The organism is Oceanicaulis sp. (assembly GCF_051859625.1).
GTDB lineage: Bacteria > Pseudomonadota > Alphaproteobacteria > Caulobacterales > Maricaulaceae > Oceanicaulis.
In genome coordinates this window covers 1284893-1338757 of sequence record NZ_JBHYFH010000001.1, presented here as the reverse complement: position 1 = coordinate 1338757, position 53865 = coordinate 1284893, and the positions used below count along the sequence as shown (strand labels likewise).

At 61.7% G+C, this 53865-nt stretch carries 61 protein-coding genes and 1 tRNA gene (2 of these 62 only partly in view); 32 read left to right on the top strand and 30 right to left on the bottom strand.

Annotation, left to right across the window (positions count from 1 at the left end):
• The 9 genes from ybeY to ACTIGF_RS06455 all read right to left on the bottom strand — a co-directional run.
• Positions 1-328 carry the 5' portion of an rRNA maturation RNase YbeY gene (gene ybeY / locus ACTIGF_RS06495; protein ID WP_439636085.1) on the bottom strand. It extends 149 nt beyond the left edge of the window, so only the first 328 of its 477 coding nucleotides appear in the window; its start codon is at positions 326-328; its stop codon lies beyond the left edge, outside the window.
• Positions 321-1334 carry a PhoH family protein gene (locus ACTIGF_RS06490; RefSeq protein ID WP_439636084.1) on the bottom strand — a complete coding sequence of 338 codons (1014 nt, stop codon included), beginning with the start codon at positions 1332-1334 and terminating at the stop codon, positions 321-323. The genes ybeY and ACTIGF_RS06490 overlap by 8 nt, the downstream gene beginning before the upstream one ends.
• The gene (miaB, locus tag ACTIGF_RS06485) at positions 1331-2737 is read right to left on the bottom strand and encodes a tRNA (N6-isopentenyl adenosine(37)-C2)-methylthiotransferase MiaB (RefSeq protein WP_439636083.1); all 1407 of its coding nucleotides are present in this window, start codon (positions 2735-2737) and stop codon (positions 1331-1333) included. Before miaB ends, ACTIGF_RS06490 begins: the two co-directional genes overlap by 4 nt.
• A 124-nt stretch (positions 2738-2861) precedes the next feature.
• The gene (locus ACTIGF_RS06480; protein WP_439636082.1) at positions 2862-3278 is read right to left on the bottom strand and encodes a Fur family transcriptional regulator; all 417 of its coding nucleotides are present in this window, start codon (positions 3276-3278) and stop codon (positions 2862-2864) included.
• Between the two features lie 92 nt (positions 3279-3370).
• A complete protein-coding gene (locus ACTIGF_RS06475) occupies positions 3371-3814 on the bottom strand; it encodes a GNAT family N-acetyltransferase (protein WP_439636081.1) in 444 nt (147 codons plus the stop codon).
• Positions 3811-4458, bottom strand: a complete 648-nt coding sequence (tsaB, locus tag ACTIGF_RS06470; RefSeq protein ID WP_439636080.1) for a tRNA (adenosine(37)-N6)-threonylcarbamoyltransferase complex dimerization subunit type 1 TsaB — start codon at positions 4456-4458, stop codon at positions 3811-3813. The genes ACTIGF_RS06475 and tsaB overlap by 4 nt, the downstream gene beginning before the upstream one ends.
• 3 nt (positions 4459-4461) lie before the next feature.
• Positions 4462-5100, bottom strand: a complete 639-nt coding sequence (locus ACTIGF_RS06465) for a malonic semialdehyde reductase (RefSeq protein WP_439636079.1) — start codon at positions 5098-5100, stop codon at positions 4462-4464.
• A gap of 93 nt (positions 5101-5193) precedes the next feature.
• Positions 5194-5754, bottom strand: a complete 561-nt coding sequence (locus ACTIGF_RS06460) for a NifU family protein (RefSeq protein WP_439636078.1) — start codon at positions 5752-5754, stop codon at positions 5194-5196.
• 90 nt (positions 5755-5844) lie between these two features.
• A complete protein-coding gene (locus tag ACTIGF_RS06455) occupies positions 5845-6315 on the bottom strand; it encodes a universal stress protein (RefSeq protein WP_439636077.1) in 471 nt (156 codons plus the stop codon).
• Positions 6316-6393: 78 nt separating this feature from the next.
• Between ACTIGF_RS06455 and ACTIGF_RS06450 the strand changes: the two genes are divergently transcribed.
• The gene (locus ACTIGF_RS06450) at positions 6394-6978 is read left to right on the top strand and encodes a hypothetical protein (RefSeq protein ID WP_439636076.1); all 585 of its coding nucleotides are present in this window, start codon (positions 6394-6396) and stop codon (positions 6976-6978) included.
• Here the strand turns inward: ACTIGF_RS06450 and ACTIGF_RS06445 are convergent.
• Complete coding sequence (locus ACTIGF_RS06445; RefSeq protein ID WP_439636075.1) at positions 6975-7871, bottom strand: ATP-grasp domain-containing protein; 897 nt, start codon at positions 7869-7871, stop codon at positions 6975-6977. The two genes, ACTIGF_RS06450 and ACTIGF_RS06445, sit on opposite strands and share 4 nt — an antisense overlap.
• Positions 7872-8008: 137 nt before the next feature.
• On the opposite strand from ACTIGF_RS06445, the gene ACTIGF_RS06440 reads away from it, so the two are divergent.
• From ACTIGF_RS06440 to xth, 4 genes are all read left to right on the top strand, one after another.
• Positions 8009-9010 carry an adenosine kinase gene (locus tag ACTIGF_RS06440; protein ID WP_439636074.1) on the top strand — a complete coding sequence of 334 codons (1002 nt, stop codon included), beginning with the start codon at positions 8009-8011 and terminating at the stop codon, positions 9008-9010.
• 221 nt (positions 9011-9231) lie between these two features.
• On the top strand, positions 9232-11277 hold the full coding sequence (locus ACTIGF_RS06435) for a putative bifunctional diguanylate cyclase/phosphodiesterase (protein ID WP_439636652.1): 2046 nt from the start codon (positions 9232-9234) through the stop codon (positions 11275-11277).
• A 307-nt stretch (positions 11278-11584) separates the two neighbouring features.
• The gene (locus ACTIGF_RS06430; protein ID WP_375547801.1) at positions 11585-12211 is read left to right on the top strand and encodes a hypothetical protein; all 627 of its coding nucleotides are present in this window, start codon (positions 11585-11587) and stop codon (positions 12209-12211) included.
• 33 nt (positions 12212-12244) lie between these two features.
• Positions 12245-13054, top strand: a complete 810-nt coding sequence (xth, locus tag ACTIGF_RS06425) for an exodeoxyribonuclease III (protein ID WP_439636073.1) — start codon at positions 12245-12247, stop codon at positions 13052-13054.
• Between the two features lie 334 nt (positions 13055-13388).
• On the opposite strand, the gene ACTIGF_RS06420 is transcribed toward xth, so the two are convergent.
• On the bottom strand, positions 13389-14075 hold the full coding sequence (locus ACTIGF_RS06420) for a response regulator transcription factor (RefSeq protein ID WP_439636072.1): 687 nt from the start codon (positions 14073-14075) through the stop codon (positions 13389-13391).
• 328 nt (positions 14076-14403) lie between these two features.
• Between ACTIGF_RS06420 and ACTIGF_RS06415 the strand changes: the two genes are divergently transcribed.
• Positions 14404-14913, top strand: a complete 510-nt coding sequence (locus ACTIGF_RS06415; protein ID WP_439636071.1) for a L,D-transpeptidase family protein — start codon at positions 14404-14406, stop codon at positions 14911-14913.
• Here ACTIGF_RS06415 and ACTIGF_RS06410 read toward each other — a convergent pair.
• Entirely contained in the window at positions 14910-15605 is a 696-nt protein-coding gene (locus tag ACTIGF_RS06410; protein ID WP_439636070.1) for a YggS family pyridoxal phosphate-dependent enzyme, read from the bottom strand. The genes ACTIGF_RS06415 and ACTIGF_RS06410 overlap by 4 nt on opposite strands.
• Between ACTIGF_RS06410 and ACTIGF_RS06405 the strand changes: the two genes are divergently transcribed.
• Positions 15604-16221, top strand: a complete 618-nt coding sequence (locus tag ACTIGF_RS06405; RefSeq protein ID WP_439636069.1) for a thiamine phosphate synthase — start codon at positions 15604-15606, stop codon at positions 16219-16221. The two genes, ACTIGF_RS06410 and ACTIGF_RS06405, sit on opposite strands and share 2 nt — an antisense overlap.
• Positions 16222-16231: 10 nt before the next feature.
• Here ACTIGF_RS06405 and ACTIGF_RS06400 read toward each other — a convergent pair whose 3' ends face one another.
• Positions 16232-16798 (bottom strand): NtrZ family periplasmic regulatory protein, encoded by a 567-nt coding sequence (locus tag ACTIGF_RS06400; RefSeq protein WP_439636068.1) that lies wholly within the window; start codon positions 16796-16798, stop codon positions 16232-16234.
• A gap of 98 nt (positions 16799-16896) precedes the next feature.
• Complete coding sequence (locus ACTIGF_RS06395; protein ID WP_439636067.1) at positions 16897-17910, bottom strand: porin; 1014 nt, start codon at positions 17908-17910, stop codon at positions 16897-16899.
• A 422-nt stretch (positions 17911-18332) separates the two neighbouring features.
• Here ACTIGF_RS06395 and ACTIGF_RS06390 point away from each other — a divergent pair, with 422 nt between their 5' ends.
• From ACTIGF_RS06390 to holA, 3 genes are read left to right on the top strand one after another with little or no spacing between them, the layout of a single operon-like run.
• On the top strand, positions 18333-18812 hold the full coding sequence (locus tag ACTIGF_RS06390; RefSeq protein WP_439636066.1) for a DUF3576 domain-containing protein: 480 nt from the start codon (positions 18333-18335) through the stop codon (positions 18810-18812).
• Positions 18813-18821: 9 nt separating this feature from the next.
• Positions 18822-19325 (top strand): LPS assembly lipoprotein LptE, encoded by a 504-nt coding sequence (gene lptE, locus ACTIGF_RS06385; protein ID WP_439636065.1) that lies wholly within the window; start codon positions 18822-18824, stop codon positions 19323-19325.
• A complete protein-coding gene (gene holA, locus ACTIGF_RS06380) occupies positions 19322-20368 on the top strand; it encodes a DNA polymerase III subunit delta (protein WP_439636064.1) in 1047 nt (348 codons plus the stop codon). The genes lptE and holA overlap by 4 nt, the downstream gene beginning before the upstream one ends.
• Before the next feature lie 108 nt (positions 20369-20476).
• Here holA and ACTIGF_RS06375 read toward each other — a convergent pair whose 3' ends face one another.
• From ACTIGF_RS06375 to ACTIGF_RS06350, 6 genes are all read right to left on the bottom strand, one after another.
• Entirely contained in the window at positions 20477-21409 is a 933-nt protein-coding gene (locus tag ACTIGF_RS06375; protein WP_439636063.1) for a ParB/RepB/Spo0J family partition protein, read from the bottom strand.
• Entirely contained in the window at positions 21406-22242 is an 837-nt protein-coding gene (locus ACTIGF_RS06370; RefSeq protein WP_107711998.1) for a ParA family protein, read from the bottom strand. The genes ACTIGF_RS06375 and ACTIGF_RS06370 overlap by 4 nt, the downstream gene beginning before the upstream one ends.
• Positions 22235-22873 carry a 16S rRNA (guanine(527)-N(7))-methyltransferase RsmG gene (locus ACTIGF_RS06365; protein ID WP_439636062.1) on the bottom strand — a complete coding sequence of 213 codons (639 nt, stop codon included), beginning with the start codon at positions 22871-22873 and terminating at the stop codon, positions 22235-22237. The genes ACTIGF_RS06370 and ACTIGF_RS06365 overlap by 8 nt, the downstream gene beginning before the upstream one ends.
• Positions 22870-24762, bottom strand: coding sequence for a tRNA uridine-5-carboxymethylaminomethyl(34) synthesis enzyme MnmG (mnmG, locus tag ACTIGF_RS06360; protein WP_439636061.1), 1893 nt, complete (start codon positions 24760-24762; stop codon positions 22870-22872). Before mnmG ends, ACTIGF_RS06365 begins: the two co-directional genes overlap by 4 nt.
• Positions 24763-24871: 109 nt before the next feature.
• Positions 24872-26203 carry a tRNA uridine-5-carboxymethylaminomethyl(34) synthesis GTPase MnmE gene (gene mnmE, locus ACTIGF_RS06355; RefSeq protein WP_439636060.1) on the bottom strand — a complete coding sequence of 444 codons (1332 nt, stop codon included), beginning with the start codon at positions 26201-26203 and terminating at the stop codon, positions 24872-24874.
• 8 nt (positions 26204-26211) lie between these two features.
• A complete protein-coding gene (locus tag ACTIGF_RS06350; RefSeq protein ID WP_439636059.1) occupies positions 26212-26463 on the bottom strand; it encodes a DUF6489 family protein in 252 nt (83 codons plus the stop codon).
• 124 nt (positions 26464-26587) lie between these two features.
• Between ACTIGF_RS06350 and ACTIGF_RS06345 the strand changes: the two genes are divergently transcribed.
• On the top strand, positions 26588-27268 hold the full coding sequence (locus ACTIGF_RS06345; RefSeq protein ID WP_439636058.1) for a dienelactone hydrolase family protein: 681 nt from the start codon (positions 26588-26590) through the stop codon (positions 27266-27268).
• A 10-nt stretch (positions 27269-27278) separates the two neighbouring features.
• Entirely contained in the window at positions 27279-28238 is a 960-nt protein-coding gene (locus tag ACTIGF_RS06340) for a glycerophosphodiester phosphodiesterase family protein (protein ID WP_439636057.1), read from the top strand.
• A 59-nt stretch (positions 28239-28297) separates the two neighbouring features.
• On the opposite strand, the gene ACTIGF_RS06335 is transcribed toward ACTIGF_RS06340, so the two are convergent.
• The 5 genes from ACTIGF_RS06335 to hemE form a co-directional block, all read right to left on the bottom strand.
• Positions 28298-28939 (bottom strand): glutathione S-transferase family protein, encoded by a 642-nt coding sequence (locus tag ACTIGF_RS06335; protein ID WP_439636056.1) that lies wholly within the window; start codon positions 28937-28939, stop codon positions 28298-28300.
• A gap of 122 nt (positions 28940-29061) precedes the next feature.
• Positions 29062-30318, bottom strand: coding sequence for a transcription termination factor Rho (gene rho / locus ACTIGF_RS06330; RefSeq protein WP_028284616.1), 1257 nt, complete (start codon positions 30316-30318; stop codon positions 29062-29064).
• A gap of 296 nt (positions 30319-30614) precedes the next feature.
• A complete protein-coding gene (hemJ, locus tag ACTIGF_RS06325) occupies positions 30615-31067 on the bottom strand; it encodes a protoporphyrinogen oxidase HemJ (RefSeq protein ID WP_439636055.1) in 453 nt (150 codons plus the stop codon).
• Positions 31067-32125, bottom strand: coding sequence for a ferrochelatase (hemH, locus tag ACTIGF_RS06320; protein ID WP_439636054.1), 1059 nt, complete (start codon positions 32123-32125; stop codon positions 31067-31069). Before hemH ends, hemJ begins: the two co-directional genes overlap by 1 nt.
• A gap of 39 nt (positions 32126-32164) precedes the next feature.
• The gene (gene hemE / locus ACTIGF_RS06315) at positions 32165-33202 is read right to left on the bottom strand and encodes a uroporphyrinogen decarboxylase (RefSeq protein WP_439636053.1); all 1038 of its coding nucleotides are present in this window, start codon (positions 33200-33202) and stop codon (positions 32165-32167) included.
• 492 nt (positions 33203-33694) lie between these two features.
• On the opposite strand from hemE, the gene ACTIGF_RS06310 reads away from it, so the two are divergent.
• From ACTIGF_RS06310 to dnaQ, 5 genes are read left to right on the top strand one after another with little or no spacing between them, the layout of a single operon-like run.
• Positions 33695-34528 carry a pyruvate, water dikinase regulatory protein gene (locus ACTIGF_RS06310; protein WP_439636052.1) on the top strand — a complete coding sequence of 278 codons (834 nt, stop codon included), beginning with the start codon at positions 33695-33697 and terminating at the stop codon, positions 34526-34528.
• A 10-nt stretch (positions 34529-34538) separates the two neighbouring features.
• A complete protein-coding gene (locus ACTIGF_RS06305; RefSeq protein ID WP_439636051.1) occupies positions 34539-35123 on the top strand; it encodes a Maf family protein in 585 nt (194 codons plus the stop codon).
• Positions 35123-35947, top strand: a complete 825-nt coding sequence (gene aroE, locus ACTIGF_RS06300; protein ID WP_439636050.1) for a shikimate dehydrogenase — start codon at positions 35123-35125, stop codon at positions 35945-35947. Before ACTIGF_RS06305 ends, aroE begins: the two co-directional genes overlap by 1 nt.
• Positions 35944-36549 carry a dephospho-CoA kinase gene (coaE, locus tag ACTIGF_RS06295; RefSeq protein WP_439636049.1) on the top strand — a complete coding sequence of 202 codons (606 nt, stop codon included), beginning with the start codon at positions 35944-35946 and terminating at the stop codon, positions 36547-36549. The genes aroE and coaE overlap by 4 nt, the downstream gene beginning before the upstream one ends.
• A complete protein-coding gene (gene dnaQ / locus ACTIGF_RS06290; protein WP_439636048.1) occupies positions 36546-37259 on the top strand; it encodes a DNA polymerase III subunit epsilon in 714 nt (237 codons plus the stop codon). Before coaE ends, dnaQ begins: the two co-directional genes overlap by 4 nt.
• A gap of 9 nt (positions 37260-37268) precedes the next feature.
• Here the strand turns inward: dnaQ and secB are convergent, their stop codons facing one another.
• Entirely contained in the window at positions 37269-37772 is a 504-nt protein-coding gene (gene secB / locus ACTIGF_RS06285) for a protein-export chaperone SecB (RefSeq protein ID WP_375547832.1), read from the bottom strand.
• 183 nt (positions 37773-37955) lie between these two features.
• Here secB and ACTIGF_RS06280 point away from each other — a divergent pair, with 183 nt between their 5' ends.
• From ACTIGF_RS06280 to ACTIGF_RS06255, 6 genes are all read left to right on the top strand, one after another.
• Entirely contained in the window at positions 37956-38615 is a 660-nt protein-coding gene (locus ACTIGF_RS06280) for a Tim44/TimA family putative adaptor protein (RefSeq protein WP_439636047.1), read from the top strand.
• A 175-nt stretch (positions 38616-38790) separates the two neighbouring features.
• Positions 38791-39831, top strand: coding sequence for a murein transglycosylase A (gene mltA / locus ACTIGF_RS06275; RefSeq protein ID WP_439636046.1), 1041 nt, complete (start codon positions 38791-38793; stop codon positions 39829-39831).
• A complete protein-coding gene (locus ACTIGF_RS06270; RefSeq protein WP_439636045.1) occupies positions 39831-40433 on the top strand; it encodes a Smr/MutS family protein in 603 nt (200 codons plus the stop codon). Before mltA ends, ACTIGF_RS06270 begins: the two co-directional genes overlap by 1 nt.
• A gap of 95 nt (positions 40434-40528) precedes the next feature.
• Complete coding sequence (locus ACTIGF_RS06265) at positions 40529-40927, top strand: BlaI/MecI/CopY family transcriptional regulator (protein ID WP_439636044.1); 399 nt, start codon at positions 40529-40531, stop codon at positions 40925-40927.
• Positions 40924-42528, top strand: a complete 1605-nt coding sequence (locus tag ACTIGF_RS06260) for an ankyrin repeat domain-containing protein (protein WP_439636043.1) — start codon at positions 40924-40926, stop codon at positions 42526-42528. Before ACTIGF_RS06265 ends, ACTIGF_RS06260 begins: the two co-directional genes overlap by 4 nt.
• Positions 42529-42594: 66 nt before the next feature.
• Positions 42595-44148, top strand: coding sequence for a serine hydrolase domain-containing protein (locus tag ACTIGF_RS06255; protein WP_439636042.1), 1554 nt, complete (start codon positions 42595-42597; stop codon positions 44146-44148).
• Between the two features lie 95 nt (positions 44149-44243).
• Here ACTIGF_RS06255 and hslU read toward each other — a convergent pair whose 3' ends face one another.
• A complete protein-coding gene (gene hslU / locus ACTIGF_RS06250; RefSeq protein ID WP_439636041.1) occupies positions 44244-45548 on the bottom strand; it encodes an ATP-dependent protease ATPase subunit HslU in 1305 nt (434 codons plus the stop codon).
• Between the two features lie 110 nt (positions 45549-45658).
• Here hslU and ACTIGF_RS06245 point away from each other — a divergent pair, with 110 nt between their 5' ends.
• Together ACTIGF_RS06245 and ACTIGF_RS06240 are read left to right on the top strand one after the other, a co-directional pair.
• Positions 45659-46090 carry a VOC family protein gene (locus ACTIGF_RS06245; protein ID WP_439636040.1) on the top strand — a complete coding sequence of 144 codons (432 nt, stop codon included), beginning with the start codon at positions 45659-45661 and terminating at the stop codon, positions 46088-46090.
• 85 nt (positions 46091-46175) lie between these two features.
• Complete coding sequence (locus ACTIGF_RS06240) at positions 46176-47348, top strand: saccharopine dehydrogenase family protein (protein WP_439636039.1); 1173 nt, start codon at positions 46176-46178, stop codon at positions 47346-47348.
• Between the two features lie 222 nt (positions 47349-47570).
• Here ACTIGF_RS06240 and hslV read toward each other — a convergent pair whose 3' ends face one another.
• Both hslV and ACTIGF_RS06230 read right to left on the bottom strand, forming a co-directional pair.
• On the bottom strand, positions 47571-48125 hold the full coding sequence (gene hslV, locus ACTIGF_RS06235) for an ATP-dependent protease subunit HslV (protein WP_439636038.1): 555 nt from the start codon (positions 48123-48125) through the stop codon (positions 47571-47573).
• A 1-nt stretch (position 48126) separates the two neighbouring features.
• Complete coding sequence (locus ACTIGF_RS06230; RefSeq protein ID WP_439636037.1) at positions 48127-49116, bottom strand: complex I NDUFA9 subunit family protein; 990 nt, start codon at positions 49114-49116, stop codon at positions 48127-48129.
• A 228-nt stretch (positions 49117-49344) separates the two neighbouring features.
• Here ACTIGF_RS06230 and ACTIGF_RS06225 point away from each other — a divergent pair.
• Positions 49345-49431 (top strand) — tRNA-Leu (locus ACTIGF_RS06225).
• 158 nt (positions 49432-49589) lie between these two features.
• Here the strand turns inward: ACTIGF_RS06225 and ACTIGF_RS06220 are convergent.
• Positions 49590-50060: a MarR family winged helix-turn-helix transcriptional regulator gene (locus tag ACTIGF_RS06220; RefSeq protein WP_439636036.1), complete on the bottom strand. Its 471-nt coding sequence runs from the start codon at positions 50058-50060 to the stop codon at positions 49590-49592.
• Between the two features lie 114 nt (positions 50061-50174).
• Between ACTIGF_RS06220 and ACTIGF_RS06215 the strand changes: the two genes are divergently transcribed.
• The 6 genes from ACTIGF_RS06215 to rpoN form a co-directional block, all read left to right on the top strand.
• Positions 50175-50594 carry an organic hydroperoxide resistance protein gene (locus ACTIGF_RS06215; RefSeq protein ID WP_439636035.1) on the top strand — a complete coding sequence of 140 codons (420 nt, stop codon included), beginning with the start codon at positions 50175-50177 and terminating at the stop codon, positions 50592-50594.
• Between the two features lie 194 nt (positions 50595-50788).
• Entirely contained in the window at positions 50789-51403 is a 615-nt protein-coding gene (locus ACTIGF_RS06210; protein WP_439636034.1) for a ribonuclease D, read from the top strand.
• 71 nt (positions 51404-51474) lie between these two features.
• Entirely contained in the window at positions 51475-52191 is a 717-nt protein-coding gene (gene lptC, locus ACTIGF_RS06205; protein ID WP_439636033.1) for an LPS export ABC transporter periplasmic protein LptC, read from the top strand.
• Positions 52188-52769, top strand: a complete 582-nt coding sequence (locus ACTIGF_RS06200; RefSeq protein ID WP_439636032.1) for an LptA/OstA family protein — start codon at positions 52188-52190, stop codon at positions 52767-52769. Before lptC ends, ACTIGF_RS06200 begins: the two co-directional genes overlap by 4 nt.
• Positions 52770-52833: 64 nt before the next feature.
• Positions 52834-53592, top strand: coding sequence for an LPS export ABC transporter ATP-binding protein (gene lptB, locus ACTIGF_RS06195; protein ID WP_439636651.1), 759 nt, complete (start codon positions 52834-52836; stop codon positions 53590-53592).
• A 12-nt stretch (positions 53593-53604) separates the two neighbouring features.
• On the top strand, positions 53605-53865 hold the 5' end (the start) of the coding sequence (gene rpoN, locus ACTIGF_RS06190) for an RNA polymerase factor sigma-54 (protein ID WP_439636031.1). The gene runs 1251 nt beyond the window's last position; 261 of the gene's 1512 nt are visible here — the first part of the coding sequence; its start codon is at positions 53605-53607; the stop codon falls past the right edge of the window.

Below are 53865 nucleotides of genomic sequence, written 5' to 3'. Positions count from 1 at the left end.
CAATCAGCGACAATTGCGCAGCCTGCGCTTCGTGTGCGCATGTTTCGTACGCCAGGATCACATCGCCGGGATAGCCTTCACGCTCCGGCGCCGGAAAAGACAACACATTGGTGGGCTTGTCCTTGTCACGGAACCGGCGATTGAGCTCATGCACGGTGGCGTCATCTGAAAACAGGATCACGGCAGCCCCGGCGCGCGCGCCCTCAAGCTGATCCAGCCCGGCTTCGATCGCAGTGCGGCAGCGCTCCAGCAGGCCGTCATGACTGGCCCAGCGCTCGTCCTCTAAAACGAACTCCACACTCTGCGCATCCATCACCACTTCAGACATGGCCCGTCTCGTCGCTGCGAACGGCGTCATCGCGTTCATAGGCGTCCACGATACGCGCAACCAAACCGTGCCGCACAACATCATGGCGGGTGAAGCGATGCACGGCGATCCTTTGTTCATCCTGAAGCAGGCGTAAGGCATGCGGCAAGCCCGAAGGCTCCCCCCGGCGCAAATCGGTCTGGGTCGGATCACCTGTCACCGCCATGCGCGAGCCTTCACCCAGTCGGGTCAGAACCATGCGCATTTGCGGGATGGTGGCGTTCTGGGCCTCGTCGACAACCACAAAGGCGTTGTTGAGCGTCCGGCCTCGCATGAAGGCCAGCGGCGCGACTTCGACCCGGCCTTCCTCGCGCATCTTCTCGCTCAGCCTCTGACCCAGAGCGTCCCGAAGGGCGTCCCAGATCGGCAGCAGATACGGGTCGATCTTCTCGGTCAGGTCACCGGGCAGGAAACCCAGCCGCTCGCCGGCCTCGACCGCAGGACGGGTGATGATCAACCGATCCACACTGCCCAGCGCCAGTTGCGACGCGCCATAAGCGACCGCCAGCAAGGTCTTGCCGGTGCCGGCCGGGCCGACGCCGAAGATCATGTCATAGGCGCGATCATTCTTGAGCGATCTCACATAGCCCTGCTGACCATCGGTGCGGGCGGCGAAGCTGGCGCCGCGCGGCACCCGGATCACCGCATCAATCTCTTCCCCTGCGTCGTCATCGGCCATCAGGCAGGCTGCGCGGGCCGCAGGCGGATCAATAGGCAGGCCTTCGCTGGCGCGGCCATAAAGCGCGTTGAGCACGCGGCGCGCTTCGATGCGCGCACGCGCCTCCTCGGCGGTGATCACGATCTGACCGCCCCCTGGCGCCTCAAGCTGAACCTCCAGTTCATGCTCGAGCGTGGCGAAGTTTTCGTGACCCGGACCAGCAAGGATGCGAACGAGATCGGAATCTTCAAAATGAAGCGTTTCGGACGCCGCCCGCTTGGGGCGACGCGGTTTTGATGAGCGGCTCACGCGGCTGCGATTTCCTTTGTAATCAGACGTCCGGAGAGGGCGTTCTGGCTTGCCCCTGTGATCTCCACATTGGCGATCTGACCGATGAGTTCAACCGGCCCCTCGCAATGCACCGCCTGCAGATAGGGGCTGCGGCCTGACAATTGGCCCTCAAGCCGGCCTTCGCGCTCAAACAGGACAGGCAATGTCTTGCCGATCATGGAGCGATTGAAGTTGACCTGCTGCTCTGACAAAAGCGCCTGCAAGCGCGCCAGACGCTCGCTTTTCACGCCCTCGTCGATCTGGTTGAACATCGCGGCGCCGGGCGTGCCGGGACGCTTGGAGTATTTGAACGAGAAGCACGACGCGTAATTGACCTGACGCACCAGCTCCATCGTCGCTTCGAAATCCGCGTCGGTCTCGCCGGGAAAGCCCACGATCATGTCGCCGGAAATGGCGATGTCGGGCCGGGCGGCGCGCAGTTTTTCGATGCTCTCCATGTATTCCGCCGCCGTGTGCGACCGGTTCATGGATTTGAGGATCTTGTCCGATCCCGCCTGCACCGGCAGGTGGAAATACGGCATCAGCTTGGGCTCGTCCGCAAAGGCCTGGATGAGATCGTCGTCCATGTCCTTGGGGTGAGAGGTGGTGAAACGGATCCGCTCAATGCCGCCGATCTTGGCCAGATGGCGCACCAGCTGGCCCAGGCCCCAGACCCCGCCTGCGGCGTCAGACTTGGGCGCATCACCGTGATAGGCGTTGACGTTCTGACCCAACAACGTGACTTCGCGCACGCCCTTGGCGGCCAGCGCCCGCACTTCCATGAGGATCTGGTCCACCGGGCGGGACCATTCCGCACCGCGGGTATAGGGCACCACGCAGAAGGTGCAGAACTTGTCACAGCCTTCCTGCACGGTGACGAAGGCGGTGAAGCCCTCCACATGGCGCTCAGGGCCGGCGAGGGCGTCAAATTTCTCTTCGACCTCGAACTCGGTGTCGAGCGCTTCGCCGCGCGCGCGATGCACGTTTGCGATCAGTTCAGGCAGCTTGTGATAGGTTTGCGGACCGACCACCAGATCCACGACCGGGGCGCGGCGCCGGATCTCCGCGCCTTCGGCTTGGGCCACGCAGCCTGCGACCGTGATGGTCATAGGCTTGCCGGTGGAGGCTTTCTCTTCCTTCAGAGGCTTCAGACGCCCCAGCTCGGAATAGACTTTTTCAGCCGCTTTTTCCCGGATGTGGCAGGTGTTCAGGATCACGAGATCCGCGCCATCGGGTTCATCGGCAGGCTCATAGCCCAGGGGCGCCAGGACATCGCGCATGCGCTCTGAATCATACACGTTCATCTGACAGCCATAGGTCTTGATGAACAGGCGCTTGCGGTCTTTGTGCGTGGTGTCGGCGTCGCGAATGATATCGGTCATGGGCGGAGCCGGCCTCCCTGGCGGCGATCAGCTGTGGATAAGGGAGGACGGGTTATGGGGATAGAGTGGGGCGGATGCAAGGCGCCGCTTGGCGATCCGCTGCCTGAAGCGCGGTTAACGCCCTCTATTTGCCGTCCTCGATTTTTACGCCGTAAAGCTCCAGCCGGTGATCAATCAGCTTGTAGCCCAGGCGCTTGGCGATGGCTTCTTGCAGGCGCTCGATCTCTTCGTCCATGAACTCGACCACATCACCGGTCTTCAGGTCGATCAGATGATCATGATGGTCATCAGAGGCTTCTTCATAACGAGAGCGGCCGTCGCGGAAGTCATGGCGCTCAATGATGCCCGCTTCCTCAAACAGGCGCACCGTGCGGTAGACCGTAGCCAGCGAAATGCGCGAATCCACGTCAGACGCGCGCCGATGCAGTTCTTCAGCGTCAGGGTGATCTTCAGCCTGCGACAGGATGCGCGCGATGACGCGGCGTTGTTCGGTCATGCGCAGACCTTTTTCCACGCAGAGCTTCTCAATCCGATCCGGCATCGCCAACTCCCTAACCTGTGGGGCGTGCGCCCCGTTCTGTCATTGATAGCCAGCCTCGGCGGGGCGTGTCCATATGTCGCGCGACTTCGATGTCAGACCAGATCGCGCGCCAGAACCCGTGCGGCGGTCCCGTCGCGATAATATCTCTTGCGCAAGCCGATCTGACGATAGCCCGCCCCCTCATATAGGGCGCTCGCGGCCGTATTGCGCTCCGACACTTCCAAAAACAATCGCCGGGCGCCCGAGCGGCGCGCCGCCGCCTCGCTTTGCTCCAGCAAGAACGCCCCGACGCCCGAACGGCGCGCATCGGGCAGAACACCGATGGTCAAAAGCTCGCATTCCCCCGCCACTGAACGGATCAGCGACAGGCCTTGCGGGATCTCTTCAGACCGCGCGATCAGTCCTTTGACGCCGGACGACGCCAGCAAGCGGGCAAAGTCCGCCTCGCTCCAGGGGTCTGGAAAACACGCGGCGTGCAGCGCAGCGAAAAGCGCCGCCGCTTCAGCTCCGGCTTCAAACCCCTCAGGCTCGATCATGCCGGCGTATGGCCGCCGGGCAGTTTCGCATCCGGCGGTCGCGCATACAGGGGAGAAGGAGCGGGAGCCTCAGCAGGCGCGGCTTCGGTCAGCTGCAGCAGTTCGCGCAAGGGCGGCGCGGGATCGAAATGGCTCGGATCCGCGCCGACCAGCGCCGCACCTGAACCGGTCAGATACAGGCCGCCAAAGGCTTCCATCTCATCTTGCGCGTCATGGGCGTTGCCGTAACTCACCTCGGTCACCGGACGTCCATGCGTGTAGAGCCGCCAAATCAGATCGCCGCGCCTGGCGTCATGGATAACCATCACCGTATGCTCGCCCTTTGGGTCTGTGCGCAAGGCCAGAGCATCCAGATTGGACACGCCCAGCGCCTTCGCCCCGGTCGAGAGCGCCAGTCCGCGCGCGAACGCGACGCCGACGCGCGTGCCGGCGAAACCGCCCGGGCCCACATTGACGCCGATCCTGACCAGCGTTTGCGGGCTGATCCCGGCTTCCTCGAGCGCTTCAGACACCATGGGCGCCAGGCGTTCGGCATGGCCGCGGCCGATCTCTTCAGCCCGCATTACGACCTGATCCCCGGCTTTCACCGCACAGGCGCACCAGGGACCGATCGTATCCACCACCAGAAAGGCGGGTTCGCTCATGGCTTACTTCATCAGCTTGGCGCCTTCGTCGAAGCTGAGCTTCGGCAGGCGCGGGAACAGTGTCTCAGTGGTGCCGTATCCAAGATTAATCAGGAAATTGGAGCGCCAGGCGCCCATTTCGGGATCATTCTTGAAGAATTCCTCGTCGACGCCATCCTTGTCAAAGCCTGACATCGGGCCGCAATCCAGACCCAGAGAGCGAGCCGCCATGATCAGATAGGCGCCTTGCAGGGTGCTGTTGCGAAAGCCGTTTTCAAAGCGGGCTTCGTCTGACTCAAACCAGTCCTTGGCTTCAGGATTATGCGGGAAGAGCTGGGGAATCTTCTCATGGAAGTTCCAGTCCCAGGCCAGAACCACCGTCACCGGCGCCGTGACGGTCTTCTCGATATTGGGTTCAATCAGATGCGGCTTCAGGCGCGCCTGATGGTCGCCTTGCAGGAACAAGAAGCGCGCCGGGGACTGGTTCGCGCTGGTCGGACCATATTGCAGCAGCTCGTAAAGCGCGCGGATCGTGGTTTCCGACACCTGTTTGTCTTCCCACGAATAGAAGGTGCGGGCGCCGCGAAACAGCTGGTCCAGCGCATGATCGGGCAGCACCGAATGACGGTCTTCCAGGGCGAGCGGGGCTTGGGTGTCGGTCATAAAAGCGGCTCCGATACGAAAAAACGAGTGATTCAGCCTGAAGGCGATCAACTTGAAGATCGACCATACTTGTCTGATTTGGTTCTGAAGCGATTAAAGCACAGCCTCGACGCTGCTCACTTCAGGCACATAGTGCTTGAGCAGGTTTTCAATGCCCTGCTTGAGCGTCAGGGTCGAGGAGGGACAGCCCGCACAGGCGCCGCGCATGTGAAGCTGCACCACGCCGGAGCCTTCATCATAGCTGTGAAAGACGATGTCGCCGCCATCGCGCGCCACGGCGGGGCGGACGCGGGTGTCGATGACATCCTTGATCTCTTTGACGATGCCGGCGGCTTCACCCTCATAAACAGCGTGACCGTCGTGCTCGACGTCGCCGAAGAGCGCCTTGTCGCTTTCCAGGCAATCCATGATCGCGCCCAGCACGGCCGGCTTGATATGGGGCCAGTCCACGCCTTCAGCCTTGGTCACCGAGATGAAGTCCTGACCGGCGAACACCCGGATCACGCCATCCACACGAAACAGTTCTCGCGCCAGATACGAGCCTTCCGCGTCTTCGGGCGTCGCGAAATCACGCGGACCTTCCATGGAAACGGACTGGCCGGGCAGGAATTTCAGCGTATCCGGGTTCGGGGTGTCTTCGGTCTGAATAAACATATCGGGCATCCTGCGCGGGTCAGTGAACCCTTGAAATGGCCCGTGGCGCGACGGCGTTCAACCCCAGACGCAGTAGGGGATCCTGCCCGATCAGGTCAGCGCCTTGATATCGGCGCGTGACAGATTGCCCGGCACCACCGTCACTGGAATGGTGCGATCTTCAAACAGGCCCTTGCCGCGACCCAGCGCGCTGACCAGCGGGCCGGGCCCGTCCTTGCCGGTCGACGCCCCCAGGACCAGGATTGAAATCGCCGGGTCCGTCTCCAGCAATTCCCGCAAGGCCTCGATCAGATCGCCATCGCGCAAGATCACTTCCGGGCGGGTCTCCGTGACCTCTTCGACATCCTCTGACAGGCTTTCAAGCGCGGCCTCGGCGGCTTCGCGGGCTTCCGCGCGCATGGTTTCACCCACGCCCAGCCAGTGCTCGAACCCGCCTTCGGTGTCCACCACGGCCAGCACGGTGACGACCCCGCCCGTATTGCGGGCGCGGCGCGCGGCGAAATAGGCGGCGGAGCGGCTTTCTTCAGTCCCGTCGGCGATGAGAAGGAATTTACGCGGCATGCTCATGTCTGCGACGTTGCCGCGTTCCGTCATTTCCGGCAAGAGGGCGCATGACGCAGCCCGCTGAGACATATCGCCATGACCGACGCCCCGATCGCCCAGATCACGGATCAACGCAACGCCCTGCGCCCGGCGCGTCAGATCATGCTGTACGCCGATCGTATCGAATGGGTGGAAGAGGGGCGGCTCGAGCGCCGGATTGCGCTGGACGCCGTCAACGGCGTGCGGTTGTCCGTGGAGATGGCGGGCGCTCAAAGCCAGGTCGTGTGCCGGGTGACCGGCCCGTCAGGCGAGATCCTGTTTGGCAGTCGTCGCGCCGCTTCCTTGAGCGACTGGGAAGATAATGCGTTGGAGTTCCAAACGCTTCTGGTCGCCCTGCACGAGGCCTTGCGTCCCTGGTTCGACACGGTGCGCTTCACTGAAGGGCAATCCCTGGGCTCAAGGCTGATCCTGGGCGGGGTCGGGGTGGCGATGGCCAGCATGGCGATCAGCTTCATCGGCTGGATGTTGCTTAATGCACAAAGCGCCATGCTGGCGCTGGCGGGTCTGCCGTTTGCGGCGCTCGGCGGCTATCTGGCCTTCACCTTCCGTCCCGGACGCCCTGTGCCCTACGACCCCGAAGCGCTGATCACGCGCTTCACCGCCAAACCGGACGCGGGTTAGGCGAGCTTGTCTTTCAGCGCCTCGACGAACACCGCGCCCATCTCAGGGCCTTGTTCGGGGTAGAGATAGGGCTCGATAATTTCGAGCTCCATCACCGCCAGACCGCCGTCCAGACCGCGCACCATGTCCACGCGGGCGTATAGAAACTCGTCCTCGCCAGTAATCTTCCGCGCGACGCTCAGCACCTCACGCGCCAAAGCCAGGTCCGCGTCTGACGGCTGCCAGCGCGCTTCAGTAGCGCCATAAAGCGACTGCACCCGGTAATCGCCCGATTTGGGCCGCTTGTTGAGCGCGTGGGAGAAGCGCCCGCCAAAGAAGATCATAGAGTATTCGCCTTCTTCAGGCACGCCCGGCAGGAAAGGCTGGATCAGGCAGGCGCCCAGCGGCAGATCGTCCGCCGCGGGCAGGGCTTCGCCCTTTTTGACCAGCGCCTGACGCCAGGCGCCGCCGCCCACCAGCGGTTTCACCACGATCTTGTCGCCGCCAAACCGGTCAAACCCTGCCTGCACCGCTTCGGCGTCCGCCTTGTCCGCCCAGAGCGTCAGGATGGAGGGGGCGCCCGCGTCATCCAGCGCCTTGAGATAGGTTTTCTCGATGTTCCAGCGCACCAGAGCCGGGCTGTTATAGACCGGCGCAATCGTATTCAGTCGATCCAGCGTCTCGAGAAAGAGCTGCAGCTTGGGTGGATAATCCCAAACCGTTCCCACCATGAAACCGTCATAGACCGAAGCGTCGAAAGGCTGGTCCCAGATGCACGCTTCCAGCGAGATCCCTTCCGCCTGGCAGGCTTTGGACAGGGCGCCGAATTCAAGATCGAACTCGAACCAGTCGTCGCGAGCGCCCGGACGATCCTTCATCATGTCGGCGGAGGTCAGAAAACAGATGCGGGTCATGGGCTTCCTCGGTCAGATGGCGCTGGCGCAACCGCTTAACCCGTCCCATAGAGGTTTTCCAGAACCCTTCTGCGGGTTGAGTTTGCCGTGCCCCCGCGGTACACGCCCCCCGATTTCAGCTTCAGGATGATCCTCACATGACCGAAACCCGCTACGACGTTCTTGGCGTCGGCAACGCCATTGTGGACGTGCTCGCGTCTGTGAATGACGCCTTCATCGAGCAACACGGTCTGGCCAAGGACGCCATGCTGCTGATTGACGAAGACCGGGCGCAGGCTTTGTACGAAGCCTTCCCACCCGCACAGGAAATCTCGGGCGGTTCGGCGGCCAATTCATTGGCGGGCGTCGCGAGCCTCGGCGTGCGCGGCGCCTATATCGGCAAGGTCGCTGACGACCAGCTGGGCGAGGTTTTCGCCCACGACCTGCGCTCGATCGGCGTGCATTACGACACCAAGCCGCTGACGAACGGTCCATCCACAGCACGTTGCCTGATCGCCGTGCCGGAGGATGCGCGCCGGGCCATGAACACCTTCCTGGGCGCGTCCACCATGATGGACGAAGCCGATATCGACCCTGAGCTGGTGAAATCCGCGACCGTGACCTTCCTGGAAGGCTATCTGTTTGACCGCCCTGAAGCGAAAGCCGCTTTTGTGCGCGCCTCCGAGCTCGCCCAGGCCGCAGATCGCCGCGTGGCCCTGACCCTGTCGGACACCTTCTGCGTGGAACGTCACCGCGACAGCTTCCGCCATCTGGTGAAAAACCATATCGACGTGCTGTTCGCCAATGAGGCCGAGATCAAGGCGCTCTACGAAGTCGATGATTTTGAAACGGCCCTTGCGAAAGTGCGCGCCGAAACCCGCGTCGCCGCCATCACCCGCTCTGAAAAGGGCGCCGTGATCGTGTCCGGCGATGAAGAAGTGCGCGTGGACGCTGATCCCGTTGACACCATTGTGGACACCACCGGGGCAGGCGATCAGTTCGCCGCCGGCTTCCTGGCCGGGTATTCGCGCGGCGCAGATCTGCGCACATGCGGCCGTCTGGGCGTCATCGCCGCCGCCGAGGTGATCTCGCACATGGGCGCGCGTCCGCTTGTCTCGCTGAAGGATCTGGCGGCGCAAAAAGGCGTCACGCTGGACTAAAATCCAGCCTGTACTGATCTGCAAAGTGTATAAGACTTCATCAAGGACTCCGCCCGCGGCGGGGTCCTTTTTGACTTTTCTCTTCGTCCTTAACCTGATTTTTAGCACATCAGTTCAGCCTGACGGTGTTTCGTGTGCATTCCGCACGCCTTTCGCCTGCAGCTGGGGTCCTGATGGCGCCTATCAGACACGCAATTTCCAGAGTGATGCGATCTCTGGTGATGAAGTTCACTTTGCTTTGCGGGGTGATCCTCGTCGCTGCGACGACCGCGCTCATGGCTGTCGAATACCAGCTTAAATCCCAGGACAATAATACAGCCGGCCTGGTGCATGCCGAGCTGATCACCGAACTGTTCACCTCCACCGCCGCCAACGCCATCGCCATCAGCGACATCGACGGGCTGACCAATCGCCTTCTGGCTGATTTCGGCGAGCGTGCGGATGTCAGCTCCGTCTATGTCGCCGACGTGAACGGACGCGTGCTGGCGCTCAACGGAGAGGTTCCCTATGGCGTCGGTGATCGCGCCGCGGACCATCTGGTGCAATCCGCCATCGGCGCTGTGGACACCCGCGTTGAGCGCGTGGGCGATGACATTCGTGTCGCCGAGCCTGTGTTCTTCAACGGCCGTCTGATCGGCGCGGTGGTCGCCACCGTGCCCATGTCCGCCGTGGTGACCCCGGCGATCGACATCATTATTCGCCAAGTGGTGATCGCTGCGGCGGCGCTGATCGTGTTCCTGCCGCTGGTCGCGCTGATCGTGCGCAAGGCGCTGGGTCCTGTCCGTCGCCTGACCGAAGCGGCGCGCCTGGCCTCCTCTCGCAAACTGGATCTGCGCATCGAAGTGCATACTGGCGACGAGCTGGAAGTGCTGGCGAACGCATTTAACCGCATGTTCGCGCGCCTCGACGCGTCCGTGAAGCGCGTGCATCGTCTGGCCTATGTGGACATGATCACCGAACTGCCCAACCGCGAACGCTTCCGCAAGGAAGTCGAGCGGGTGGCGCGCGAGGCGTCTGACGCCGGCGAAGAAGGCGCAATCCTGTTTCTTGATCTCGACCGGTTCAAACGCGTCAATGACTCTCTGGGCATCGGCGAGGGCGACCGTCTGCTTGAAGCCGTCGGACGCCGTCTGCGTGAAGCGGTGCGCGGCTGGGACCTGTCTCAGGGCGATCTGACCAAGGAACCCTCCATGGTTGCGCGCCTGGGCGGGGATGAATTCACTGTTCTGCTGCCGCGCCTGCGCGATAGCGCCGACGCCGCGCGCCTGGCGCGCCGCATCGTGGATTCAGTCCGTCGACCCTTCGAAATCTCGGGCCATCAGGTCTTTCTGGGCATTTCCGCCGGCATCGCCTGTTTCCCGCGCGACGGCTCAGACCCTGAAACCCTGCTGCGTCACGCCGATCTGGCCATGGCGTCGGTGAAACGCGCCGGCGGCAATGCCTGCGAATTCTTCGAGACCTCCATGAACCAGAGCGCATTCGAGCGTCTGGTGCTGGAAAACGAGCTGCGTGAAGCCGTGCGCGACGACCAGCTTGTGGTTTTCTACCAACCCAAGGTCTCCATGGTGGACGGCTCCATCGCCGGCTCAGAAGCGCTGGTGCGCTGGCGCCACCCGACGGCGGGTCTGTTGTCGCCCGGCGCCTTCATCCAGGCGGCGGAAGAATGCGGCCTGATCGGTGAAATCGGCGACTGGGTGCTGCGCCGGGCCTGCCATGAAGCCCAGCAATTGCGAGAGCGCGGGTTCGATCTGCCGGTGGCGGTGAACGTCTCCGCCATGCAGTTTGAGAGCGAAGGCTTCTCCCAGACGGTTCTGGAAGCGCTGCAGGATTCCGGCCTTCCGCCCGAATTTCTTGAACTCGAGCTGACCGAATCCACCGCCATGCGCGAGCCTGAACGTGTGATCGAACAGATCGAGCCGCTGCGCCGGTTGGGCGTGACCTTCGCCATCGACGATTTCGGCACCGGTCACTCCTCCTTGTCATACCTGACGCGCATGCCCTTTGACGTCTTCAAGATCGACCAGAGTTTCGTGCGCGACATGAGCCAGGACGAGCACGCCCGTATCGTGGTCGAGACCATTCTCGCCATGGCCAAATCGCTGAAGCTGAAAACAGTGGCCGAAGGCGTCGAAACCCATGACCAGCATCAGGCCCTGCGGGCGCTGGGCGCGACGCTGGCTCAGGGGTATCTGTTCGGCCGCCCCATGCCCTTCGCCGAACTGGTCTCATTTGCTTCGGCGGGCGGTCAGGAAAGTGTGGCCGGCTAGTTCCGGTTCCATCGCGAATAGATGTATAAATATCACGCACAAGATATTTCCACTTTTTAATTCGCTTTTCTAAAACTCTGTGGCATTCTTACACCTGCAGCTGAGGGCTGCTCCTGAATGCGCGCCGTCCCCCCGACGCTTCAGGATGTCGTGGCGTTCCCCCCAACGTCATGGCGACGCGTCATCTTCCCTGATGGACGCGAGGCGAAACGCCCGGCGACTTCACCCCAGGTCGCCGGGCGATTTTCGTTCAGCCGCACTATCATGATCGCTGTCGTCTTCAGGCAAGGCGCGTTAAACAGGGGGCATGACCGATTTTGATCCCTCCCCTTCGGACTATAGCGGCGCGGAAGACGAGATTGCGCGCCTGCTTGATGAAATCCCCCTTTTGTACAAAGCGCGCGCCTTCGCGGAATCCGTCGGTGATCCCGCTTTTTTCTCGCGGCTCGGCGAACCGCTCGATTCACGTGAACTGGCCCTGGCCCGCGCCTATCTGGACGGTCTGGGCATGCCCGAGGCCGAACCCGCGGAGATGGGCGACTGGTCAGACGCCATTGCGGCGGCGGAAACCCTGGACCGGGACCCCTGGGCCTGGGAGGCGGAGGAAATGCAACGCTCCGCCCTGGTCGAGCGCGCGCTGGAGCGGCTGGACGAGCAAGCGCTGCAGGCCGCGTTGACGCTTGTGGCGTCGAAAATCGGCGAGCTCGCCAAGGAAGCCGCCGAAGCCAGCGCTTCCATGGATGACATGTTTGATGAAACCGTGATCAACGCCGCCGCCGGCGGGCTGGTGCAGGCCGCCCATGGCGCTGTGCTGGTGCTGATGGCCGAAGCGGAAGACGAAGAGCCGCCGCACCCCTTCCTGGCGCGTTGGCGGCTATATGTGCGCGGGCGCTGGCCCGTTGGCGTCGCCGGCGCCACCTACAATATTCTCTGATCTCATCGACGCGCCTTTCTTGCAGGATTTGCCATGACCCCGTTCACCCTCGCCACCTGGAACATCAATTCGGTCCGCCTGCGCGCCCCGCATGTGGCGAGCTTTGTGCAAGAGGCGAAGCCGGACGTGATCGCCTTGCAGGAAATCAAATGCCTGCCCGATCAGTTTCCGCGCGCAGCCTTTGAGGAGATGGGCCTTCCCCATTTGCACATTGTGGGTCAGAAAGGCCTGCACGGCGTCGCCATCGCGTCGCGCACCCCGATCGAGGTGCTGGACCAGGACGCGCTCTGCCCTCGTGGCGAAGCCCGCTTTCAGCGTGTCCTCGTCAACGGCGTCGAACTGCAGAACTATTACATCCCGGCGGGCGGCGACGAGCCTGACCCCGAGATCAATCCCCGCTTCAAGCACAAGCTGGAGTTTCTGGACCGACTCAAGGGCTATGCCGCGGATCGCGCCAAGGAAAACGCGCCAATCGTGCTGGTCGGCGATTTCAACATCGCCCCGCGCGAACATGATGTCTGGTCCCACAAACAACTCCTCAAAGTCGTCTCCCACACTCCAGTGGAGGTGGACGCGCTGAACGCCTGGATGCAAGCGGGCGAGTATCTCGACGTGGCGCGTGAACTGATCGACGAACCCGAAAAGCTGTTCACCTGGTGGAGCTATCGCAGCAAGGACTGGCGCGCCTCCAACCGAGGCCGTCGTCTCGACCATATCTGGGTCAGCCCGGCGCTGAAGGATGCCGCCCTCAAGGACGGCCGCGACAGCTTCAGGATCTGGGACGAAGCGCGCAGCTGGGAGAAACCCTCAGACCATGCGCCAGTGACGCTGCGTCTGGGGTAAACGAAACTAGCTTCGTCTTGACCACAAAGAATCAGTATCGCATGATTCAAACAAAGAGAGGACAGCGCTATGCACTGCCCTCCTTTAGGTGACCCGCAACCGGTCTGCTAGCCAGCCCAAGATTACTCAAGAGCTCAAAACTGACTAGGGCATGCAGTACTTGAACTACTGCATGCCCTAATTCTGACTCCGCTCCGTAGTATGAGTCTACTAGGTCAAACTAGTTATCCACGGATAATGAAACAACACTTTGATTTAATTGATCTTTAGTCGCTGAGATTCATCTGTTTGGGTGCGGTATGGAACTCAATTTGAGGCTTGATTTACGAATCACCTACATCTGCAACCGGTACCCGCCACTCTCAGTGATCAGGAGCCGGGCGTGCTGGGGGTCGGGCTCGATCTTCTGGCGCAGACGATACACATGGGTTTCCAGCGTGTGGGTGTTGGCTTCACGGTGATAGCCCCACACCTGATCGAGCAATTCCTCTCGCGCCACGGGCTGGCCGCCCGCGCGATAGAGGTATTTGAGAATATTGGTTTCTTTCTCGGTCAGCCGCGTCTTGCGTTCTTCCCCGTCCACCAGAAGCTTCATGGACGGCTTGAACCGGTAAGGACCCACCTGCAACACGGCGTCTTCGCTTTGCTGGTGCCGGCGCAGTTGGGATTGCACGCGTTCAAGCAACACCACGAAGCTGATCGGCTTGGCGAGGAAATCATCTGCGCCCGAACGTAGTCCCAAGACATGATCGGCGTCGCCGGACTGGGCGGTGAGCAGAAGGATCGGGGTGTTCACGCCATCCTTGCGCAAATGGCGGCAAGCCTCGCGGCCGTCCATGTCGGGCAGGCCCACATCGAAAATGATGATGTCTACCGGCTCGGAGCGAGCGAGCTCCATGCCCGGCTTGGCGGCGTCGGCGGTGAGCACCTTGAAGTCATCTTCAAAGCTGAACTGCTCGGCCAGGGCTTCGCGCAGATCGTCATCATCATCAACCAGAAGGATTGTTTTCTTGTTCGTCATGGCTCTGTCTCCAGTCAGGCGGGGCCCGGCAAACTGCGCCAACCGGTCAATATTCACCGGTAAGCCTTGCCTGTCCGCACCTGATTGCGCAACTGCAAACGCGCAATCTCAATACAAGGCGGGTGTACTCCAAACGGCGTGAAACTTGCCTGACGCCTTTGTGAGCCTTGCGAATTTTTTCGTGAGGCCGCCCGCCGTGGTGGGGGAGGCGAACGGGGTACGCTAACGCTTTGGCTAAAGGCGATAAGTGCCCCGTCGCCGACCCTCATACGACGCCCGAACTGTGTTTCACATAAGGGATAGTCCGCGGCCATGCAGGAGTTTCGTGATGACGGTATACTGCGCAAGCGCCCATAAGGCCGCCGTATACGGACCTGATTTCAACGCCCCTTGCGCGCTGGGGCGTTCGGGCGTGATCGCGGCGGAGCTGAAGTCTGAAGGCGATGGCGCCAGTCCGATCGGTCGCTGGCGGGTGCGCCGCGCGTATTGGCGCGCGGACCGCATCGACAAGCCGGACACCGCGCTGGTGATCGATCCGATCCGCCCGGATGACGGCTGGTGCGATGCGGCGTCAGATCCGGCCTATAACCTGCCCGTGCGCCTGCCCTACCGAGCGTCCTGCGAGACGATGACACGTGAAGACGGTCTGTATGATCTGGTGGTGGTGCTGGGCCATAATGACGATCCGCCGCAGCCAGGCGCCGGCTCGGCCATCTTCCTGCATTGCGCCTCCCCGGAGTTCAAACCCACAGAGGGCTGCGTTGCGATTGCGCGGGACCAGCTCATCGAGCTTGTCAGCCGACTGACAACCGATGACTGGATCGAGATCACGCCCTAGCGCTTCGCCCGCTCGCCAAACAGCGCCGAGCCCACACGGACCGATGTCGCGCCCAGGCGCACGCCCAGTTCGAAATCCGAACTCATCCCCATGGATAGCTTCTCAAGCCCGGCACGCGCAGCAAGCTTAGCCAGAAGCGCGAAATGCGGCGCGGCGGGTTCCTCGACCGGCGGAATGCACATCAGCCCTTCGATCTGAAGCCCCAGATCAGACTGGCAATGCTTGACGAACTCCACGCTCTCACCGACCGCCAGACCCGCCTTCTGGGGTTCGTCGCCGGTATTGACCTGCACATAGAGCCGGGGCGTCCGGCCGGTTTTCTCCATCGCCTTGACCAGAGCGCCCGCGAGCTTCTCACGGTCCAGCGTCTCGATGACGTCAAACAAGGCGCAGGCATCCTCCGCCTTGTTGGTCTGAAGCGGTCCGATAAGGCGCAATTGCAAATCCGGATGGGCGACGCGGCGTTCGCTCCAGCGAGCTTGCGCTTCTTGCACCCGGTTTTCGCCAAAAATACGCTGACCCGTGGCCAGCATGGCGTCGATCCGCTCATCGGGCTGGACCTTGGATACGGCGACCAGATCAATCGCATCGGCTGGCCGCCCCGCCTGCTTGGCCGCTCTGGCGATACGGGTCAAAATCTCGGCGCGCGCAGCAGCGACGCCGTCAACGGAATTGGGATATAGGTCTGTCATGGCGATGACTGGGTATGACGGCGCAGGCCGTCTGGCAAGGCTGGCGGACGCATTGGACGGCCCCCGACAGGGCTTGCCGGCTCTGTTTTGCCTGACCGATCCCGAGCGCACGCCGGATCTCAAGGCTCTGGCCTGCGCGCTTCCGGACGGCGTCGGATTGATTTTGAGATTTTTCGGGCGTGACGACCTTCACGCGCAAGCCGCTGATCTTGTGACAATCCGACATGACAAGGGCGGACTGTGCCTGATCGCGGCGGAGCCTGAGCTGGCTTTTGAGAGCGGCGCGGACGGCGTCCATTGGCCGGAACGCTGGCTGACCGGAGCCAATGTGAGACTCTCTCACGGACTGATCTCCACCAGCACGCATAGCCCGTCGGCGCTGCGCCGCGCGCAAGGCCTGGCGGATTTCGCCTTCGTCTCGACAGTCTTTCCCTCTCGCAGTCCCAGCGCCACACGCCCGATGGGCGTATTCCGGCTGGCCGCCCTGGCGCGCCCCAACCCAATGCCTGTGTATGCGCTTGGCGGCGTCAATACACGCACCATCAAACGGCTCAATCATTTAGGAATTTCAGGGGTTGGCGCGGTCGGCGCCCTGTCAGGCTCTACGCAGAGCTAGCAGCTAGATCCTAGAAGCGGAAGGCGGACTCGAACCGGATTTCCGGCGCCTTGTCCTCACCGTCTTCACCAAACACCTGCTCTTCGGGAGAGGTGAACCGCACCTCGCCGCCAAAGCGGAAATGGTCTGAAAACTCGATAAAGGCGCCGGCGCTGAAATCTTCCAGATCCACGCCCTGATCACCGCGCGCAGGCGCAGTATAGCCCAGCGTCACGCCCCAACGGTCGCCCGCCTGAAGCTGAAACTCGTCAGACGGCTGAGCCCAGACCGACCGCGTGGCGGACGGCGCAAGCGTGAACCGCTCATACCAGGGCAAGGCCGAGGCCGAGCCGCGATCATCAATGACGGTCGGGCGCGAGGGCAGGGCCACGGGATCAGACATCACAGCGTCAGGAGCAGCGTCCAGCGCATCAAACGTGCGCAAGGACAGCGTGAACGGGTCAAGCACGGGCGCCAGGCTGGCGCCGCCCGTCAACGCGAACGCATTCTCGGTATTGGACTCTTGCGCATACGCGCTGGTTCCGGCGCAAAGAGCGCCGGTACACAGCAGTGTCGCAAGGAGCGTGTTCAAACGCATCAGTCCATCCCAACAGGTTCAAAATCGAACATAGCGTAGCCGTGTGACGCTTGTAAGGCGCCGAAAGAGGCTGACCGGCACAATCCGCTTGGGGCGTGTCAAAAACGCAACCCTGTCTCTACAAGCACTTGGACGCTGTCGCGATCCATTCCAGCCGCGCTTTCACGCACGCTCATCACCCCGAGACCCAGCAATCCGTTCGCCCCGACCAACCGGGACGCGCCCAAGAGAACGCTGGCGGTCTCTGTGCTGACCAGGTCGGACTGGCCATACCCCAGCTCAGCCCCGTAGAGCCAGTCGCCCTGCTCGTACGCCAACCCAAAGCCAATACTGTCGTATTCAGCGTCCTGATAGCCGTCAGACCCCGTCAGACCGGACAGGCTGAGGGTCAGATCGCCAGCCTGCCGCACCAACTCGCCGCGCATCAGCCAGGGATCGCCGAACAGGCCGGCGACCGGTCCCTGTGCTTGCGCCGTCTCAAAGCCCAGGGATGCGCTCCAGCGTACGCCGGTGGACGGCGCGCGCCGATCAAAACTCGCCGCCACAGACCAGATCGAGCCCAGATCAGCGCGCAGGACTTCTGGCCCGGCCGGATGACACGCCTGAGCGCACGGATCACTGTCCGGCGCAAAGGACGCGGCGAACCGCAATCCCACGATCCGCCGGGATTGAACGGACACTGTCGGCGCTGCGTCCGCCAGCGTCAGACCTGTATCCGCGATATTCAGGCCGCTCAGATCAAAAACAGCGCCCTGAGCGCGGGTCAGACGAAAAACATGCAGAGGGTCAGAGGCTTCCAGCTCCGCCGCAGTATCGCCCAATCCGGCGCGCAACTTCACCCAAGCTGTCTGTAGATAGATCTGCGCCTGGTCAGCAATCAATCGCGCGCTGGCGTCGTCAAGCGCGGCCTCACCCGACAAACCCGTCAACAGGCCGGCGACAGGACGCCCTGAGACGTCAGGTCCGGTCAGTCCCGGGCGCGCCAGACCCCGCCGTCCATCCCCGCTCGTCAAACGCGCTCCCAGCTCGACGCCATAGCGCCAGCCTTGGTCGGTCAGGGTTTCACTGGAGCCACGCAGTGTGAGATCGGCATAGGGCGAGTCTTTTCGCACTGCGGATTCTCCAATCCCAACGACGAGATCAAGATCCGCTTCAAACTCAAAGACGGTTTCAGAGAGAAAAGAAAAGCGTGCTGGAGCCGCCTGGCCCCATGCAGTTGTCGGCGCGGCCACGAGCCCGCCTGAGAAGACGCATATAATCAGCGCCTTACGGAAACAGGTCATAACTCGTGGCCTCGCCGAACGGCCCCGTCCCCCCGGACGTGCCCTTGTTTTCTCCGCTTAACCGATGCTGACCGTCAAGCTGACAGGCCGGATCTGGCGGCGGAACTGAATATTTGTGACATGAAAACAACAGCTGTACCGCCAAGAGCGCCAGCCTCAACACTGGCGTCCACGCACCGGCATGCTATAGAGCATTAAGATAAAGACGCGTCGGAAACCGGCGCTAAACCGCTTGGCCGGGAGCCGTTTACATGTTGTTTCGCCGTTTGATCACCCCGTTCGCCGTCGCCGCTTGTGTGATGAGCTTGGCAGCTTGCGCGTCGCGAGGCGACAACAGTCAGGATCGTGGTCTGCTGGGCGGCGTTTTCGGCGGTGGCGGCCAGGTCAGCGATGCGCCCGAGGCCGGCATCGGCGTCAACAGCTTCCTGTGGCGCTCTTCCCTGGAAGTTCTGTCCTTCATGCCGCTGTCAGAAGTGGACCCGTTTGGCGGCGTCATCATCACCGACTGGTACGCCAATCCCGAGATTCAGAACGAGCGCTTCAAGGCCACGGTCTACATTCTGGACACGCGCCTGCGCGCTGACGCCCTGTCGGTGCAGTTGTTCAAGCAGGTTCACGGCGCTGACGGTGGTTGGGTTGACGCAGAAGTTGATCCCGCGACCCGCATCCAGATCGAGAACGCCATTCTGACCCGTGCGCGTCAGCTGCGCATCCAGACCATTCAGGACTAATCGCGTCTGATGCTGTCCTTGCGCTCCTCCCTGCTCCGCACCGGCGTTCTGGTGATCACTCTGATCGGCCTGTCCGCCTGCGGGTTCAAACCGCTTTATGGCGGAGCTGGGTTCAGCCAATTGCCCGGGCTGCAAGTCAGCCGCGGGCAGGAGCGCGTAGACTATCTGATTGATGATGCGCTGCGTGATTTTCTGGGCGATGGACGCAGCCCCTATCATCTGACGCTGTCCAATGAGACGACGCAAAATTCGCTCGGACTCAGCGCCACAGGCATCGCGCGACAATACGCTCTTGTGATCACAACCGATTATACGCTGACCGACGCCAGCGGGGCTGTGATCGCTGAAGGCCGCTTGCGCGAAGAATCCCTGTTTGATGCGAGCTCTGATCCCTATTCGCTCGTATCCGGCGCTTCAAACGCCGAAGAGCAGGCTTCTGAGGCCATGGCGGAACGTCTGGTGCAGGAGATCGCCGTTGCGCTGCGTCAGCGCGAGGCGATTGAGCGCCGGTGAAGCTCAAACCCCGCGATGCGGACCGGGCGCTGTCCCAGCCTGACGGCTCGTATACGATCTATCTGATTTATGGGCCGGATCTGGGCATGGTGCGTGAGCGCGCCGACACCCTCTCAAAAGCGCTGGTGAAGGATCCCGACGATCCGTTTGCGGTGACCCGCCTCACCGATGATGACGTGAAAGCCGATCCCGCTGCCCTCGCAGATGCGCTCGCCGCGCTGTCGATGACCGGGGATCCGCGCCTGGTGCGCTTGCGCCTGTCTGGCGATTCAGCCCCGATCGCTCGCCTTTTAACTGAAGTCGATGACGGCGTTACGCCCTCAGAAGCCACTTTGGTGATTGAATCAGGCGATCTCAGGAAAACATCAAAGCTCCGCAAGGCCGCTGAAGACGGCAAGCGCAGCCTCGCCGCGCCCTGCTATGCCGATAATGCAAGAGACCTGATCGGTCTGGCCGAAGAGATGTTTCGCGCGGAAAACCTGTCCCTGGATCCGGACGCGCGGGCCATGCTGGCGCCCTTCCTTGAAGGCGATCGCGCTCTGGCGCGCAGCGAGATTGAAAAGCTCATCCTCTATAAGGGTCTCGCAACGCAACGCGGCGGCGACGCCGCTCAGATCACCCGGCAGGACATCGCTGATATCTCGGCCGTCGGCTCAGAAGCCGCCATGGACCAGATTCTGGATCCAGCGCTCGGCGGTGATGTGCGAGCGGCGGACGCCGCCTATGCCCGAGGGCTTTCCGCCGGTCTGAACCCGGTCGGCGTGCTCCGGGGCCTGCAACGCCGCATCGACCAGTTTGACACCTTCCACACCGGCGGCGGCGATGCGGGCGCCTTGGCGCGCGCCGGCGCCCCACGCTTCGGCCCCCCCGCCGATCAGTTCAAACGGTCGGCGCGACTGTGGACCGGACGGCGCCTGGACCAGGCGCGCAAATATGCCTTTGACGCCGAACGCGCCGTCAAACGCTCTGGCGCCCCAGCCGAGGCCATTGTGGGGGATCTGATTTTGCGCCTGTCTCGCGCCGCCGCAAATGCGCGTCGATAAGTGATTTTATTTCAGATACTTATAGAAAAATTTCGCTGAGAGCGCCTGAAATTGAAACAGACGTATCTGTCTACGCATCACGCTCTCTCAGCGAAACAGATTTTCGCGCTAATAGGCGCCTGATCCGGTCTGGCTGAGCCGACGACACACATCATCAAGTTGCTCAAGGCTGGAAAAGCGGACACGCAGCTCGCCATGCTCGCCCTTCGCCTTGATCTCGACCGCCAGGCCAAGCCGGCTGGAGAGATCCGCTTCGAGCGCCCGCGTATCCGCATCTTTGGGCTGGGACCCGCTGGACGCCGACTTGCGCTCCGGCGCCTGGCCTGAGGCGTTCCGCGCCAGAGCTTCCGCAGCGCGCACTGACAGGCCGTCACGGATAATCTGTTCCGCCAACGCTTCGGGGTTCGGCGCGGTCGCGATGGCGCGGGCATGGCCGGCGGTCAGACTGCCTGCCTCCAGATGCGCAAGCACCGCTTTGGGCATCGCCAGAAGCCGCAAGGTATTCGCCACATGAGCGCGCGACTTGCCGACCGCCTTCGCGACGTCTTCCTGAGTATGACCGAAAGTCTCCACCAGTTGACGGAAGGCGCGCGCTTCTTCGACCGGGTTGAGATCCGCGCGCTGGACATTCTCGACGATCGCGATTTCCAAGGTTTCGCGATCGGTTAGCTCACGAACCAGACACGGGACTTCATGCAGCTGCGCCCGCTGGGCGGCTCGCCAGCGGCGTTCGCCGGCGACAATCTGGTAGCGCTCGGTCTCACCAGACATCGGCCGCACCAAAATGGGCTGGAGCAGGCCTTTCGTGGCGATGGACTCACTCAGTTCGGCCAGATCGGCTTCGGTGAAGGTCTTGCGCGGCTGGTCAGGATTGGGCTGAACCAATTCCACGGGCAAGATCTGGACGCCGTCCCGGCTTGAGCTGTTGCGCTTGGCGTTAGCGGTATCCGCGCGGATAGCGTCCGCCTCTTCCCCTTCGCCCAGCAAAGCGGAAAGGCCTCGGCCCAGACCGCGGCTCGGCTTGCGTTCGTCTGCACTCATGCCGGGGTCAGCGCGTCAGCTGCGCGCCGCTCCTGCTTGACGACTTCACTGGCCAGTTTGAGATACGCCTGCGCCCCGGCGCATTCGAGATCATAAAGCAAGACGGGTTTGCCAAAGCTCGGCGCCTCGGACACACGCACATTGCGCGGTATGACCGTCTTGTAGACCTTGTCGCCGAAATGCTCGCGCACATCTGCGGCCACCTGGGATGAGAGGTTATTGCGGCGGTCATACATGGTCAGAACAACACCTTGAATTTCCAAGGTTTTATTCAAGTTGCCGCGAACAAGATCAATCGTCCGCATCAGCTGGGTCAGACCTTCCAGCGCAAAGAATTCTGTTTGCAGCGGCACCAGAACGGAATCCGCCGCCGTCATGGCGTTCACCGTCAGCAGGTTCAGCGACGGCGGGCAGTCGATCAGGATGTAATCGCAATGCTCGCCCATGCCCGACAGCGTCCGGCGGAAGCGATCAATGGCGTGACGAAGACGATAAGACCGGCGCGGCGCATCCGACAGCTCGAGCTCGGCGCCCGACAAATTCTCATCAGACGGGATGATCGCCAGGCCCGGCACATCCGTGTCGATCAAGGCATCTTGGAGCGGACGCTCATCAACCAGCACATCATAGGAGGTCGCTCGTCGGTCTGCGCGTGACACACCCAGACCGGTAGACGCGTTACCCTGCGGATCGAGATCGAGAACGACAACGCGTTGACCGATGGCGGCCAGAGCCGTGGCCAGATTGATGGCGGTCGTGGTCTTGCCAACGCCCCCTTTCTGGTTCGCGACAGCGATAACCTTGGGCGGCGCGGTGCGAGAGTCTTCAGACACGAGCAAGTCCCCTGATTTTAAGAATAGCGGCCTCGGGCGATGTACGGCTCGGCAAGACCTCTGCCTCGAAAGTCCAGCTTTTCCGCGCCTCGGTCAATTCCTCATTATACCGTGCGCCCTTCGGAAGCAGGGCTACAGCCCCTTTTTCCACAAAAGGATGGACGTAGCCGAGCAATTTGCCCAAAGGCGCCATGGCGCGGGCGGTCACAACATCCATCTCAGGGACAGGATGGATCGATTCCACGCGATCTGCACGCGCAATCGCGGGGGCTTTGGTTTCCCGGATGACCTGGTTCACGAACGCCATTTTCTTGGCGACGGAATCCACCATCAGCACATGCCCAGCTTCAACGCCACGCTCCATCAATCCAAAGGCGATGGCGAGACCGGGAAAGCCCGCCCCGGCCCCCAGATCCGCCCAACGGGCGGCCTTGGGCATCAGCTCCAGAACCTGCCAGCTATCCAGCGCATGACGATGCCAGAATTCGGCCAGAGTGCCCCGCCCCACCAGATTGGTATGGGCGCTGGTCTCTTCCAACAGCCGCCGCCAGGTCTCAAACCGTTCCAGTGTTTCACGTGAAACACCGGTTTCGGCCTGAAACTGCTCCGGGCCGTAGTTCATCTCGATCATGCGGACTGCGCTCCCGCCGTCCGGCGTTTCAGATGCGCCAGGAGCGCCGTCAGGGCGCCTGGCGTAACGCCTTCAATCCGGGCCGCCTGACCTAGCGTGGCAGGCGTCGCTGCAATCAGCTTTTCTCGCACCTCATTGGAAAGCCCGCCCACGTCCGAATAATCAAAGCCGGTCGGGATACGGACGCCTTCATCACGCTGGAACGCGAGGATGTCCAATTGCTGACGCTCGAGATAGCCATGATAGACGGCGTCGATCTCGATCTGTTCGGCCACACGCGGCTTGATCTTAGCGAGTTCAGGCCAGATCGCCGTCATGTCATTCCAGCCAATATCGGGATAGCTCAGCAATTCCATGACGGAGCGCCGTTTGCCGTCCTCATTGACCTTGATGCCATGACGTTTGGCTTCCGCCGGCGTCAGGGTGAGATCCGTCGCCATCTTCCGTGCCTGAACCAGATCGGCCTGACGCTGCAGCCAGGATGTTTCACGTGAAACACTCGCAGCGCCCAAGGCAATCGCCTTGTCGGTCAGGCGCTGGTCGGCGTTGTCCGCGCGCAAGGTCAAACGGTATTCGGCCCGCGACGTGAACATGCGATAAGGCTCGGTGACGCCGCGTGTGATCAGATCATCGATCATCACGCCGATATAGGCCTCTGAACGATCAAGAATGAAGGGTTGCGATCCTGAGACTTTCAGCGCGGCGTTAAAGCCCGCCATCAAGCCTTGAGCCGCCGCTTCTTCATATCCCGTGGTGCCATTGATCTGGCCTGCCAGGAACAGGCCCGGCATGGCCTTGATCTCCAGCGTCGCGCTCAGTTCGCGCGGATCCACATAATCGTATTCGATCGCATAGCCGTATCGGCGCACCTTGACCTGTTCGAGCCCCGGAATGGTGCGCAGGAAAGCGTCCTGGACCGCATCGGGAAGCGAGGTGGAAATGCCGTTGGGATAGACGGTGTCGTCGTCGAGGCCTTCGGGCTCAAGGAAGATCTGGTGCTGGCTGCGATCGGCGAAACGTACGACCTTGTCCTCAATCGAGGGGCAATAGCGCGGCCCCCGTCCCGAGATCGCCCCGCCATAGACCGCTGACTGATCAAGATTGTCAGCAATGATCTTATGGGTCTCTTCGGTAGTGCGCGTGATGCCGCACGCAATCTGCGGCACGGTGATCGCATCGGTCAGGAAAGAGAACGGCACGGGGGTGTCGTCCGCCGCCTGCATCTCAAGCGCCGACCAGTTGATGGTCGAACCATCCAGACGCGCGGGCGTGCCCGTCTTCAATCGACCAAGCCGCAAGCCCAGACCATAGAGCGTTTCAGACAGGCCATTGGCGGGCGCTTCACCGTGTCGGCCCGCCGGGATGCGCTCATGTCCGCGATGGATGACGCCTTTCAGGAAGGTGCCCGTGGTCAGAACCACTGCGCCCGCGCGATAGGCGCGCCCTTCCCCGTCGATCACACCGCAGCATTGCCCGTTCTCGATGATCAGGTCTTCCGCCGCCGCCTCGACGATGGAGAGGTCTGACTGCGAAGCGAGCGCGGCCTGCATGGCTTCGCGGTAAAGTTTGCGATCAGACTGGGTGCGAGGCCCACGCACCGCCGGGCCTTTGGAGCGATTGAGAAGGCGGAACTGAATGCCGGACGCATCCGCCACACGGCCCATCACGCCATCCAGCGCATCCACTTCGCGCACCAGATGCCCTTTGCCCAACCCGCCAATGGCCGGGTTGCACGACATCTCGCCAATGGTCGACGCCTTGTGGGTCAACAAAAGCGTGCGGGCGCCCAGACGCGCCGAGGCGCTGGCCGCTTCACAGCCCGCATGGCCGCCGCCGATAACAATCACGTCCCAGGGCTGCGCCTGGGCTTGGGTCTGATCAAGTCTCATGGGTCAACTCTCAGGCGCGGGGTCTCTGCGTCGCGCCGGGCCGCTTACATAGGGCGCCGGGGGTAAGGAGTCGAGATGATGTCAGATTTTCAAGGCCTGAAAATGGCGCCTATTTGCCAATGCAGAACTGGCTGAACACCCGATCGAGCACGTCCTCCACGTCGATCCGTCCCGTCAGGCTTTCCAGCGCCCGGATCGCCAGATGCACATCGCTGGCCGCAAGCTCCGGCGCCCGTGATAACTGGCCCCGGGCCGCGTTCAGATGGTCAAGCGCTCGCTCCACCGCCTGACGATGGCGGGCGCGAGACAAGGCTGGCGCCTCCCGGCGGCTCAATCGCTCGACCACCAAACGCTCCAACCAGCCTTCCAGGGCTGGCAATCCCTCACCCGACTTCGCACACAACTTGAACCGGGTCATACCCAGCTCATCTGATAGATGAAGCGTCTGTCCCTGATCCATCTTGTTGAGGATCAGAGCATCGTTGGGGCGCAGTGTTTCCAGAAGCTTGTCGGGAAATGTTTCACGTGAAACATCGACGACGCCCAACCGCAAGTCCGCGCTTTCCGCCCGTTTGAGCGCGCGTATGACGCCCTCCGCCTCCACCTGATCGGCCGCGTCTCTCAAACCCGCCGTATCTGCGATGATCACCGGAAACCCGCCCAGAACCAGACGCACTTCAACGACATCGCGCGTAGTTCCTGGAATATCGGTGACGATGGCCGCATCTCGACGCGCCAGGGCATTCAGCAAGGTGGACTTGCCTGCATTCGGTTCGCCGATCAGCGCGATGGAGAACCCCTCACGCACCCGTTCGCCGCGACGGCCGTCATCCAGATGCTGGGCCAAAGCCTGGCTGAGCGCCTCAAGCGGAGGACCGGCCGTATCAGACAAGGTGTCCGGCACATCCTCTTCATCGGGGAAATCCACCTCGCCCTCGATGGCGGCGAGCACCGAGATCAATTGTTCGCGCCAGTCTTCATACAGGCTGCGCAGCGCGCCGGTCATTTGTGAGAGCGCTTGTTCACGCTGACCTTCAGTTTCTGCATCAATCAGGTCAGCAAGGCCTTCGGCCTCGGTCAGATCCATCTTGCCATTCTGAAATGCCCGGCGTGTGAACTCCCCCGCCTCAGCGTGTCGGGCTCCCAGTTGTGTCAGGCGAGACGCCAGCGCCTCAATAACCGCTGACCCGCCATGGACATGAAACTCGGCGCAATCTTCACCGGTGAAGCTCGCCGGCCCTTCAAACCACAGCGCCAAACCCTGGTCGATGACCGCGCCGCTATCGGATCGGAACGCACGCAAGGCGGCCAGACGCGGCTTGGGCCGCGGCAGGCCGGCGACAGCGTCCAGAATCTCGCCCGTCCGGGTCCCGCTGAGGCGGATCACCGCCACGCCAGATCGACCCGGCCCGCTGGCCAGTGCAAAAATCGTCTCGGTCATGAAGGGGGTCAGCTCTTGTCAGATCCTGAAGTCCGGCCGCTTGCAGCCTGGCTCATCAGACCCATCATCTGCTTCTGCCACTCCCCGCCCATGGTCATCCACGAGCGCATCAGGGCGTCAGGCTCCATGGCGTCCATATTGGCGGACATGCGCTTGCTCATCTCTTCGACAAGCTGAGCGTTGAGCCCCGTGACATCAGGCAGGCCCATAAAGGCCCGCGCCTCTTCCGGAGTGCATTCGATATTGATGTTGACCTTCATGGGGGCCTCGCCTCAGTCTCGCCGCGCAGCGGGCGAAGAATTCATCGCCTCACTGTACGCCTCCCTGCGGCACATGACAAAGCCAGGCTGCCGCACCCGCTCAACATGCAAGGAGACTCGTCTCATGGCAGGATCAAACATCACCATTCATGGCCCCGACGGCGACTTTTCCGCCTATCAAACCGGCGAAGGTCCCGCCCTGATCGTTTTGCAGGAAATCTTCGGCGTGAACGCCGTCATGCGCGAGCTGTGCGACGACTACGCCGCACAGGGCTTCACGGCGATCTGCCCCGACCTGTTCTGGCGGATCGAACCTGGTATTCAGATCACGGACAAAACCGAGGACGAGTGGAAGCAGGCGTTTGATCTCTTCGGCAAATTCGATGTGGACGCCGGAATCCGCGATGTCGCCGCCACCTTCGCTCAAACTCGTCAATCAGGCGCCCCCAAGGTCGGCGCGGTCGGGTACTGCCTGGGCGGCCAGCTGGCCTATCTCACCGCCTGCCGCACAAATGCGGATGCGTGCGTGGGCTATTACGGGGTCAACATCCAGAACCTGCTCTCAGAGGCGTCCTCGATCTCTCATCCGCTCATGCTGCACATCGCGGGTCAGGACGAGTTCGTGCCGCCCGAAGCGCAGACCCAGATCATGGACGCGCTGTCAGACCACGAACTTGTCACGATTCATCATTATGCAGAGCGTGATCACGCCTTCGCCCGACCCGGCGGCGCTCATTATCACGCCGAAGATGCGAATCTTGCCAATGCAAGAACAATCAACTTCTTGAATGATAACCTGAAATAGGATTACCTCCATGCGCTTTCTCCTAGGCGTCAGCCTGTTCGCCCTCGCCGCCTGTTCTGCGCAAGCGCCAGCGCCAGAGCAATCCGCCGAACCGGCGACCCCGTCAGAGCTCAGCGCGACCCCGGCTGACACTGCAGCAGCGGATCTATGGCTGACCGGCGTGGACTTGCCGGCCTATCTCGATTGCGCCCGCGAGCAAGGCGTCACCTTGCTCCAGGCGCACCGCACGGGCGATCGTCCGGGCGCCGCGGAAAACTCCATCGGCGCCATGCAGGCCTCGCTCGATGACGGCGCTCTGTTCATGGAAATGGACGTGGCCAAAACGGCGGACGGCGTATTGGTCCTGATGCATGACGACACGGTGGATCGAACCACCAACGGAACCGGCGCAGTCAGCGAAATGACCTATGCCGAGATTTCCGAGCTGCGACTCGTCGATGTGGACGGTCAGGTTCTGGACGAGGGCGTGCCCACTTTCACCGATGCGCTCAGCTTTCTGGACGGCCGCGGCTTCGCCCAGGTCGACCTCAAGGACACCAGCTTTGAAGAGATCAGCGAAACTTTGGTCTCAGCAAACGCCGTCGATCGCTCCGTGGTGATCACCTATTCGATCGAGGATGCGATCCGTCTCGCCGGTCTGCTCCCTGAGGTCACCCTGTCCGTCGGCGCCCGTGATGCAGACGATCTCGAACGTCTCAATCAGGGCGGCGTGGATTTCAGCCTGACCACAATCTGGCTAGGCATCGGAACCGGAAATCCTGACTGGGACGCCGTCCTCGCCAATCTCGGCCTCGAAACCAGCTTTGGCGATTTCGGCGGCGAGAGGAACGGCACGGTGGACTATCAGCTGCTCAGCCAAAACGGCGCGGAAGTGATCTCGGTGGATGATGTGCCGGCGGCCGCGGCGGCGCTCGACGCCTATGACGCATCCCGGGCCCTGCTTGAAGCCTGCCCGGCGGCTCAGGGCTAGGCTCAGACCTGTCTGAACAGAGAAAAGCCGGCGAGATCACTCGCCGGCTTTTTTCATGATCAATCCGCGCTGGCGCGCTGCCAGGCGGGACGGGACCGCAAGCGATCAAAATAGGCTGTGATCGTTTCCGGCGCGCCCTCAAACTGCTTCACGATCTTCAGCAAGTAGAACAGATAGCCCAAGGCGATGTCGGCAGCCGTGAAGCGTTCAGCGGCCAGATACTCCCGGCCGTCAGCCAGACCGCGCTCAGCGATCAGCTTGAGCTGTTTGTCGAGTTCCTGACGCGCCCATTTGGCGAGCGCCGGATTACGCTGGTCTTCCGGCAGGAGCGTCGTATGCGCGAGTGTCAGATTGACCGCCATGGACATGGTGCCCTCGCTGAAATGCATCCATTCCAGATACCGGTCATAGTCAGGCTCGTCAGGCGTCACGGCCAGCTCGGTCGGCCCGTATTTGGTGACGAGATATTCCACCATGGCGACCGATTCCAGCATCACGCGATCACCATCCGTCATGGCGGGAATCTTCTGCATTGGATTGATCGCCTTGAAGGCTGCCCCGCCCATATTCCCGCGCTCGTTTGCGGTGATGGGACCAAGATTGACCAGCGTGTGCGGCAAGCCCATCTCCTCAAGACACCAACGGACGCGCACGGAGCGTGACATGGGCGCATGATAAAGGGTGATATTGGGTTCAGACATGGGTTTCTCCCCGATACTTTAGCTTTTAAGCATTATCCCATATCCCATCATCCAAACGCTAGCACCAAACGCAAACGGCCGCCCCGAAGGGCGGCCGTTGGAACAAACAACACCTTGAATTATCAGGTGTTCATGGAATCGTAGAACTCTTCGTTGCTCTTGGTTTCCTTGAGCTTTGACAAGAGGAACTCGATCGCATCCTGGGTGCCCATCGGATTGAGGATCCGGCGCAGCACATAGGTTTTCTGCAGATCCTGCTTGGGCACCAGAAGCTCTTCTTTCCGCGTGCCCGACTTGAGGATGTCGATGGCGGGGAAGACGCGCTTGTCGGCGACTTTCCGGTCCAGAATGATCTCGGAGTTGCCGGTGCCTTTGAACTCTTCAAAGATCACCTCGTCCATACGCGAGCCGGTGTCGATCAGCGCGGTTGAGATGATGGTCAGGCTGCCGCCCTCTTCAATGTTTCGCGCCGCGCCGAAGAAGCGCTTGGGGCGTTGCAGGGCGTTGGCGTCCACACCGCCCGTCAGCACCTTGCCGGAGCTCGGCACCACAGTGTTGTAGGCGCGGCCCAGACGGGTGATGGAATCAAGCAGGATGACCACGTCACGCTTGTGCTCGACCAGGCGCTTGGCCTTCTCGATGACCATTTCGGCCACCTGAACGTGACGCGTCGCCGGCTCGTCAAAGGTCGAGGCCACGACCTCGCCCTTCACGGTGCGCTGCATATCGGTCACTTCTTCAGGGCGCTCGTCGATCAGCAGCACCATCAGATAGCATTCAGGATGGTTGGTCTCGATGGCGTGAGCGACGTTCTGCATCAGCATCGTCTTACCGGTGCGCGGCGGCGCCACGATCAGGGCGCGCTGGCCCTTGCCCAGCGGAGACACGATGTCGATCACACGACCCGAGCGGTCTTTCTTGGTCGGGTCCTGGATTTCCATGTTGAACCGCTCATCAGGATAGAGCGGGGTCAGGTTATCAAAGTGAACCTTGTGACGGGATTTCTCCGGCTCCTCGAAATTGATCGAAGAGACCTTCAGCAAGGCGAAATACCGCTCATTATCGCGCGGCGCCCGGATCTCACCTTCCACCGTATCGCCTGTGCGCAGGCCGAAGCGGCGGATCTGGCTGGGAGAGACATAAATGTCGTCAGGGCCCGGCAGATAATTGGATTCCGGCGCGCGCAGGAAGCCGAAACCGTCCTGCAGCACTTCCAGCGTGCCGCCGCCGGAAATCTCCGCGCCTTCATCAGCCAGCGCCTTGAGAATGGCGAACATCATGCCTTGCTTGCGCAGGGCGGAGGCGTTTTCGATATCAAGGCTTTCAGCCAACTCCACCAGTTCGGCGGGCGACTTTTCCTTCAATTCCTGAAGCGACATGCGCCGGGTCGAATGGGACACGGCGTCGCTGCCGTCCTGCGGCTCGGTTTCAGGCGTATCGGTCATGGGTTTCTCAGACAGCTCGGCTCACAAGACCTGACACTGCAAGGGTCTTGCGAAACACCAGACGACGAACAGCGCCGGTGTCGGCGCAGATCGACTATGGAAATGGGTAGTCGGCTCAAGCGCTGTCCAGACGATAATGCTGGCGCGGCCCGAAGCCAAAAGGAGGGATCCTGTTAAGGAGTCACCTTTCCCTGCCACGAACCAGGTCGAACGTCAATGATTTTTCAGGCTCAGAACGGCTTCACGACGGCCAGAAGCACAATGATGATCACGAGGATCGCCGGGCCTTCATTCATGATCCGCCAGAATTTTTCAGAGCGTGGCCGCTCTCCCTTGGCGAATTTCTTGGCGCTCGCCGCATAAAACCCGTGAATGCCGGACATCAACACAACGAGCAACAGCTTGAAATGAAACCAGCCCTGGCTGAACAGGCCCGGATTGGCTGCGATCATGACAATCGCCAGCACCCAGACCGCAATCAACGCCGGATTGAGGATAATCTTCAGAAGGTTACGCTCCTGAACCAAGAGCGCGCCTTCCAGCTCCCCCGCGGTCTGAGCCTGATGGTGATAGACGAACAGGCGCGGCAGATAGAGCATGCCCGCCATCCAGAAGATCACTGCAATGATATGCAGCGCCTTGATCACCAGATAGCCGGTGGAGCCTGGAAGAATAAAATCCATTACGCCGCATCACCTTGTTTCAGACCCGCTTCAAGACACGGGCAGCGTCCGAATTTGCCCGGACAGATCGGTTTGCCCTGAGGCGGTTTGAGACCGTTTCCACCCTCAAGCGCTTCTACCGTGATCCTGGCCAGCGCTGCAATGAAATCAGGCTGATCCCCCAGCGCCGGCACCCGGTCATAACCGCGGGCGCCATGCTCTTCGGCAAGCTCGGCGTATTCTTCATCAAGCTCGACCAAGGTCTCGATATGCTCGGATACAAAGGCGATCGGGGTCAGAAGAATGTGTTTTTCATCCTGGCAGGCGCGTTCGATCGCTTCTTCGGTGGACGGCCCGATCCATTTCAGCGGTCCGACGCGGGACTGAAAACAGATCTCGTGGTTTTGCAGGTGTTCAGGCAGGCGTGCATTCACCTGGGCCACGGTCTGCTCGACCTGCCATTGATAGCTGTCGCCCTTCTTGATGATGGTCTCCGGCAGGCCATGCGCCGAATACAGCACCCGCGTATCGTCTGGCTTGCCGGCTTTGTCCCAGGCCTCTTCGATCAGCTTGGCGTGGGCGGTGATGAAATCCGCTTCTTCAGGATAACAGCAGATCGCCCGCGCCTCAGGCCCCCCCGCATCCTTCCACGCTTTCAGCGATGAGCCGGTCGTCGTCGTGGAAAACTGCGGATAGAGCGGCAAAAGAACAATTTCATCAGGCTCATAGGCTTTCACCGCCTCAACCGATTCCGCAACAAAGGGATGCCAATAGCGCATGGAGAGGAAACAGCGCACCTCATCGCCTTCCCCCAATTGCTCTTGCAGAGCGGCGGTCAGGGCGGTCGCCTGTTTCTGGCTTTCAGGCACGATGGGCGATCCGCCGCCCATCTTGGCGTAGTTTTCCGTCGCTTCCTTGGTTCGGGTCGTGGAGATGAACCAGGCCAAGGCTTCTCGGATCAGGCCAGGCGCGCCGATGATCGCGGGATCCCGGAACAGATTGCGCAGGAACGGCCGCACATTCTCGGGCTTGTCCGGGCCGCCCAGATTGAACAGCACCACTGCAATACGCCGCGCCATGACCTTACTCCTGTCTGAAATCAACGCCGCCAAAATGACTTAGGCCTTGAAACTCCGCACCCGCTCAATCAGCCGGGTGACGTTTTCAGGCGGCGTGTCGAGATGAATGCCGTGTCCGAGATTGAACACATAGGGCCGACCCGACCATGCGGAAAGGAGGCGATCAATCTCTGAATCCAGCATGGCGCCGCCTGCGCGCAGCACCGCCGGGTCCAGCTGGCCTTGCAAGACGAGGTCCTTCGGGAACGCCTCACGCGCCCAGCCCGTATCCACGCCATGATCAAGGGCCAGGCATTGCACCCCGGTTTCACGCGCATATCGGATCGCTTGCGGACCCGCGCCACGCGGAAAACCGATCACCGGCAGATCCACGCCCATCTCACGCAGACGATCAATGATCAGCTTGGTCGGCCTTATGATCACCCGGTCAAACAGGGGATCAGGCAGGCCCTCCGCCCAGGAATCAAACAGCTTAAGCGCATTTGCGCCCGCATCCGCCTGCGCCTTGAGATACTGCGCGCTCGCTTCCGCCAAAAGATCCATCAAGGCGTCAAACGCGGCGGGCTGGCTCCAGGCGAGGGTACGGGCCTTGAACCGGTCCTTTGAACCGCCGCCCTCGATCATATAGGTGGCCACCGTCCAGGGCGATCCGGCGAAGCCGATCAGCGAGCAGGTGTCAGGCAGGCCCGCGCGAACTTTTCGGATGGTCTCGCTGACGGGGCTGAGAACCTCGGTCGCTCTTTCGACAGACAGCGAACCGATATCTTCAAGCGCCAGCGGTTCCAGTTTCGGACCTTCGCCTTTTTCAAACCAGACTTTCTGGCCCAGTCCGTATGGGATCAGCAAAATGTCTGCGAACACGATGGAGGCGTCAAAGCCGTAACGGCGAATGGGCTGCAAGGTGACTTCAGCGGCGGCGTCCGGGTTCAGACAGAAATTGATGAAATCAGGTTGTCCGGCTCGGACTTCACGATATTCAGGCAGATACCGTCCTGCTTGTCGCATCAGCCAGATCGGTGGGGGAGAGACGGTTTCGCCGGCCAGGGCGCGCAGGAAAGGCTGGTTCTTGTCAGTCATCGATAGCTCTCTTCAGCGCCGAGGTTTGAGACTTATCCCCGGTCAGGTCAGACCCGGTCATACCTTTCTTTTAAATTGAATTAAAAGAGGGGGTGATAGTAGAGGCGCCCATAACGTGGATAAGTGCGACGCTTCACCGCTGGCGCCAGCTTTCCACAGGGTGTGGGCGGCGGTCATCCACGGTCAGACTTTCGTATCAAAATGAGACGTTAACGCATTTTTTACCTTGGTTAACATTGCCCTATGCGAATGTGTGAGGGCGGAGGGGTGAAAACCCTGATCTCGGACTCAGGTAATTATCGACAGATCGCAGCGCCTGTTTGATCTGTTTATGCTCAGCTGTGAATGATTGGGCGCCAATTGGGCGCCGTTAAGGAATGCGCCCTGTCTTGTCCCCAAACGCCTTGAAGCCGTGGACAAGCAGACAGGGTTATTCACAGCCTGCCCGCATCAAGCTACCGATGGGGGATGAAGTCTGTTGAGGAGCCGCACATGGCCCGGTCCGGCGATATCGGAATCTATTTCCACGTTCATATGATTTCCGATTCTACAGGGGAAACCCTGATGGAGGTCATGCGCGCATCTGTGGCGCAGTTCCAGAATGTGCGGCCCATCGAGCATTTGTTCGCCCTTGTGCGTTCGCCGCGGCAACTGGAGCGGGCGCTGGAGCATATTCAGGCGTTTCCGGGCATTGTCATGTTCACCCTGGTGAACGCTGATCTGCGGCGGGATCTGGAAGACGCCTGCGCATCCCTGGGCATGCCGGCGCTGGCGGTGCTCGATCCGATCCAGGCGACCATGTCGAGCTATCTGGGCGCGCCGGTTCAGGGCAAGGCGGGCGCCCAGCGGGTTCTGGATGCGGATTACTATCGCCGGATCGAGGCGATGAATTATTCCATGGCTCATGACGATGGTCAGGGCGATGATCTGGCCAGCGCCGACGTTATCCTGCTGGGGGTGTCTCGCACCTCGAAAACCCCTACCAGCATTTATCTGGGTCATCGGGGCATACGCACCGCCAATATCCCGCTGGTGCCGGGCGCCCCTTTGCCAGAAATCCTGTACCGGCTGAAGAAACCGCTGATCGTGGGCCTCACCGCCTCGCCTGAGCGCATCATTCAGATCCGCCGCAACCGATTGCTGAATCTGAAGGAAGACCGTTCCACCGACTATGTGGACGAGGAGACGGTGAAAGAAGAGGTCATTCACGCCAAGCGCTTGTTTGCGCGCTATAACTGGCCGTCGATTGACGTCACCCGCCGCTCGATCGAAGAAACCGCTGCGAAGGTCTTAAACCTTCTCAACGACCATAAAGCCAAATTCTGAGGCCTTCCCTATGAGCTTTCTCCTCGCATCCGGCTCGGCGTCGCGTCGCGCCATTCTGGAAAACGCCCAGCTCAGCTTTGAGATTGATCCCGCTGACATTGATGAAGGCGCGGTCAAGGACAGCTTTCAGGGCGATCCGGCGGCCTTGGCGCTGAAACTGGCCGAGCTCAAAGCGCTGGAAGTGTCCAAACGGCGTCCCGGCGTGCTGGTTCTGGGCTCTGATCAGGTGCTCGAGTTTGAAGGCGCCGCCTATGACAAGGCGCGCTCAGTTGAAGAGGCTGAGGCGAGGCTGCGCCAGCTGCGCGGCGGCGTCCATTATCTTCAGGGCGGGATCGCTTTGGCGCGTGATGGTGAGATCGTCTGGCGGCATCAGGCGCGGTCGACCCTGGTGATGCGTGAGTTCTCCGATGAGTTTCTCGCATATTATCTTGAAAACGCTGGAGATATTCTCACGAAAGGCGTGGGTTGCTACGCCTATGAAGGGCTGGGCGCGCAATTGTTTGAGCGCACCGAAGGCGATTATTTCGCCATTTTGGGCCTCTCGTTGTTGCCGGTTCTGGACGCGCTGCGTCATGAAGGCGTGTTGGCTCAGTAATGGCGAGCGACTGGCCAAAAGCGGCGGTGGTGGGATGGCCGGCGAAACATTCGCTGTCTCCGCTGATCATGAAAACCTGGCTCGATGAGACGGGTCAGCCCGGCGATTATGTGATCATTGAATGTGAGCCGGACGCGTTTGCTGACGCGGTCCGCGCCAGGTTTCATGCCGGTCTGGCGGGCGTGAACGTCACAGTCCCGCACAAAGAGGCGGCTTTGCTGGCAGCTGACGCCGCCAGTGACGCGGCGCGCGCCATTGGGGCCGCGAATGTGCTGGTCTGGCGTCAGGGCCGTATCGAGGCGGACAATACCGATCATATCGGGATCGCTCGCGCACTTGAATCAGATTCAGGTTCAGGACCCGCTATTGTAATCGGCGCGGGCGGCGCGGCGCGGGCGGCGCTGTATCATCTCAAGGATCAGGACCGCGAGATCCGTATCCTCAATCGCACGGCGGATCGCGCGAAGGCTCTGGCCCAGGATTTTGGCCTGAAAGCAGGGATCCATGCGCTGGACGATGCCGCGGCGTTCGAGGGTGCAAGCCTTGTCATCAACGCCACATCTTTGGGGATGACCGGTCAGCCGCCCCTCACGGTTGATCTGTCCGCTACCGCCAGCGACGCGCTGGTGTTCGACATGGTCTATGCGCCCTTGAAGACCGAGCTTCTGGCGCAGGCCGAGCATCTGGGCCGGCGCACGGCCGATGGTCTCATTATGCTGGTGGGGCAGGCGCGCCCGGCGTTTGAAGCGTTTTTCGGCGCGTCAGCGCCTGTCCATGATGATGTGCGGGCGGGTTTGCTGGCGGCGCTGGAGCAACGCGCATGATCGTTCTGGGCCTCACCGGATCCATCGGCATGGGAAAATCCACCACCGCGGCTTTGTTCGCGGATGAAGGCGTGCCCGTGTTTGATGCGGACGCTGCGGTGGCGCAGATGTATCTGCCGGGTGGTGAGGCGGTCCCCTTGATCGAACATGCGTTTCCGGGCTGCACATCGCAAAGCGCCGGTGTGGATCGCGACAAGCTCAGCGCCGCCTTGCAAGCAGATCCGGCGAAGTTTGAAACGCTGAATGCGATCGTCCACCCGTTGGTGGGGGCGGCGCGTCGCCGGTTCTTTCATGAGGCCGAGCAAGCGGGCGCTGAAATCGTGGTGCTCGACGTGCCGTTATTGTTTGAAACCGGCCAGCATGATCAGGTCCATCATGTGGTGGTGGTCTCGGCGCCCGAAGCGGTTCAACGTGATCGGGTTCTGGCGCGTGAGGGCATGAGCGTGGACAAGTTTGAAGCCATTCTGGCGCGGCAGACGCCGGATGCGGAAAAACGCGCCCGCGCTGACCATGTGATCGACACCAGCCAGGGTGTAGAGTTTGCACGCGGTCAGGTGCGCGCGCTGCTGGATCAGCTCAAAACAGATGGGGACGCGTCATGAGCAAGCGCGAGATCATTTTCGATACCGAGACCACGGGTCTGGACCCCAGGGGCGGCGACCGCATCACCGAGCTGGGCTGCGTGGAGGTGATCGATCTCATTCCGACCGGCAAGGATCTGCGCATCCTGATCAATCCCGAGCGCGACATTCCCGCCGAAGTCACCGCGGTCACGGGTCACACGCGCGAAATGCTCAAGGACGAGCCGGTCTTCATCCAGATCGTCGACCAGTTCCTGGAGTTTATCGAGGATTCAACGCTGGTCGCGCATAACGCCATGTTCGACATGGGCTTCATCAATATGGAGCTGGAGCGTTGCGCCCGGCCGATCATCCCCAAATCACGCTTTATCGATACCGCCGCCATGGCGCGGGCGAAGTATCCCGGCTCGCCGGCCAGTCTCGACGCCTTGTGCAAACGCTTTGACGTTTCGCTCGACAGCCGCACCAAGCACGGGGCGCTGATCGACTCCTATCTGCTGGCGGAGGTGTATCTCGAGCTCAATGGCGGGCGCGAGCAAAGCTTGAGCTTTTCAGGGTCTGACGGCGGCGACGGCAAAGTGGTCTATCCTGTGCGCGCGCCGCGTCCGAAATCGCTCAAATCCCTGGTCTCTGAACAGGAACGGGCCGCCCACGCCGAGTTTATCTCGGAGATGGACGACCCGCTCTGGCAGTCTCTGGGTCTGCTGAAGGCGGACGCCTCGGCAGAGTAAGGCTGTGTCTTAGGCGTCGGCCGGCGGGGTCGCCGGGGCGCCTTGCTGGGCCTGGGCGCGCTTGGCCATTTGCTGACGATACAGCGCCGCGAAATCCACCGGCTCCAGCATCAGCGGCGGGAAGCCGCCATCGCGGGTGGCGTCGGACAGGACGCGGCGCGCGAAGGGGAAGATCAGACGCGGGCATTCGATCAGCAGAAAGGCTTCGCGCGCTTGCGCGTCCACATTCTGGATCTGGAACAGACCGGCATAGGTCAGCTCGACGATGAAGACGGGGTTTGAATCGCGCTGGGCGCGGGCGCCGATGATCAGCTCAACCTCGAACATGTCGCCGCCCATATCGCGGGCCTGAACGTCCACGCTCAGATCGATATTGGGCTGTCCGGCGCCGCGCAGGCTTTCGGGCGCGCCAGGATTTTCAAACGACAGGTCTTTGACATACTGTCCCGCCACACGGATGGCGGGAGGCATCGGCTGTTCGCCGCCTTGCGGCGTAGCGGGCGCGTCGGTCATGATGAGTCTACTCAGGTTTTGATCGGAACCGCACAGGCTGCGCAATCCCGTAACAGACTAAGGTGAAGCGGGGCGCGTAGCATGCGCGGGCGTGTGCGGCAAGCTCAACCCCCCGCGTGACGCGGACGGTCATAGCCCCTATATCTGGACCACACCGCACTCAAACTTGCGCGAGCGCCCCTTATGGACATTCTTCAAATCCTGTTTTTTGCTGGCCTGGCCGTGTTCCTGGGCGTGCGCCTGTACATGGTGCTGGGCAAGCCATCGGGCCGCACGGCGGAGGATGTGGAACGCGAACAGCGCGAGCGGGCCGAAGCCGCCGGCGCCATGCCGTCTCCGCCCTCCATGCGCCCGCCCCAGGAGGATACGCCCTTCGCCGCCAGCTTTTCCGGCCCCGCGGGCGAGGGTCTGACCCTGATCGCCCAGCAGGATCCCAGCTTTGACCCCAAGGAATTCACCAAGGGCGCCAAGGCGGCCTATGAAATGATTGTCACGGCATACGCCAAGGGTGATCGCGAGGCGCTTCAGCCGCTTTTGTCGGACCGGGTGATGAAAGCCTATGATCAGGCGATCAAGGCGCGTGAAGACCAGAACCTCACGATGACCACAGAGATCGACCGGATCAAATCCGCCGAGATTTCTGAAGCCTCTCTTAACGATAATCGGGCCAAGGTGAAGATCGCCTTCTCCGCCGAGCTCGCCAGTGAAACCCGCAATGCTCAAGGAGATGTGGTGGAGGGTGACCTCACCACACTGAAAACGGTCGATGAGATCTGGAGCTTTGAGCGTGACGTCACCAACGACAACCCCAACTGGCGCCTGTCCGGGGTCAAGCCCGCTTAAGCTCGCCGGGCTCCTGGCCCTGATGTTCGTGGCTGCGTGTTCTAGCGGACCCAGCGCGCCGCCCTCCGCTCAGCCGGGCCACCCAACATCGCCTGGCGGGTTTCCGCCGCGTCCGGCGGTCAGCTCCGTCGCCCTCCATCCCGTCCCTTTTTCAATCGTTGAGGGCTGGCGCAGCGTGGATGCGCAAGCGGCGCTTTCTGCGTTCGTGCGCTCATGCGAGCGCATTGAAGACCGGCCGGACCGCGATCCGATGAATCCGCGTGTCGGCTATGCCGGTTCTGCAGGCGATTGGCGTTCGGTCTGCCTGCAGGCGGCGATGCTGGCCCCCATGCAACCGGATGCAGACAGCGCGCGCGCCTTCTTTGAGCGCAGCTTCACGCCTGTTGAGCTGGACGGCGCAGGCCGGCTGACAGGGTATTACGAACCGGTGGTCGAGGTCAGCGCCGCGCCGACGCCGGAATACTCCATGGCGATCAGGGGGCTGCCCAGCGATCTGCTCACGGGCGATCTGGGCCAGTTCATCGCCGGGCTCGAAGGCCGCCGGGTCGTGGGCCGGGCCGCGGATCGCGAGTTTGTGCCGTACCAGTCACGCGCCGAGATTGAAGCTCAAAATCTGGGCGTGCCATTGGCCTGGGGCCGTCCGATTGATGTCTTTTTCCTGCAAATCCAGGGCTCGGGACGGCTGCATTATCCAGACGGCTCGGAAGCGCGCGTGCGTTTCGCGGCGCATAATGGCCGACCCTATGTGTCGATCGGGCGTATCTTGATTGATCGCGGCGAACTGTCTGAGCACAACGCCTCCAAACAGGATATCGAGGACTGGCTGCGCCTGCGCGGGCCGCAATCCTGGCGTCCGTTGTTTGATGAAAATCCGCGCTATGTGTTTTTCACCCTCGATAGTCTTGATGACCACACCGAAGGCCCGATTGGTGCGCAAGGCGCGCCGTTGACGCCCATGGCCTCGATTGCGGTGGATGCGGCGCATCACGCCTGGGGCGTGCCGGTGGTGGTGAATGCGCGGCTTCATGGCGCGCCGAACTGGAGCGGTCTGGTGATCACCCAGGACGCTGGCGGCGCCATTCTAGGGCCCGTACGGGGGGATCTGTTTTTTGGCTGGGGGCATGAAGCGGGCGAACGCGCCGGGCGGCAGAATGATCCGAACGCCCGCTGGACGCTGCTTTTGCCCAATGAACTGGCGGCGCGACAGGTCCGTTGATGACCAAGCGTCGCACGCCACGCGGGCTCAAGCCTGAAGAGCGTGAGCTCTGGACCCGGTTTGCGCGCGGGGTGAAGCCGCTGGATGCAGAGCGTTTGAAACGGCTGGAGCGCGAGGATATTGAACCGCCCAAGCCCAGCGCCCCGCCCATTCCGCAGGTCGAGCCGGTAAAATCCGGCGCCTTGCAACGCGATCTCATGCGGGAAATGGCGCAGCGCCCGGCCAAGCGCACCCCTGTGGACCGAACGCCGGAAAAGAAAGTCCGCCGCGGTCAGGTGGAGGTCGAGGCGCGTCTTGATCTTCATGGCATGACCACCGCCAGCGCGCGCCACGCCCTGCTGGGGTTTTTGCATCGCTGCCGCGGCAAGGGTTTTCGGACGGTGCTGGTGATCACCGGCAAAGGCGCCGGCGCCCGGGCGCTCGATGATCGGCGGTTCCAGCCCTGGGATCCTGAGGAACGGGCCTTGCCGGGCATTTTGCGACGCTCCTTCACCCAGTGGATGCGCGATCCTGACTTCGCCCAGCTGGCGTCCGGCTATGCCGAAGCGAGCCGCAAACACGGCGGGTCAGGGGCGTTCTATGTGATGCTTCGGGCCTCATAAACAGCCAAAATTCAGGTACATTCGGCTATAACTAAGTTTTTAGTTGATCGCCTCGCCGCGCTGTGAGACAACGATTAAAACTAAGGAATACGTAGATGGCCCGAACCGCCTCCCCGACCCTGACCGAAGCCGAACACCGGATCATGAGTGTCTTATGGAAACGCAGCGAAGCCAGCGTGCGTGAACTGACGGACGCTTTGGAGCCCGTTTACGGCCTCGCATATACGACCGTGCTGACCACAGTCCGTATCATGGCGGACAAGGGTTATGTCAGTTTCCGCAAGGAGGGACGGGCGCATATCTATGCGCCGGCTTTGTCTCAGGAGGGGGCGCAACGCTCCGCGCTGGGCTCCGTGCTGAAATCCTTCTTTGGCGGTTCGCCTCAGCGTCTGGCCCAGCAGCTGATCGAGGATGAAGCCCTGACGCTTGAGGACATCGACGCTCTGCGCGCTGAAGTGCTCAAGCAGAGCGAGGAGAAAGGCGGCGGGGCATGATTGTCGCTCTCTTCCAGTCCGCCCTCTTCGTGCTGATCGCGTCGAGCGTATTGAGCCTGGTCGTTCTCTTGGTTGACCGGAGTGCGCCGCCGACGCGCATTCGGGAACGTCATGATCTGGCGCTTGCTGCGGTCTTCAGCCTGCCGGTCATGTTTCTGGTCGCGCTCATGCCGGCCCGGCAAAAGGCAGCCATTGAGGGTTTTGGCGTCAGCAGCAGCGCGGCGGATCCCGTGGCCGTGATCACCCCTGAAACCCTCGCTGCGCTGCCTGTGACGGATCTGGTCACTCAGGATCAGGGTCTGAGCCTCTCTCACATCCTGACAGGCCTCGCCTTTGTGCTGGTGTTTGTGTGGATGATCGGCCTGGTCTGGGCGGGTCTTAGCCTGATGCGTGATCTGTGGAGCCTGAACCGGCTGACCCGCCGCGCAACGCCCGTGACGACCGATCTCACCCTGTCGCGTCGAGTGGTCTTGCGAGAGAGCGCAGACGTGCTCTCTCCCATGGTCGCGGGTTTCGTGCGGCCGGTGGTCCTGATCCCTGTAGCTTTCCGCTTTGATGAGGCCGGACAGGCCGTGCTTGAGCATGAGATCGCGCATATCCGCCGTCATGACGCCCTGACCGGGCTCGCTCAACGCCTCATTGCGAGCGTGTTCTGGTGGGCGCCGGGCCTGCACCAGTTGAACCGACATGTGCGCAGCATGCGTGAAGCGCTTTGCGATGAAGCCGCTGTGCGCACCCAGGGCAAACCGCTTGTATTGGCGCACGCCCTTCTGGACGCCGCGCAGACAGCGGTTCTGGCGCGTCCCTTGACCCTTGCGGCCCAGCCGCCGCGCAAATCAGAATTGAGGTTTCGTGTGAACGCTTTGACCCAAGTGCGCGTGGGCTCCGTGCGCCGCAGCTTCCTGAATATCATGATCGCTCTGCCGGTCCTGATCGCGCTGGCGATCCTGTTCACGCCGCGCGTGGGCGCGATGGACTTTCTTGAATCGCGGCTCATCCAGGCCGTGCGTCAGGGCGATATCCAAGCTGTTGAAGCACGGCTTGAACGCGGCGCCGACGTGAACCGTATCTGGCCGACTGACGGCACGGCCCTGATTGAAGCCAGTCGCCGCAGTGACGCCGCCATGGTCGCCTTGCTGTTGGAGGCGGGCGCAGAGCCTGACCTTGCGACGCGCCAGTCCGGAACGGCGCTGATCGCTGCGGCCCGCGCCGGCAGCCTAGATGTGGTGGAGCTGCTTCTGGAAGCAGGCGCGCAAGTCGATCTGGCGGCGCCCCGGAATGGCTCCCCGCTCACCAATGCTGCTCGGGGCGGTCATCGTGACGTGATTTCCCGGCTCCTGCTCGCAGGCGCTGATCCGAACGGCTATGTCCTGGCGGATGAAACGCCGCTGATCAACGCCGCGGCGGCCGGACATATGGGCGCGGCGCAGTTGCTGGTGCGTGCGGGTGCGGATGTGTCCCTGACTGTTCCGGCGGCGCCAGGTGATTTCGGCGGGCTGTATCGGTCCCCGCTGAGCGAGGCCGAGCGTCATGCACAGACTGACATGAGGGATTGGCTTGTGGCCCGAGGCGCAAGCCACCAACCGCCACAAACGAACTAACCCATTCTTATAACAATAAAAAATAACCCTTCTGGTGATCCGTCGATTGATGGAAAGGAGACCCCTATGCCTGGATTTAACAAGACCCCCGCCTTCAGCGCTCTGATGATTGGCGCTGTTATGATGGCCAGTACGCCGATCCTGTCGGCCTGCCAGCCTGCATCCGCGATGACCCAGCATGCTGACCCTGACGCGTTCACCGATCAGTTGCGCGGCCGGTTTTCCTATGGCGGGCAGATCGAGCGCTACACCCTGGAAGATCGTATGGCGCATTACGGCGTGCCAGGCGTTGCGGTCGCCGTGATCGAGGATGGCGAAGTGATCTATGCGCAGGGCTTTGGGGTGCTGCAGTCGGGTTCGGATGAGCGCGTGACCGCCGATACGGTTTTTTCGGCTGGATCGGTCAGCAAAATGGCTACGGCGCTGATGACCCTGAATCTGGTTCAGTCCGGCATGATGGAGCTTGATGCCGATATCAGTCAGGCTTTGCCCTATTGGTCGCCTGAAGCCGGCTCGCCCTATGCAGATACGCCGCTGACCGTGCGCATGCTGCTGTCGCATACGGGCGGCCTGAACCTGCATGGCTTTGCCGACTTCATGCCGGGCGAGGCTTTGCCGACCCGCGCGCAGACCCTGAACGGGCAAGCGCCGGCCAGGCATGATCCGCTGCGCATAGAGGCGCGTCCGGGGATGAGCTATCGCTATTCAGGGGGCGGCTACACCTTGCTTGAAGGTCTGGTGGCTGAGGCGACAAGTGCGTCGTTTGAAGATGCCGCGCAGAGCATTCTGTTTGATCCTCTGGATATGAACCGCTCAAGCTTCGCCAACCCCTTGCCGGAAGATCATGCAAACATCGCTAAGGCCCATGATCGAAATGGCGCCCCTGCGGCGCTGCCGCGAGGCTATGAGGCCTTTCCCGAGATGGCGGCGTCAGGCTTGTGGACCAGCGCCAATGATCTGGGCCGGATGACCGCGGAGATGATCAACGCCTATCGCGGGCAGAGCCCGTATCTGCACCCGATTCTGGGCCAGGAGATGATGACCCGCGTCGCGCCGTCCGAACACGGTCTGGGACCCAGACTGGAAGGCCGCGGGGACGGGTTCCTGTTTCACCATGGCGGCGCCAATAATTCCTATCGCGCCTGGATGGAGGGGCATCTGGCGACCGGTGACGGCCTTGTTGTGCTGACCAATGGCGCGAACGGCAATGATTTGGCCGTGGAGATCCGCAATGCGATGAATGATGTGATGGGCTGGACGGTCAATCCCGTGCTCGACATCCCGCCACTGGTTCTGAGTGACGCCCAGATGGCGCGCTATGAAGGCGTGTATGCGGTCGACCCGAATTTTCCGGCGGATTTGCAGATGCAAATGGCGCAGCCGCCCTTCACATCCGACCTCACAATCTACCGCGAGAACGGGGAATTGATGGCGAGCTATAATGGCGGACAATCTGGCGCCAGACTGGTCCCGATCACCCCTGACCGTTTCTACATTACTGATTTTTCACTAAGATCAAGCGCGTTTGAGCTGAAGTTCAACAGAAATTCACTTGCGCAAATCACCTCGGTCAGGGCTTTTATGGCGTCAGCTGAGACGGTGTATCTCCCCGCTTCATAGCGTGCGGCTTCGGCCGGCGCCGGTATCAGCTCGCGCCGCGCCGGTCCCCTTTTTTCGGCGCGGCGCACCCCTTTTTAGGGTGCGCCGCTTCAGCCTTAGAGAATGAATTTGGACAGGTCCGCATTGCGGGCCAGGCTGCCCACGCGCTCGGTGACGTAGTCCGCATCAATGGCCAGGCTGTCGCCCGAGCGATCCGATGCGGAATAGCTGATTTCCTCGCAGACTTTTTCCAGAATTGTGGACAAGCGCCGCGCGCCGATATTTTCAACGCTGGCGTTCACTTCCGCAGCGAAATCGGCGATCGCGTCGATGGCGCTGTCTTCAAAGCTCAACTCGAAGCCTTCGGTTTTCATCAACGCCACATACTGGGTGATCAGGCTGGCTTCCGGCTCGGTCAGGATGGCGCGGAAGTCATCGCGGGTCAGCGCCTGCAGCTCCACCCGGATCGGCAAGCGACCCTGAAGCTCCGGCAAAAGGTCTGAGGGCTTGCTGACATGGAAGGCCCCGGAGGCGATGAAGAGCACGTGGTCGGTCTTCATCGGGCCGTATTTGGTAGAGACCGTCGCCCCTTCGATCAGCGGCAGCAGATCGCGCTGCACGCCTTCGCGGGATACGTCGGCGCCACGCGCGTCTGCGCGGGCGCAGACCTTGTCGATCTCATCCAGGAAGACGATGCCGTCATTTTCGGCCAGGCGGATGGCTTCGGACTGGATCTGGGTTTCATCCAAGAGCTTGTCCGCTTCTTCGTTGATCAGCGGTTCATACGCCTCTTTTACCGTGGTGCGCAGGGTTTTGGGTTTGCCGCCAAAGCCTTTGCCCAGCATGTCTCCGAGATTGATCACACCCATCGACCCCATGCCGGGCAAATCCATGCCCTGGAAGGGATTGCTGGAATCATCAAGAATCTCGATCTCGATATCCTTGTCGTCGATCTCGCCGGACAGAAGCTTCTTTCTGAAGGTTTCACGGGTCGAGGCGCCCGCATCCTTGCCAACGAGCGCATCCAGAACGCGGTTTTCAGCGGCGGCGTGCGCCTTGGCCTTCACCTCTTCGCGCTTTTTGTCGCGCACCAGCGTGATCGCGATTTCGACGAGGTCGCGGGCGATGGAATCCACGTCACGGCCCACATAGCCGACTTCTGTGAACTTGGTGGCTTCGACCTTGATAAAGGGGGCGCCTGCGAGCTTCGCAAGCCGACGTGAGATTTCGGTCTTGCCGACGCCGGTCGGGCCGATCATCAGGATGTTTTTCGGCGTGACCTCTTCGCGAAGCCCGTCAGGCAGATGCTTACGACGCCAGCGATTTCTCAGCGCGATGGCCACCGCCTTCTTGGCGTCGGCCTGGCCGATAATATGGCGATCGAGCTCATGGACGATTTCGCGCGGAGAAAACTCAGTCATGACGCCCCATGTCTTTTTCAGGTTTGGGTGGTAAGGATAACGGACATGTAGGGCTTTCCGGTCCGGAACTCAAAGCCCGGCGCTGTCACCCCCTGTTTCAGGAGAGTCTGATGTCCCGTCCCCGCTTTCATCTCGCCTTCCCCGTGGACAATCTTGAAGCGGCGCGCCGGTTTTACGGCGATGTGCTGGGCTGCCCTATGGGGCGCGAGAGCGATCACTGGATCGATTTTGATTTTCTGGGGCACCAAATCGTCGCTCATCTGGCGCCGGAAGAGTGTCAGGCGGCCAAGACAGGCGCTGTGGACGGCAAGCAGGTGCCCGTGCGCCATTTCGGCCTGATCCTGGATTGGGACCAGTTTGATCCTCTGGCCGAGCGCCTGCGCCGCGCCGGGACGCCGTTCGTCATTGATCCCTATGTGCGGTTTGCCGGAAAAGCGGGGGAGCAAAAGACGATGTTTGTCACTGACCCTGCTGGCAATGCGCTGGAATTCAAGGCGTTCCGCGACGACGCCATGGTGTTCGCCACCGAGCTTGATGCCTAGCTCGGCATTCGGCCCTCTTGGCAGGCTGGCGCTTTCTCCCTAATTCACTTAATGAGTGAACTAATATCTCAGGGAGGGAGAGCCCATGTCGAACCGTGAATTTGACGTCGTGATCTATGGCGCTACCGGCTTCACCGGTCGCCTGGTCGCCGAATATCTCAGCAACGAATACGGCAAGACTGTCGCCTGGGCCATGGCGGGCCGATCAGAAGACAAGCTCAAAGCCGTGCGTGACGAGATTGGCGCGCCGGCCGACACGCCGCTTGTGGTGGCGGACGCCTCTGATCCGGCCTCGCTCAAAGCCATGGCCGAGCGCACGCGCGCCGTGATCACCACGGTGGGGCCCTATCAGCTTTATGGCGAAGCGCTGGTGAAAGCCTGTGTCGAAGTCGGAACCGATTATGTGGACCTGTCAGGCGAGCCCGCCTGGATGCACGACATCATCAGCGTCTATGGCGAAAAGGCCAAAGCCTCCGGCGCGCGGATCGTCCACTCATGCGGCTTTGACAGCGTGCCTTTTGATCTGGGCGTCTATTTTCTGCAAGAGCACGCCAAGGCGAAGACCGGAAAGCCGCTCAGCCGCATCAAGGGTCGGGTCCGCGCCATGAAGGGCACCTTCTCGGGCGGCACTGCGGCCAGCTTCGCAGAAACCATGAAGCGTGCGGCGAAAGAGCCTCAGATCATTGACTGGCTGAAGGATCCGTTCTCGCTGTGCGAGGGTTTTGAAGGTCCTAAACAGCCTCATGGCGCCAAGGTCATCTTTGAAGAGGATCTAAACGCCTGGTCCGCGCCTTTCGTGATGGCGACGATCAACACCAAGAATGTTCACCGCTCGAACGCCCTGATGGGTCACGCTTATGGCGAGGACTTTGTCTACGACGAGATGTTCATGACCGGACCGGGCGAGAAGGGCGAGCAATTCGCTCATGTGATCGCCAATGATCGGTCCATGCAGGACAATCCCCCCAAGCCGGGTGAAGGTCCCTCAAAAGAAGAGCGTGAGACCGGTTTTTACGATGTCATGTTCACCGGCGAGACGGCCGACGGCCAACGCTTCACGGCGTCCGTGAAGGGTGACAAGGATCCAGGTTACGGGTCGACGTCGAAGATGATCACTGAATGCGCGCTGGCGCTGGTGAAAGACGTCAGCCGCGACCAGACGCCGGGCGGGGTCTACACCACGGCGCCCGCGCTGGGTGACGCCTTGATCAAACGCTTGTCTGAGCATGCGGGCCTGACGTTTGCGATCGAGGGGTAGGGTTTCATGTTTTGAACTGTCATCCGGGACGCCTTAGGCGATCCGGGATCTACCGAAACCACTCTGTTCTGATCATAGAGATGAAGTCGGTAGATCCCGGCTCAGGGCCGGGATGACAATTGAAAATGATGGGCTAAACACTCATTCAGTCCCGCAATCATCAATAGAAAAACCCCGGCTCTCAAGGCCGGGGTTTTTGTCTTCAGGCTTTGACGTCAGGCCCTAGCCCAGCGTTTCAACGGTCAGATTGCCGTTGGAATAGACGCAGATCTCGCTGGCGATCTTCATCGCCTTGCGGGCGATGACTTCCGCGTCCTCTTCATAGTCGAGCAATGCGCGGGCGGCTGACAGCGCGTAATTGCCGCCTGAGCCGATCGCGGCGACCCCGTCTTCAGGCTCCAGAACGTCGCCCGCGCCCGTCAGGGTGAAGGTCTCCTTGCGGTCCGCCACGATCAGCATGGCTTCCAGCCGCCGCATATAGCGGTCCGTGCGCCAGTCCTTGGCCAGCTCGACACAGGCGCGCGCCAGCTGGTCAGGATATTGCTCAAGCTTGGTTTCCAGCCGTTCAAACAGCGCAAACGCGTCCGCCGTGGCGCCGGCGAAGCCGGTGATCACCTTGCCGCTCGACAGGGGCCGCACCTTGCGGGCGGTGGCCTTGACCACCGTATCGCCGATGGACACTTGGCCGTCGCCGGCGAGGACGACCTTGCCGTTCTTGCGCACGCTCAGGATCGTGGTGCCGCGCCAGCCGGGGAACTTACGCTCGGTATCAGGCATATTATGCAATCATTTCCGGATCTTCATTGAACTGGCCGCCCTTGCGATAGCGCACCAGATAGGTCGGGGTGATCGCTTCGACAGATTCCAGATCAATGCCGAAATCGGTCACGCTGCCCAGATCTTCATCGGTCAGGCCCGACACATTGTCGGTTTTCAGCAAGGTCACCTGATCACGGGTCAGGAAGGGCTCTACAAAGGGCAGCGCGCCCAGGATCTCGCCGACCATGCCCAGCGGATAGGCCGCAAAGAACGGCACCGGCGCCAAAAAGCGCTTGCGGCGGATCGTGGTCAGGATGAACTCAAGGATTTCCTTGAAGGTGTAAATGCCCGGCCCGCCGAGTTCATAGGTGCGACCGGCATATTTGGACGGCGTCTCAACCGCTTTCAGCACGCACTGGGCCACATCACCGGCGAAGATGGGTTCGAACCGGGTCTTGCCGCCGCCGATCAGCGGCAGGGCGGGGGCGAACCGCGCCATGGAGCCGAACTTGTTGAAGAAGCCGTCTTCGGTGCCAAACACGATGGAGGGGCGCAGGATCACTGCCGAAGGGATCGCCTCGCGCACGGCCTTTTCGCCCAGCGCCTTGGTGCGGGCGTATTCGGACGCGCTGTCTTCATCCGCGCCGATGGCGGAGATTTGCACGAAATTGGTGATGCCCGCCTCGGCGGCGCATTTGGCCACAAGGCCTGCGCCTTCTGCCTGCAGGGACTGGAAGTTCTGCTTGCCGCTCTGCGACAGGATGCCCACCAGATTGACCACGGCGTGGGCGCCGTCGACGGCGCGGCGCACCGAATCTTCATTGCGCAGATTGGCCTGGATCAGCTGGACCTGGCCGACCACGCCCATGGGTTTGAGCTCATGGGCCAGATGCGGTCGGCGGGTCGCGGCGCGCACCCGGTAGCCGGCCTTGGCCAGCTCGCGCACTACATAGCGGCCGATGAAGCCCGAAGCGCCGAAAACGGTGATCATTTCATTGCGAAGTGTCATGGTCCGCCCCTGAAAGGCTCGCACGCGCCAGTGCGTGCGACATGTAAGATAGGTTTATAGGGCGATAGACCAAAACGGGCGCCGCTGTCCATGCGGCGCTGTAATCGCGAGGCCGTATCGCAACGCCCGGAAAGCCTATGGGCGCAGCATGTGCGCAATGTGCAGATCAACAGCGTCCTCCCCGTTGACAGGGCGGTATCTGCGCCGTATCACCCCCGCTCCTCACTTGCCCAGGTGGCGGAATTGGTAGACGCGCTGGCTTCAGGTGCCAGTTCCCGCAAGGGAGTGGAAGTTCGAGTCTTCTCCTGGGCACCATATCTCTGAAAATTTAGACTACCCCTTCGGGGCAAGCTTCTCGCTTTGCTGAGGGCGTGCGTTCGCGCTTGCGAATCCTTCAGGTTCGGGGTGTTCGTGTTTTGATATGGCCGCTGCACTCGCAGCGGCTTTTTTCGTTCCGGGTCTCTGGCTTTAGCCTAGCCCCCCGCGCACTGCGCCTTTTTCAGTGCTTGTTCGCGCAGATGGTTCAGCGCCTCGATCCAGGGTTTGAGATCGATATCATCTTCGCTGGCCATGGCGTGGACGCAGGCGAGGGCGTCTGTGGCCTGGGCCTGCAAAGCCCGGCCCTGATCGGTCAGGCGGATGCGCACCACGCGCTCATCCTTGGGGTCACGCGTGCGGGTGAGATGGCCCATGCCCTCTAGGCGTTTCAGAAGCGGGGTCAGGGTGTTGGTGTCCAGATACAATCGCTTGCCCAGCGCCCCCACGGTCACATCGTCCGTCTCCCACAGCGCCAGCAGCGCGATGTATTGCGGATAGGTCAGGCCCAGCTTGCTCAGATACGGCCGATACATGCGGTTGATCGCCGTGTTCGCCGAATAGATCGCAAAGCACAGCTGGTCATCCAGCGTGGCGAGGTCGGGCGTGCGGGGCGCGGTGGAACTCATGATGGATCGGTCCTGTTTAATCGCACACGACAATATCGCTGCGTCTTGACGGCGGCAAGACGGTGATTATATCGTGCTCAGAAATATCGCACGCGATAGAAAAGGAGCCCTCCCATGTCCATTCTCTACACCGCCCGCGCCAGCGCGAACAAAGGCCGTCAGGGCCGCGCCTGGTCTGATGACGAGCGGCTCGATGTCCAGCTCTCCACGCCCGCCGCGCTGGGCGGTGATGACGGGCCGGGCACGAACCCGGAGCAATTGTTCGCCGCCGGCTATGCCGCCTGCTTCATGAGCGCGATGGGTCTGGTGGCCCAGCAAACAAAGATCAAGCTGCCCGAGGGCGCGAAGGTTGAGGCCGAAGTGGGCATTGGCCCGCGCGCCGAAGGCGGTTTTGGACTTGAAGTGACGCTGATTGGCCATCTGCCGGGGCTTGAGACCGAGCAGGCCAATGAGTTGATGGCGAAGACCGAACAGGTCTGCCCCTATTCCAACGCCACCCGCGGCAATGTGAAGACGACGCTGAAGCTCGGCTGATCCTTGTTCGCTCTTGCATGAATGACGCGTCCGGGGCCTAGGCTCCGGGCGCGTTGTCATGTGTGATCAGGGCGGCTGACTCGCGATAAAGCGTATGCCCCGTCTCTGCAGCGCTACCCGCCCAGATTGACGCTTTGAAGCGAACGTCCGATACCCTGTGCATCTTTACAGATTAAAGCTGCGGAGCTGACGCCATGACCATTCACTTCCATCGCGGGGATTTGCCGGACGGGCTCGATCTGGGCAAGCGGGTCGCCATCGACACCGAAACCCAGGGCCTGTCTCTGGTGCGCGATGGTCTGTGCCTGGTCCAGCTCTCGGCGGGCGATGGCGACGCGCATATCGTCCAGCCGGATCGCAGCACCTATGACTGCCCCAATCTCAAGGCGCTTCTGGCGGATCAAAGCGTTGAAAAGCTTTTGCACTTCGCGCGCTTTGATCTGGCGATCGTCGAGCGTGATCTGGGCGTCACCATGACGCCGGTCTATTGCACCAAGATCGCGTCCAAGCTGGTGCGCACCTATACCGACCGTCACGGGTTGAAGGATGTCTGCCGCGAGATCGCGGGCGTGGAGCTGTCCAAACAGCAGCAAAGCTCGGACTGGGCCGCCTATGATCTGAGCGAAGCCCAGCTCAATTACGCCGCGTCCGACGTGCTCTATCTGCACGCCATCGCCGATGGCCTCACCGGCATGCTGGAGCGCGAAGGCCGCATGGAGATCGCCCGGGCGTGTTTCGACTTCCTGCCCCAGCGCGCGCGTCTGGATCTGATGGGCTGGGACGAGACTGATATCTTCGCGCACTCCTGAGCCTGCTTGCACGGGGCGGCGATGACCGTCACAAAGGGTGCAGCCTTGTTTCAAACGGAGCCAGACCGCTGATGTCTGCGGCCCTGATACATGCGGATGGCCAGATGATTGGCCAACGCCGCGCCAAATCGCTGGCCGACGCCCGTCGGCGCAGTCGCTTTGTGGCGGGTCTGCGCGGGGTGCTGATTGCGGCGGCGGTTCTGGTGGCGCTCAATGCGCTGATCCAGATGATGCTGTCGGGCGGGTCCGATCGCCCGGCCACGGATGTGGCGATCAGCGCCAGCGCCGGCGAATCCGAACGCATCATCAATCCGCGCTTCACCGGTCGCGATGAAGGCGGCGTGCCTTATGTCATTACGGCGGAAACCGCTGAGCGCCGCCGCGGCGCTCAGCAGGCGCTGACGGATCTGGAACGCCCGACGCTGGATTATGCGCTGCTCGACGGCGGGGAGGACGCGTCGCGTGTGCTTGCTGAGCATGGCGTGTTTGACGATGCGAACCTGTCCTTGCAGCTCGACACCAATGTGCGGCTGACCACGCGCTCGGGCTATGTCTTCGACACGCAATCGGCGACGCTTTACCTGCGCGAAGGCGTGGTGACAGGTCCGGCGCCGATGCGGGGTCTTGCGCCCTGGGGCGCGGTGCGCGCGGATCGGTTTGAAGTGCGAGACGACGGCCAACACATTATTCTGGAAGGGGATGTGCGCACACGCTTTGACGCAGCCTCCACCCCGACCGCGACTGACGCTGACGCCGGCCCCGGCCGGTCAGAGGAGAACGAGCCATGACCTTGCGTACCCTGACCGCCGCCTTGCTGGCGGCGCCGCTGCTGATGACGGCTCCCGCCCTGGCGCAATCCATCGGGCCGGGCGAAGGTCCCGCCGATATCAGCGCGGATCGCAGCGAGCTCTTCGACGCGCAAGGGCTGGTTGTCTATTCCGGCGACGTGAACGTGGTGCGCGGCGGCGTGCGCCTGCGGGCGGACCGGCTGGAAGCCTATTATGTGCGCCGTGACACCGGCGGGCGCGAACTGCGCCGCATCGTGGCCGAGGGCGAGGTGTTTTACGTCACCGAGGCCGAGATCGCGCGCGGCGATCGCGGCACCTATGATCTGGTGAACGACGTGATCGAACTGACGGGTTCGGTCGTGCTGACCCAGGGCTGCAACGTGTCCACTGGCGAGCATCTGTACGCCGAGTTGGCGACCGGGGTGGCGCGTCTGGATGGCGGCGAGAACAGCAATGATCGCGTGCGGTCTGTCTTCTTCACCGATGATGACGCCGCAACCACGCAAACTCCGCAGGACTGCCCCGCGCCGGTCATTCCGGGCGACGGCCCGCGTCCCTATGAAGCGCCTGAAGGCTAGGTCTGCGCGCTGAACGCGTCAGACTTCACAGTTTTTTAGGCCGTCGGAGTTAAGCATGACGACCATGGAATACGAGCGGATCGACGCGCCGGACCAGGCGTTCGCCGGGGAAGGCGTCCAGGTGCAGAATCTGGGCAAGTCCTACGGCAAGCGCGTTGTGGTCAAGAATGTCTCGCTGTCGCTGAAACGCGGCGAAGTGGTGGGGCTTCTGGGACCGAACGGGGCTGGCAAGACGACCTGTTTTTACATGATCACCGGCCTGGTATCGGCCGATCACGGACGCATCATGCTCGACGGCGAGGACATCACCGGCCTGCCCATGTACCAGCGCGCACGCCTGGGCATCGGCTATCTGCCGCAAGAAGCCTCGATCTTCCGCGGTCTCACCGTGGGCGAGAACATCGCCGCTGTCGCAGAAATCGTCGAGCCGGATCGTCAACGGCGCGAGACCTTGATCGACGAGCTGCTTGAAGAGCTGCATATCGATCATTTGCGCAACAGTCCGGCCATGGCCCTGTCCGGCGGCGAGCGCCGCCGGGTGGAGATCGCCCGTGCGCTGGCGGCGCAGCCGAGCTTCATGCTGCTCGATGAACCCTTTGCGGGCATTGATCCGCTGGCCATCGCCGATATCCGCGATCTGGTCGATTATCTCAAACAGCGCGGCATCGGCATTCTGATCACGGATCACAATGTGCGCGAAACGCTCGAGATCACGGATCGAGCGACGATCATTCATGACGGCGAAGTCTTGTTTGAAGGCGCCCCTGACGCGGTGCGCAATGATCAGGACGTGCGCCGCTATTATCTGGGCGAAAGGTTTTAACTAGGGATCTGAATGGCGGGACTGGGACATAAGCTTGAGGCTCGGCAGGGCCAGGGTCTGGTGATGACCCCTCAATTGCAGCAGGCTATCAAGCTGCTGCAATTGAATAATATCGAGCTGACCGAGTTTGTTGAGACCGAGCTAGAGCGCAATCCGCTCCTTGAGCGTGACGAGCGCTCGGACGCGCCTGCGCTTGACGAATCCGCACCGTCTGATCCTTCTGTTGCAGCCAAGACCAAAGACGGCGACGAGCTCAGCTTTGACACGCCCGGC

Bases quoted from the DNA above. Each gene is read 5' to 3' on its own strand.
- miaB (WP_439636083.1), bottom strand. From the start codon at position 2,737: ATGACCGATATCATTCGCGACGCCGACACCACGCACAAAGACCGCAAG.
- ACTIGF_RS06480 (WP_439636082.1), bottom strand. From the start codon at position 3,278: ATGCCGGATCGGATTGAGAAGCTCTGCGTGGAAAAAGGTCTGCGCATG.
- ACTIGF_RS06475 (WP_439636081.1), bottom strand. From the start codon at position 3,814: ATGATCGAGCCTGAGGGGTTTGAAGCCGGAGCTGAAGCGGCGGCGCTT.
- tsaB (WP_439636080.1), bottom strand. From the start codon at position 4,458: ATGAGCGAACCCGCCTTTCTGGTGGTGGATACGATCGGTCCCTGGTGC.
- ACTIGF_RS06465 (WP_439636079.1), bottom strand. From the start codon at position 5,100: ATGACCGACACCCAAGCCCCGCTCGCCCTGGAAGACCGTCATTCGGTG.
- ACTIGF_RS06460 (WP_439636078.1), bottom strand. From the start codon at position 5,754: ATGTTTATTCAGACCGAAGACACCCCGAACCCGGATACGCTGAAATTC.
- ACTIGF_RS06455 (WP_439636077.1), bottom strand. From the start codon at position 6,315: ATGCCGCGTAAATTCCTTCTCATCGCCGACGGGACTGAAGAAAGCCGC.
- ACTIGF_RS06450 (WP_439636076.1), top strand. From the start codon at position 6,394: ATGACCGACGCCCCGATCGCCCAGATCACGGATCAACGCAACGCCCTG.
- ACTIGF_RS06445 (WP_439636075.1), bottom strand. From the start codon at position 7,871: ATGACCCGCATCTGTTTTCTGACCTCCGCCGACATGATGAAGGATCGT.
- ACTIGF_RS06440 (WP_439636074.1), top strand. From the start codon at position 8,009: ATGACCGAAACCCGCTACGACGTTCTTGGCGTCGGCAACGCCATTGTG.
- ACTIGF_RS06435 (WP_439636652.1), top strand. From the start codon at position 9,232: ATGAAGTTCACTTTGCTTTGCGGGGTGATCCTCGTCGCTGCGACGACC.
- ACTIGF_RS06430 (WP_375547801.1), top strand. From the start codon at position 11,585: ATGACCGATTTTGATCCCTCCCCTTCGGACTATAGCGGCGCGGAAGAC.
- xth (WP_439636073.1), top strand. From the start codon at position 12,245: ATGACCCCGTTCACCCTCGCCACCTGGAACATCAATTCGGTCCGCCTG.
- ACTIGF_RS06420 (WP_439636072.1), bottom strand. From the start codon at position 14,075: ATGACGAACAAGAAAACAATCCTTCTGGTTGATGATGATGACGATCTG.
- ACTIGF_RS06415 (WP_439636071.1), top strand. From the start codon at position 14,404: ATGACGGTATACTGCGCAAGCGCCCATAAGGCCGCCGTATACGGACCT.
- ACTIGF_RS06405 (WP_439636069.1), top strand. From the start codon at position 15,604: ATGGCGATGACTGGGTATGACGGCGCAGGCCGTCTGGCAAGGCTGGCG.
- ACTIGF_RS06410 (WP_439636070.1), bottom strand. From the start codon at position 15,605: ATGACAGACCTATATCCCAATTCCGTTGACGGCGTCGCTGCTGCGCGC.
- ACTIGF_RS06400 (WP_439636068.1), bottom strand. From the start codon at position 16,798: ATGCGTTTGAACACGCTCCTTGCGACACTGCTGTGTACCGGCGCTCTT.
- ACTIGF_RS06390 (WP_439636066.1), top strand. From the start codon at position 18,333: ATGTTGTTTCGCCGTTTGATCACCCCGTTCGCCGTCGCCGCTTGTGTG.
- lptE (WP_439636065.1), top strand. From the start codon at position 18,822: ATGCTGTCCTTGCGCTCCTCCCTGCTCCGCACCGGCGTTCTGGTGATC.
- ACTIGF_RS06375 (WP_439636063.1), bottom strand. From the start codon at position 21,409: ATGAGTGCAGACGAACGCAAGCCGAGCCGCGGTCTGGGCCGAGGCCTT.
- ACTIGF_RS06365 (WP_439636062.1), bottom strand. From the start codon at position 22,873: ATGATCGAGATGAACTACGGCCCGGAGCAGTTTCAGGCCGAAACCGGT.
- mnmG (WP_439636061.1), bottom strand. From the start codon at position 24,762: ATGAGACTTGATCAGACCCAAGCCCAGGCGCAGCCCTGGGACGTGATT.
- mnmE (WP_439636060.1), bottom strand. From the start codon at position 26,203: ATGACCGAGACGATTTTTGCACTGGCCAGCGGGCCGGGTCGATCTGGC.
- ACTIGF_RS06350 (WP_439636059.1), bottom strand. From the start codon at position 26,463: ATGAAGGTCAACATCAATATCGAATGCACTCCGGAAGAGGCGCGGGCC.
- ACTIGF_RS06345 (WP_439636058.1), top strand. From the start codon at position 26,588: ATGGCAGGATCAAACATCACCATTCATGGCCCCGACGGCGACTTTTCC.
- ACTIGF_RS06340 (WP_439636057.1), top strand. From the start codon at position 27,279: ATGCGCTTTCTCCTAGGCGTCAGCCTGTTCGCCCTCGCCGCCTGTTCT.
- ACTIGF_RS06335 (WP_439636056.1), bottom strand. From the start codon at position 28,939: ATGTCTGAACCCAATATCACCCTTTATCATGCGCCCATGTCACGCTCC.
- rho (WP_028284616.1), bottom strand. From the start codon at position 30,318: ATGTCGCTTCAGGAATTGAAGGAAAAGTCGCCCGCCGAACTGGTGGAG.
- hemJ (WP_439636055.1), bottom strand. From the start codon at position 31,067: ATGGATTTTATTCTTCCAGGCTCCACCGGCTATCTGGTGATCAAGGCG.
- hemH (WP_439636054.1), bottom strand. From the start codon at position 32,125: ATGGCGCGGCGTATTGCAGTGGTGCTGTTCAATCTGGGCGGCCCGGAC.
- hemE (WP_439636053.1), bottom strand. From the start codon at position 33,202: ATGACTGACAAGAACCAGCCTTTCCTGCGCGCCCTGGCCGGCGAAACC.
- ACTIGF_RS06310 (WP_439636052.1), top strand. From the start codon at position 33,695: ATGGCCCGGTCCGGCGATATCGGAATCTATTTCCACGTTCATATGATT.
- ACTIGF_RS06305 (WP_439636051.1), top strand. From the start codon at position 34,539: ATGAGCTTTCTCCTCGCATCCGGCTCGGCGTCGCGTCGCGCCATTCTG.
- aroE (WP_439636050.1), top strand. From the start codon at position 35,123: ATGGCGAGCGACTGGCCAAAAGCGGCGGTGGTGGGATGGCCGGCGAAA.
- coaE (WP_439636049.1), top strand. From the start codon at position 35,944: ATGATCGTTCTGGGCCTCACCGGATCCATCGGCATGGGAAAATCCACC.
- dnaQ (WP_439636048.1), top strand. From the start codon at position 36,546: ATGAGCAAGCGCGAGATCATTTTCGATACCGAGACCACGGGTCTGGAC.
- secB (WP_375547832.1), bottom strand. From the start codon at position 37,772: ATGACCGACGCGCCCGCTACGCCGCAAGGCGGCGAACAGCCGATGCCT.
- ACTIGF_RS06280 (WP_439636047.1), top strand. From the start codon at position 37,956: ATGGACATTCTTCAAATCCTGTTTTTTGCTGGCCTGGCCGTGTTCCTG.
- ACTIGF_RS06270 (WP_439636045.1), top strand. From the start codon at position 39,831: ATGACCAAGCGTCGCACGCCACGCGGGCTCAAGCCTGAAGAGCGTGAG.
- ACTIGF_RS06265 (WP_439636044.1), top strand. From the start codon at position 40,529: ATGGCCCGAACCGCCTCCCCGACCCTGACCGAAGCCGAACACCGGATC.
- ACTIGF_RS06260 (WP_439636043.1), top strand. From the start codon at position 40,924: ATGATTGTCGCTCTCTTCCAGTCCGCCCTCTTCGTGCTGATCGCGTCG.
- ACTIGF_RS06255 (WP_439636042.1), top strand. From the start codon at position 42,595: ATGCCTGGATTTAACAAGACCCCCGCCTTCAGCGCTCTGATGATTGGC.
- hslU (WP_439636041.1), bottom strand. From the start codon at position 45,548: ATGACTGAGTTTTCTCCGCGCGAAATCGTCCATGAGCTCGATCGCCAT.
- ACTIGF_RS06245 (WP_439636040.1), top strand. From the start codon at position 45,659: ATGTCCCGTCCCCGCTTTCATCTCGCCTTCCCCGTGGACAATCTTGAA.
- ACTIGF_RS06240 (WP_439636039.1), top strand. From the start codon at position 46,176: ATGTCGAACCGTGAATTTGACGTCGTGATCTATGGCGCTACCGGCTTC.
- hslV (WP_439636038.1), bottom strand. From the start codon at position 48,125: ATGCCTGATACCGAGCGTAAGTTCCCCGGCTGGCGCGGCACCACGATC.
- ACTIGF_RS06230 (WP_439636037.1), bottom strand. From the start codon at position 49,116: ATGACACTTCGCAATGAAATGATCACCGTTTTCGGCGCTTCGGGCTTC.
- ACTIGF_RS06220 (WP_439636036.1), bottom strand. From the start codon at position 50,060: ATGAGTTCCACCGCGCCCCGCACGCCCGACCTCGCCACGCTGGATGAC.
- ACTIGF_RS06215 (WP_439636035.1), top strand. From the start codon at position 50,175: ATGTCCATTCTCTACACCGCCCGCGCCAGCGCGAACAAAGGCCGTCAG.
- ACTIGF_RS06210 (WP_439636034.1), top strand. From the start codon at position 50,789: ATGACCATTCACTTCCATCGCGGGGATTTGCCGGACGGGCTCGATCTG.
- lptC (WP_439636033.1), top strand. From the start codon at position 51,475: ATGTCTGCGGCCCTGATACATGCGGATGGCCAGATGATTGGCCAACGC.
- ACTIGF_RS06200 (WP_439636032.1), top strand. From the start codon at position 52,188: ATGACCTTGCGTACCCTGACCGCCGCCTTGCTGGCGGCGCCGCTGCTG.
- lptB (WP_439636651.1), top strand. From the start codon at position 52,834: ATGGAATACGAGCGGATCGACGCGCCGGACCAGGCGTTCGCCGGGGAA.